This window comes from Asaia spathodeae NBRC 105894 (genome assembly GCF_025994195.1).
Taxonomy (GTDB): Bacteria; Pseudomonadota; Alphaproteobacteria; order Acetobacterales; family Acetobacteraceae; genus Asaia; species Asaia siamensis.
In genome coordinates this window covers 57,495-113,407 of the sequence record NZ_BAPY01000026.1, presented here as the reverse complement: position 1 = coordinate 113,407, position 55,913 = coordinate 57,495, and the positions used below count along the sequence as shown (strand labels likewise).

Annotated in this window: 55 protein-coding genes and 1 tRNA gene (2 of these 56 cut by a window edge); 31 read left to right on the top strand and 25 right to left on the bottom strand. The window is 59.9% G+C overall.

Features of this window, described 5'->3' with window-relative positions; genetic code table 11:
• Positions 1–430 carry the end of a methionine ABC transporter ATP-binding protein gene (locus AA105894_RS09885; protein WP_267311572.1) on the top strand. The gene continues 602 nt to the left of window position 1, outside the view, so 430 of the gene's 1,032 nt are visible here — the last part of the coding sequence; the start codon falls outside the window, past its left edge; the stop codon is at positions 428–430.
• Positions 411–1,061: a methionine ABC transporter permease gene (locus AA105894_RS09880; protein WP_267311571.1), complete on the top strand. Its 651-nt coding sequence runs from the start codon at positions 411–413 to the stop codon at positions 1,059–1,061. Before AA105894_RS09885 ends, AA105894_RS09880 begins: the two co-directional genes overlap by 20 nt.
• A 117-nt stretch (positions 1,062–1,178) precedes the next feature.
• Here AA105894_RS09880 and AA105894_RS09875 read toward each other — a convergent pair whose 3' ends face one another.
• The 3 genes from AA105894_RS09875 to AA105894_RS09865 form a co-directional block, all read right to left on the bottom strand.
• Entirely contained in the window at positions 1,179–2,771 is a 1,593-nt protein-coding gene (locus tag AA105894_RS09875; RefSeq protein WP_267311707.1) for an ATP-binding protein, read from the bottom strand.
• Positions 2,740–3,459 (bottom strand): response regulator, encoded by a 720-nt coding sequence (locus AA105894_RS09870; protein WP_025840579.1) that lies wholly within the window; start codon positions 3,457–3,459, stop codon positions 2,740–2,742. The genes AA105894_RS09875 and AA105894_RS09870 overlap by 32 nt, the downstream gene beginning before the upstream one ends.
• Positions 3,460–3,535: 76 nt before the next feature.
• Positions 3,536–4,519, bottom strand: a complete 984-nt coding sequence (locus tag AA105894_RS09865) for a cysteine synthase A (RefSeq protein ID WP_267311706.1) — start codon at positions 4,517–4,519, stop codon at positions 3,536–3,538.
• A gap of 144 nt (positions 4,520–4,663) precedes the next feature.
• Between AA105894_RS09865 and AA105894_RS09860 the strand changes: the two genes are divergently transcribed.
• Positions 4,664–5,065 carry a rhodanese-like domain-containing protein gene (locus AA105894_RS09860; protein WP_267311570.1) on the top strand — a complete coding sequence of 134 codons (402 nt, stop codon included), beginning with the start codon at positions 4,664–4,666 and terminating at the stop codon, positions 5,063–5,065.
• Positions 5,066–5,068: 3 nt separating this feature from the next.
• On the opposite strand, the gene bioD is transcribed toward AA105894_RS09860, so the two are convergent.
• From bioD to AA105894_RS09825, 7 genes are all read right to left on the bottom strand, one after another.
• Positions 5,069–6,454, bottom strand: a complete 1,386-nt coding sequence (gene bioD, locus AA105894_RS09855) for a dethiobiotin synthase (RefSeq protein WP_267311569.1) — start codon at positions 6,452–6,454, stop codon at positions 5,069–5,071.
• Positions 6,451–7,083, bottom strand: coding sequence for an alpha/beta fold hydrolase (locus AA105894_RS09850; protein ID WP_267311568.1), 633 nt, complete (start codon positions 7,081–7,083; stop codon positions 6,451–6,453). The genes bioD and AA105894_RS09850 overlap by 4 nt, the downstream gene beginning before the upstream one ends.
• Positions 7,080–8,264, bottom strand: coding sequence for an aminotransferase class I/II-fold pyridoxal phosphate-dependent enzyme (locus AA105894_RS09845; RefSeq protein ID WP_267311567.1), 1,185 nt, complete (start codon positions 8,262–8,264; stop codon positions 7,080–7,082). The genes AA105894_RS09850 and AA105894_RS09845 overlap by 4 nt, the downstream gene beginning before the upstream one ends.
• A 62-nt stretch (positions 8,265–8,326) precedes the next feature.
• Positions 8,327–9,202, bottom strand: a complete 876-nt coding sequence (locus tag AA105894_RS09840) for an SDR family NAD(P)-dependent oxidoreductase (RefSeq protein WP_267311566.1) — start codon at positions 9,200–9,202, stop codon at positions 8,327–8,329.
• A 135-nt stretch (positions 9,203–9,337) separates the two neighbouring features.
• The gene (locus AA105894_RS09835) at positions 9,338–9,766 is read right to left on the bottom strand and encodes a hypothetical protein (RefSeq protein ID WP_267311565.1); all 429 of its coding nucleotides are present in this window, start codon (positions 9,764–9,766) and stop codon (positions 9,338–9,340) included.
• A 78-nt stretch (positions 9,767–9,844) separates the two neighbouring features.
• Entirely contained in the window at positions 9,845–10,927 is a 1,083-nt protein-coding gene (locus AA105894_RS09830; RefSeq protein ID WP_267311564.1) for a glycosyltransferase family 4 protein, read from the bottom strand.
• A gap of 4 nt (positions 10,928–10,931) precedes the next feature.
• Complete coding sequence (locus AA105894_RS09825) at positions 10,932–11,564, bottom strand: NUDIX hydrolase (RefSeq protein WP_267311563.1); 633 nt, start codon at positions 11,562–11,564, stop codon at positions 10,932–10,934.
• A gap of 221 nt (positions 11,565–11,785) precedes the next feature.
• On the opposite strand from AA105894_RS09825, the gene mtnA reads away from it, so the two are divergent.
• The 4 genes from mtnA to AA105894_RS09805 all read left to right on the top strand — a co-directional run bounded on the left by mtnA (position 11,786) and on the right by AA105894_RS09805 (position 15,731).
• Positions 11,786–12,889: an S-methyl-5-thioribose-1-phosphate isomerase gene (gene mtnA / locus AA105894_RS09820; RefSeq protein ID WP_267311562.1), complete on the top strand. Its 1,104-nt coding sequence runs from the start codon at positions 11,786–11,788 to the stop codon at positions 12,887–12,889.
• Between the two features lie 202 nt (positions 12,890–13,091).
• Entirely contained in the window at positions 13,092–13,958 is an 867-nt protein-coding gene (locus AA105894_RS09815; protein WP_267311705.1) for a DUF2272 domain-containing protein, read from the top strand.
• 11 nt (positions 13,959–13,969) lie between these two features.
• Entirely contained in the window at positions 13,970–15,244 is a 1,275-nt protein-coding gene (locus AA105894_RS09810) for an adenosylmethionine--8-amino-7-oxononanoate transaminase (RefSeq protein WP_267311561.1), read from the top strand.
• Positions 15,245–15,266: 22 nt separating this feature from the next.
• Complete coding sequence (locus AA105894_RS09805) at positions 15,267–15,731, top strand: nuclear transport factor 2 family protein (RefSeq protein ID WP_267311560.1); 465 nt, start codon at positions 15,267–15,269, stop codon at positions 15,729–15,731.
• A 118-nt stretch (positions 15,732–15,849) separates the two neighbouring features.
• Here AA105894_RS09805 and sodC read toward each other — a convergent pair whose 3' ends face one another.
• Positions 15,850–16,383: a superoxide dismutase[Cu-Zn] gene (sodC, locus tag AA105894_RS09800; RefSeq protein WP_267311559.1), complete on the bottom strand. Its 534-nt coding sequence runs from the start codon at positions 16,381–16,383 to the stop codon at positions 15,850–15,852.
• Between the two features lie 227 nt (positions 16,384–16,610).
• Between sodC and AA105894_RS09795 the strand changes: the two genes are divergently transcribed.
• From AA105894_RS09795 to AA105894_RS09780, 4 genes are all read left to right on the top strand, one after another.
• Positions 16,611–16,907 carry a DUF1272 domain-containing protein gene (locus AA105894_RS09795; protein ID WP_267311558.1) on the top strand — a complete coding sequence of 99 codons (297 nt, stop codon included), beginning with the start codon at positions 16,611–16,613 and terminating at the stop codon, positions 16,905–16,907.
• 95 nt (positions 16,908–17,002) lie between these two features.
• Entirely contained in the window at positions 17,003–18,109 is a 1,107-nt protein-coding gene (locus AA105894_RS09790) for a catalase family peroxidase (RefSeq protein WP_267311557.1), read from the top strand.
• Entirely contained in the window at positions 18,106–18,681 is a 576-nt protein-coding gene (locus AA105894_RS09785) for a cytochrome b (RefSeq protein ID WP_267311556.1), read from the top strand. Before AA105894_RS09790 ends, AA105894_RS09785 begins: the two co-directional genes overlap by 4 nt.
• Before the next feature lie 88 nt (positions 18,682–18,769).
• Positions 18,770–19,804, top strand: coding sequence for a hypothetical protein (locus tag AA105894_RS09780; protein ID WP_267311555.1), 1,035 nt, complete (start codon positions 18,770–18,772; stop codon positions 19,802–19,804).
• Between the two features lie 79 nt (positions 19,805–19,883).
• Here AA105894_RS09780 and AA105894_RS09775 read toward each other — a convergent pair whose 3' ends face one another.
• Together AA105894_RS09775 and AA105894_RS09770 are read right to left on the bottom strand one after the other, a co-directional pair.
• Positions 19,884–20,342, bottom strand: coding sequence for a hypothetical protein (locus AA105894_RS09775; protein WP_188425561.1), 459 nt, complete (start codon positions 20,340–20,342; stop codon positions 19,884–19,886).
• 111 nt (positions 20,343–20,453) lie between these two features.
• Complete coding sequence (locus AA105894_RS09770) at positions 20,454–21,446, bottom strand: aldo/keto reductase (protein ID WP_267311554.1); 993 nt, start codon at positions 21,444–21,446, stop codon at positions 20,454–20,456.
• A gap of 107 nt (positions 21,447–21,553) precedes the next feature.
• Between AA105894_RS09770 and AA105894_RS09765 the strand changes: the two genes are divergently transcribed.
• Genes AA105894_RS09765 through AA105894_RS09755 form a run of 3 tightly spaced genes read left to right on the top strand, consistent with a single transcriptional unit; the run spans position 21,554 to position 24,905 of the window.
• The gene (locus AA105894_RS09765) at positions 21,554–22,897 is read left to right on the top strand and encodes an O-antigen ligase family protein (RefSeq protein WP_267311553.1); all 1,344 of its coding nucleotides are present in this window, start codon (positions 21,554–21,556) and stop codon (positions 22,895–22,897) included.
• A gap of 14 nt (positions 22,898–22,911) precedes the next feature.
• Entirely contained in the window at positions 22,912–23,874 is a 963-nt protein-coding gene (locus tag AA105894_RS09760; protein WP_267311552.1) for a CobW family GTP-binding protein, read from the top strand.
• A 5-nt stretch (positions 23,875–23,879) separates the two neighbouring features.
• Entirely contained in the window at positions 23,880–24,905 is a 1,026-nt protein-coding gene (locus AA105894_RS09755) for a WD40 repeat domain-containing protein (RefSeq protein WP_267311704.1), read from the top strand.
• Positions 24,906–25,052: 147 nt separating this feature from the next.
• Here AA105894_RS09755 and AA105894_RS09750 read toward each other — a convergent pair whose 3' ends face one another.
• Together AA105894_RS09750 and cobT are read right to left on the bottom strand one after the other, a co-directional pair.
• A complete protein-coding gene (locus AA105894_RS09750) occupies positions 25,053–25,826 on the bottom strand; it encodes an adenosylcobinamide-GDP ribazoletransferase (protein WP_267311551.1) in 774 nt (257 codons plus the stop codon).
• Positions 25,819–26,850 (bottom strand): nicotinate-nucleotide--dimethylbenzimidazole phosphoribosyltransferase, encoded by a 1,032-nt coding sequence (cobT, locus tag AA105894_RS09745; protein ID WP_267311550.1) that lies wholly within the window; start codon positions 26,848–26,850, stop codon positions 25,819–25,821. Before cobT ends, AA105894_RS09750 begins: the two co-directional genes overlap by 8 nt.
• 48 nt (positions 26,851–26,898) lie before the next feature.
• Between cobT and cobU the strand changes: the two genes are divergently transcribed.
• Genes cobU through AA105894_RS09730 form a run of 3 tightly spaced genes read left to right on the top strand, consistent with a single transcriptional unit; the run spans position 26,899 to position 29,446 of the window.
• Positions 26,899–27,393, top strand: coding sequence for a bifunctional adenosylcobinamide kinase/adenosylcobinamide-phosphate guanylyltransferase (cobU, locus tag AA105894_RS09740; RefSeq protein ID WP_267311549.1), 495 nt, complete (start codon positions 26,899–26,901; stop codon positions 27,391–27,393).
• Positions 27,390–27,998, top strand: a complete 609-nt coding sequence (gene cobO, locus AA105894_RS09735) for a cob(I)yrinic acid a,c-diamide adenosyltransferase (RefSeq protein ID WP_188425569.1) — start codon at positions 27,390–27,392, stop codon at positions 27,996–27,998. Before cobU ends, cobO begins: the two co-directional genes overlap by 4 nt.
• Before the next feature lie 14 nt (positions 27,999–28,012).
• Positions 28,013–29,446, top strand: coding sequence for a cobyric acid synthase (locus tag AA105894_RS09730; RefSeq protein ID WP_267311703.1), 1,434 nt, complete (start codon positions 28,013–28,015; stop codon positions 29,444–29,446).
• Between the two features lie 44 nt (positions 29,447–29,490).
• On the opposite strand, the gene AA105894_RS09725 is transcribed toward AA105894_RS09730, so the two are convergent.
• Positions 29,491–29,961, bottom strand: a complete 471-nt coding sequence (locus tag AA105894_RS09725; RefSeq protein ID WP_267311548.1) for a hypothetical protein — start codon at positions 29,959–29,961, stop codon at positions 29,491–29,493.
• 241 nt (positions 29,962–30,202) lie between these two features.
• Here AA105894_RS09725 and AA105894_RS09720 point away from each other — a divergent pair, with 241 nt between their 5' ends.
• The gene (locus AA105894_RS09720) at positions 30,203–31,111 is read left to right on the top strand and encodes a LysR family transcriptional regulator (protein ID WP_267311547.1); all 909 of its coding nucleotides are present in this window, start codon (positions 30,203–30,205) and stop codon (positions 31,109–31,111) included.
• 63 nt (positions 31,112–31,174) lie between these two features.
• Here AA105894_RS09720 and bluB read toward each other — a convergent pair whose 3' ends face one another.
• A complete protein-coding gene (bluB, locus tag AA105894_RS09715; protein WP_267311546.1) occupies positions 31,175–31,813 on the bottom strand; it encodes a 5,6-dimethylbenzimidazole synthase in 639 nt (212 codons plus the stop codon).
• A complete protein-coding gene (gene cbiB, locus AA105894_RS09710) occupies positions 31,810–32,775 on the bottom strand; it encodes an adenosylcobinamide-phosphate synthase CbiB (protein ID WP_267311545.1) in 966 nt (321 codons plus the stop codon). The genes bluB and cbiB overlap by 4 nt, the downstream gene beginning before the upstream one ends.
• An 8-nt stretch (positions 32,776–32,783) precedes the next feature.
• Between cbiB and cobD the strand changes: the two genes are divergently transcribed.
• The 9 genes from cobD (at position 32,784) to AA105894_RS09665 (ending at position 43,010) form a co-directional block, all read left to right on the top strand.
• Positions 32,784–33,821 (top strand): threonine-phosphate decarboxylase CobD, encoded by a 1,038-nt coding sequence (gene cobD / locus AA105894_RS09705; RefSeq protein WP_267311544.1) that lies wholly within the window; start codon positions 32,784–32,786, stop codon positions 33,819–33,821.
• Positions 33,822–33,942: 121 nt separating this feature from the next.
• Positions 33,943–35,037: a tRNA dihydrouridine synthase DusB gene (dusB, locus tag AA105894_RS09700; protein WP_267311543.1), complete on the top strand. Its 1,095-nt coding sequence runs from the start codon at positions 33,943–33,945 to the stop codon at positions 35,035–35,037.
• A 41-nt stretch (positions 35,038–35,078) separates the two neighbouring features.
• On the top strand, positions 35,079–36,014 hold the full coding sequence (locus AA105894_RS09695; protein ID WP_267311542.1) for a helix-turn-helix domain-containing protein: 936 nt from the start codon (positions 35,079–35,081) through the stop codon (positions 36,012–36,014).
• 41 nt (positions 36,015–36,055) lie between these two features.
• Positions 36,056–38,416: a sensor histidine kinase NtrY-like gene (locus AA105894_RS09690; protein WP_373316765.1), complete on the top strand. Its 2,361-nt coding sequence runs from the start codon at positions 36,056–36,058 to the stop codon at positions 38,414–38,416.
• 20 nt (positions 38,417–38,436) lie between these two features.
• The gene (gene ntrX / locus AA105894_RS09685; protein WP_188425577.1) at positions 38,437–39,822 is read left to right on the top strand and encodes a nitrogen assimilation response regulator NtrX; all 1,386 of its coding nucleotides are present in this window, start codon (positions 38,437–38,439) and stop codon (positions 39,820–39,822) included.
• 194 nt (positions 39,823–40,016) lie between these two features.
• On the top strand, positions 40,017–40,241 hold the full coding sequence (gene hfq, locus AA105894_RS09680) for an RNA chaperone Hfq (RefSeq protein WP_229719678.1): 225 nt from the start codon (positions 40,017–40,019) through the stop codon (positions 40,239–40,241).
• 21 nt (positions 40,242–40,262) lie between these two features.
• Entirely contained in the window at positions 40,263–41,573 is a 1,311-nt protein-coding gene (gene hflX / locus AA105894_RS09675; protein WP_188425579.1) for a GTPase HflX, read from the top strand.
• 86 nt (positions 41,574–41,659) lie between these two features.
• Complete coding sequence (locus AA105894_RS09670; protein ID WP_267311541.1) at positions 41,660–42,511, top strand: inositol monophosphatase family protein; 852 nt, start codon at positions 41,660–41,662, stop codon at positions 42,509–42,511.
• A 79-nt stretch (positions 42,512–42,590) separates the two neighbouring features.
• Complete coding sequence (locus tag AA105894_RS09665) at positions 42,591–43,010, top strand: host attachment protein (protein WP_188425581.1); 420 nt, start codon at positions 42,591–42,593, stop codon at positions 43,008–43,010.
• A 189-nt stretch (positions 43,011–43,199) separates the two neighbouring features.
• Here AA105894_RS09665 and AA105894_RS09660 read toward each other — a convergent pair whose 3' ends face one another.
• Both AA105894_RS09660 and AA105894_RS09655 read right to left on the bottom strand, forming a co-directional pair.
• Positions 43,200–44,501 (bottom strand): hypothetical protein, encoded by a 1,302-nt coding sequence (locus AA105894_RS09660; RefSeq protein ID WP_267311540.1) that lies wholly within the window; start codon positions 44,499–44,501, stop codon positions 43,200–43,202.
• 236 nt (positions 44,502–44,737) lie between these two features.
• Complete coding sequence (locus tag AA105894_RS09655) at positions 44,738–46,192, bottom strand: SulP family inorganic anion transporter (protein ID WP_267311539.1); 1,455 nt, start codon at positions 46,190–46,192, stop codon at positions 44,738–44,740.
• Positions 46,193–46,475: 283 nt separating this feature from the next.
• Between AA105894_RS09655 and AA105894_RS09650 the strand changes: the two genes are divergently transcribed.
• Positions 46,476–46,551 (top strand) — tRNA-His (locus tag AA105894_RS09650).
• 100 nt (positions 46,552–46,651) lie between these two features.
• Here AA105894_RS09650 and AA105894_RS09645 read toward each other — a convergent pair.
• From AA105894_RS09645 to AA105894_RS09625, 5 genes are all read right to left on the bottom strand, one after another.
• Positions 46,652–48,094: a mannose-1-phosphate guanylyltransferase/mannose-6-phosphate isomerase gene (locus AA105894_RS09645; RefSeq protein WP_267311538.1), complete on the bottom strand. Its 1,443-nt coding sequence runs from the start codon at positions 48,092–48,094 to the stop codon at positions 46,652–46,654.
• A gap of 90 nt (positions 48,095–48,184) precedes the next feature.
• The gene (locus AA105894_RS09640; RefSeq protein WP_267311537.1) at positions 48,185–49,654 is read right to left on the bottom strand and encodes a phosphomannomutase; all 1,470 of its coding nucleotides are present in this window, start codon (positions 49,652–49,654) and stop codon (positions 48,185–48,187) included.
• Positions 49,655–49,694: 40 nt separating this feature from the next.
• Positions 49,695–50,180, bottom strand: a complete 486-nt coding sequence (locus tag AA105894_RS09635) for a hypothetical protein (protein ID WP_267311536.1) — start codon at positions 50,178–50,180, stop codon at positions 49,695–49,697.
• On the bottom strand, positions 50,177–51,082 hold the full coding sequence (locus tag AA105894_RS09630; RefSeq protein ID WP_267311535.1) for an SDR family oxidoreductase: 906 nt from the start codon (positions 51,080–51,082) through the stop codon (positions 50,177–50,179). Before AA105894_RS09630 ends, AA105894_RS09635 begins: the two co-directional genes overlap by 4 nt.
• Positions 51,079–52,518 carry a hypothetical protein gene (locus AA105894_RS09625; RefSeq protein WP_267311534.1) on the bottom strand — a complete coding sequence of 480 codons (1,440 nt, stop codon included), beginning with the start codon at positions 52,516–52,518 and terminating at the stop codon, positions 51,079–51,081. Before AA105894_RS09625 ends, AA105894_RS09630 begins: the two co-directional genes overlap by 4 nt.
• Positions 52,519–52,753: 235 nt before the next feature.
• Between AA105894_RS09625 and rplM the strand changes: the two genes are divergently transcribed.
• The 3 genes from rplM to AA105894_RS09610 all read left to right on the top strand — a co-directional run.
• Positions 52,754–53,230 (top strand): 50S ribosomal protein L13, encoded by a 477-nt coding sequence (gene rplM / locus AA105894_RS09620; RefSeq protein ID WP_267311533.1) that lies wholly within the window; start codon positions 52,754–52,756, stop codon positions 53,228–53,230.
• A gap of 5 nt (positions 53,231–53,235) precedes the next feature.
• Entirely contained in the window at positions 53,236–53,721 is a 486-nt protein-coding gene (gene rpsI / locus AA105894_RS09615) for a 30S ribosomal protein S9 (RefSeq protein ID WP_188425587.1), read from the top strand.
• Positions 53,722–54,201: 480 nt separating this feature from the next.
• Positions 54,202–55,913 carry the beginning of a Hint domain-containing protein gene (locus AA105894_RS09610; protein ID WP_267311532.1) on the top strand. The gene runs 2,095 nt beyond the window's last position, so 1,712 of the gene's 3,807 nt are visible here — the first part of the coding sequence; its start codon is at positions 54,202–54,204; its stop codon lies beyond the right edge, outside the window.

Below are 55,913 nucleotides of genomic sequence, written 5' to 3'. Positions count from 1 at the left end.
CGTGCGTCGCTTTGCCCATCGCGTTCTGGTGCTCGATCATGGCGCGCTGATTGAAAATGGCAGCATGGCGACGCTGATGCGTGACAGCCGAGGTGACCCGAGGCTTGAGCGCCTGCTGGCCGATACGCGCCCCGGTCTGCCTGAGACGATCAAGCGTCAGTTAAGCGCCGACCCTGTGCCGGGCGGTCTGACACTCATGCGTATCGTGCTGGGCCCTGAAGCCGCGAAGACGCCCTTCCTGTCACTTCTGACCACGCGTTTCGATCAGCAGATCACCTTGGTGCAGGGCGGCACCCTATCCTGCGGAGGGGATCTCCTGACCGACATGATTCTGGCATTCTCTGCCCCCGTGACCGAACCGCTTGCTGCTTTCCTGGAGCAGCAGGCCCATGTGACGGAGGTGCTCGGTCATGTACCGTCTGATCGCTAGGCTCATCGCTGAATCGACGCTGCAGACCGTCGAGATGGTTGCCGCATCAAGTCTTGTCGCTGTTCTTTTCGGCCTGCCTCTGGCTGTACTCATGATCGCGACCCGTCGCACCGATCTTTATGATCTGCCCTGGCTGGGTCGCCCTATCGGCTGGGTCATTGATGCGGTTCGCGCCATTCCGTTCATCATTCTGCTGGTGCTGCTGATCCCCGTCACCCGCTTCATCGCTGGCACATCGCTCGGCACATTGGCGGCCATCGTGCCGCTCTCGATTGCGGCCATTCCCTATTACGCGCGTATTGCCGAAATCTCGTTGCAGGAGATCGAGCCCGGTCTCATTGAGGCCGTGCGTGTCATGGGGGGCACGCGCTGGATGGTTATTCGCTATGTGCTGATTCCCGAAGCGCTGCCCGGTCTTCTCTCCGGCCTGACCGTGACGGCAATCACCCTTGTCGGCGCCTCTGCCATGGCAGGCGCCATTGGCGCTGGTGGACTGGGCGACCTCGCCATCCGCTATGGCTATCAGCGCTTCAACACGACCATCATGTTTGCCGTGGTCGCCGTGCTGATCCTGCTCGTGGGGATCATTCAGGGGGCCGGGACGCTCGCTGTCAGGGCTGTCCGGCGATAGGGAGCGGGGCGCTGCCCCAGGCCCCGCCAGAGGCTTGCCTCTGGACTCGTTTTGTCTGTGTAAAGCGGGGTGCAGGGGCCGAGGTCCCTGCCGGATTCGGGCGGAGCCCGACACACATCAAATCGGCAGAATGACGCTCGCCCTTAGCCCGCCTTCAGCACGGTTTGTCAGCGTCACATCACCGCCCTGGCCGCGCAGGGTGGAACGGGCGATGGCAAGACCCAGCCCGGTGCCGCCGGTTTCACGGTTACGGCTGGTCTCGGCGCGGACGAAGGGTTCGAACATGCGTTCGAGATCCTCCGGCGGCAGGCCGGGGCCGCTGTCGTCAATGCGGATGCAGACGGATTTCTCCTGATCGGGGCCGCGTACGCAGGCGACGCTGATCGAGACCGACCCGCCATATTTCAGGGCGTTCATCACCAGATTGGTCAAGGCGCGCTTGAGGGCAAGCGAGCGTGCCTTGATGCGGATAGGTGTCTGCGGGGGTTCATAGCTGACGTCTTCAGCCAGATCGGGGCGCGCCTCGGCGGCTTCGTCAGCCACGGTCTGGAGCAGGGCACTCAGATCGAGCGCGGTCATGGGTTCGAGGGTCGAACTATCGCGCCCAAAGGCGAGGGTCGCGGCGACCATGCTCTCCATCTCGTCCAGATCGGCAAGAAACTTGTCGCGCAATTCATCATCATCAATGAACTCGGCACGCAGTTTGAGACGGGTGATCGGGGTACGCAAATCATGGCCGATGGCGGTCAGCATGAGCGTGCGATCGGTCACGAAACGCCGGATACGGGCGGCCATGGTATTGAAGGCAACGGCCGCCTGACGGATCTCCGTCGGCCCGGCTTCGGGCAGAGGCTGGGCATGGACGTTGCGTCCGAGTGCCGTGGCGGCATTGGCCAGCGTCGCGACAGGCGCAATGAGACGATGCGATCCCCACAGGATCAGCCCGCCACCGCAGATGGTCATGAGGGCAAACGAGATCATGAAGGTGGGGGAGCCAAACGGGTTGGGCGGCCTCACCGTATAGCTCATGACCAGCCAGCGATGGTCGTCAGGCATCTGGAAAGACAGGGCGTAATGACGCGTGGATGGCTTGTGCCCCATGATGACGCGCGCAGGACGCAGCCTTGCAGGCAGCATGCCGATACCCGCAAGAGGTGGTGGCATGAAGGCCTGTGGGCGCCGCTCCTCGTTGGCGAAACCATCCATATTGTTCGAAGGAGGCGGCCCGCCTTCAAAGGGAAAGGGAGGACGGCCTTCGCCACCACCGCCACCGCCAAAATCGCCGGGGTTGCCGCCGGGGGGCGGTCCGCCAAAACCGGGTTCTTCCTGCCCGCCAGAGGGGCCGGTGCGCATCATGGGGCTCATGCCGTAAGGAGGCAGCGGAATGAAGGCACCGGGGAGATGCGTATCCGGTTTGTTGTCGAAGATGATCTTGAAGTTCGACGGCACTTCGAGGGCGGCCAGACTGGCTTCACGATCCGAAGGACGAAGCTCGACCAGGGTGTGATAGATGGAAAAGGCGTGATGCTCGTTATCGTGCATCTCGGCCCGGTCGGCGATATTGAGGTGATCGAGGGCATGGATGGTCAGGCCGGCAGCCTGAACCACGCAGAGCCCTGCAATCAGAAGCAGATTGGTGCGCGCTCTCAGCGAGCGCGGCAGCAGATGCAGCACAGCGTCAGAGGCGTTCGACATCGGCGGCAAGAACATAGCCACCACCACGTACGGTCTTGATCATCTGCGCGTTGCGTCCGTCATCCTCCAGCTTGCGACGCAGGCGGCTGACGGCGACGTCGATGGCGCGATCGAACGGACCTGCCTGTCGGCCGCGCAGCAATTCCAGCAGCATGTCGCGGGTCAGAACGCGGTTCGCGCGCTCCAGAAAAGCCAGAAGCATGTCGTACTCGCCGCCGGTCAGCGGAATCTCGGCGCCTTCAGGGTTGAGCAGGCGACGACGTGCGGGCTCCAGGGTCCAGCCCGAGAAGCGGATCGTACGGGAGTCAGCAGAGAGTTTCTTGTCCGAGCTGTCGGCGGTGCGACGCAGAACGGCACGGATGCGGGCCAGAAGTTCACGCGGGTTGAAGGGCTTGGCGACATAGTCATCGGCGCCGAATTCGAGGCCGATGATACGGTCCGTCTCATCGCTCATCGCGGTCAGCATGATGATGGGCACATTATCTTGGCTACGCAGCCAGCGTGCGATGTCGAGGCCGCTTTCGCCAGGCAGCATGAGATCCAGCACCACAAGCTGATAATGCCCGGCAGCCCAGGCACGACGGGCTTCTCGCCCGTCGCGTGCGGCTGTCACGCGGAAATGGTTGCGCTCCAGAAAGCGGCAGAGCAGCTCTCGGATCTCGCGGTCATCATCAACGATCAGAAGGTGCGGGTTCGTATCCATAAATGTAACATTGGTCCGAATCGCATTGGCGCCACAAGAGGGTGTTTCACTCCGTCACAAGTTGCGAAACCCTGTCTCAATCGAGCCAGGGTGGGGTCGGCAGGTTTTTCGCCCGCAGAAAGGACGGATTGAAGATCTTGGACTGGTAGCGCGCGCCGCCATCGCAGAGAATTGTTACAATCCGATGCCCTGCACCAAGGCGTCTGGCCACGCGAATCGCGGCGGCCACGTTGATTCCGGCTGAACCGCCCAGCGAAATACCCTCACGATCCTGAAGCGAAAAAATCTGCTCCAGCGCTTCGGCATCGGGAATGCGCTCGGCATCGTCGATGGTGACGCCCTCAAGATTGCCCGTCACGCGCGATTGCCCGATCCCTTCGGTGATCGAACCGCCAGAGACGCTGAGATCGTTGGATTTGACCCAGCCATACAGACCCGACCCTTCAGGATCGGCCAGAACGATCTCGGGGCGCTTGCGGCCGGCCTGCCCGGCCAGATCGCCCAGGCCGAGCGCAACGCCAGCCAGTGTGCCACCCGTGCCGCAGGCGCAGGTAAAGGCGTCGATCTTCCCGTCGAGCTGATGCCAGATCTCTGCTGCCGTGGTCGCACGATGGCCTTCGCGATTGGCGGTGTTGTCAAACTGGTTGGCCCAGACCGCATTATCGGTTTCTTCGGCAATACGACGCGAGACATGCACGTAATTGCCCGGATCGCGGAATGGCTTGGCAGGCACCAGGCGCAGATCGGCACCGATCATGCGCAGGAAATCGATTTTTTCCTGACTCTGCGTTTCAGGCATCACGATGATGGTGCGATAGCCACGCGCCTTGGCAACGAGGGTCAACCCGATGCCTGTATTGCCAGCCGTGCCTTCCACAATCACGCCGCCCGGCTTAAGCAAGCCGCGTGATTCGGCGTCGAGAATAATGGCGAGGGCGGCACGGTCCTTGACCGAACCACCCGGATTCATGAATTCCGCCTTGCCGTAGATGTCGCAGCCCGTCGCCTCGGAAGCGAGTCTCAGGCGGATGAGCGGCGTGCCGCCAATCGCACCGATCATGCCATCGGAAGGGTGCTTCCACCCGGGAATAATGCCCGAAGAAAGCGGAGAATTCGGGGTCTGCGTGGTCATCTGCATTCCATCCTATACGTCTGCGGTTTCAGAGTTTAACGTCGCGACATGTAAAATAAATGAGGAAAAACGATGGTCGACTGTATTTCAGCGCGCGAAGCGTGGGAACGTCTGGGCGCCGACAAGGATGCCGTTCTGATCGATGTGCGTACGCCGGGTGAGTGGCAAGCTGTCGGCCTGCCCAATCTGAGCACGCTCGACAAGGAGGCAATCGCGCTGAGCTGGGACCCGTATGATGCGGCCGGTTTTGCCGAGGCGCTGCGTGAGGTCGTGCCTTCGCTGAATACGCCACTGCTTTTTCTGTGTCGCTCGGGTATGCGCTCGCAGCAGACGGCGGAACTGGCGGCGCATCTGGGTTATGAGACGAGCATCAATATTGTCGAGGGTTATGAAGGCCCCCCCGATGCCACCGGGCAGCGTGGGCGCGTTTGCGGCTGGCAGTTTCAGGACCTGCCACGCTTTTTCCCCGGCTGACGATCAGGTGTCCTGCACGCCCAGCGTCAGGGCGAGTTTTTCCGCCTCGATGGCGACACGCTCTGGTGTGACGTCGTCGAGGAGTGGAATTTCAGCCAGTACCGCGATCTTGCCAAAGCGTTCGATGGCGGCACGATTGCCTGCATTCGGTACGCCACTCATCACGATTCCGGCGATTTCGATGCCCCGTTCACGCAGGGCTGCGAGGCTGAGCAATGTGTGATTGATGGTGCCAAGGCCGCTGCGGCAGACGAGAATGACCGGCAGATCGAGGCCGGCCAGCCAGTCGATCAGCAGCGTGTCGTCATTGAGCGGCACCATCAACCCGCCAGCGCCCTCGATGACCAGAGGTTTGTCCGTTTCGGGCAGTGTCAGCGTATCCGGCCTTACGACTATATTCTCGAGCGCTGCCGCATCCTGCGGTGAGAGAGGGGCCTGAAACGCATAGGCAGGCGGGATGACACGATCCGGTGCCAGCCCTGCCAGAGTGGTCACACCTGCTGTATCGCCGGCCTCTTCATTCAGCCCGGTCTGGAAGGGTTTCCAGTACGTGGCGCCGAGGGCTCTGGTGAGAATGGCGGAGACAAGGGTCTTGCCGATGCCTGTGTCGGTACCGGTGACAAAAAAACGCGTCTGTTTTTCGGCAGAGCCGAAAGCGACCTGATAATCCATGCTGTCTGCGGTCCTGTCGAAATGCTGCATGACCCGGCGCAGATCGCGTGCGGGCAAAGGCGTGCTGCCGGTTCTGGGGGTGGTCGCGCCAATCGCTTTCAGATCACGCAGAAAATCCCGTGCCGATCCGACTGGGTCGCGAAGGGGCGTGACCGTCCACTGGCCTCGAAGCGCGTGTGGCCATTCGGTCTGCAAGAGAGGCAGCGCCGGATAATCCGGAAAGCCGCAGGGCAGACCGAGCGCCTCGCAGGAGGCCCGCCATTGAGCGAAGCTGCCCTGAGCGAGCGTGGTGACCTCGATCCTGCCGCCCGGTGTCAGCAACCGGGCCAGCCGCCGGAAGGCAGCCTTGCGATCGGTGAACCATTGCATGCAGAAGCTCGAGCAGATCAGGTCGAAAGAGCCGTCCAGCGTCGGTGTCTCGGCATCCATCACCCGAACGACCGCATCCGGAACGGCCTGACGGGTGCGCTCGACCATTCTGGGTGAGAGATCGATTGCCGTCAGCTGCCCTTTCGGAAAAAGCCTGCGCAGGGCGCGGGTGAGAATGCCGGTTCCGCAGCCGAGTTCGAGAATACGCTTCGGAGCCGGGCGATCTGCATAAAGCGCCGCCAGCCTGTCGGCGAGGGCGGAGGCGGCGATGGCCTGCACACGCGCGGCCTCTTCATAGAAATCGGCGCTGTCGAACCGCGATGCAATCGTGCTGCGCGCATCGGTCATGAGGCGGCTTTCAGGATATCGGCGACAAGGGCCGCGCAGGCATGAGGCGCGGTGACCGGCAGAAGATGCCCGCCCTCCATCACGAGGCGTGTTGCCTCGGAAAAGCTGGCTTCATGCATGGCGGTCGAAATCAGCGGGTCCTGCGCGCCATGAATGGCGGTCAGGGCGCGGCCCCATTCACGCGCTCGGTCGCGTCCATCTGAGTCGAGAAGTTCGGTCAGCCCGGTTTCGAGCGCCTGCTTGTCGAGCGTGGCATCAAAGGGCAGGAACGGCTCGAATTGTCGTCTGAACTGTGTGACTGTTTCTTCCGGCGCGTTGGCGAGGCGGCTGCGCATGCGTGTAACCACCCGTTTGGGTATGCCCGGTGCAAAATCTTCCGACTGGCTGAAGCGTGAGAAACCGTTGAAGGCGATGATTCCCCGACAGGCGGGCAGCGATCGGGTCAATGCCCAGAGCACCCCGGCTGAATGGCCAATCAGGAAATACGGTTCTTCAGGCAAGGCGATAGGGGCAGGGGCGCCGCCATAACCACGGTCGTGAAAGAGCGCGTCAGGCTGGTTGAGCGCCTGATGAAGCGGGCGCCAGAAGCTGGCGTCAAAACTCCAGCCATGGATAAAGACGAGCTTCATGCCGGGCGGGACTGGCTGGCTGTGATGACCGCCTCGGCCAGTCGCGTGATATCCGAGCTGTCATGAGTGGCACTCAGGGCCAGACGCAGCCGGGCCGAGCCGGGTGGCACGGTAGGCGGTCTGATGGCGATAGTGAGAAACCCCTGCTGCTCCAGCCTGCCCGCAACGGCGAGTGTCGTTTCTTCATCGCCGAGAATGACGGGCACGATCTGGGTGGTTGAAAGCCCGGTATCGATTCCGGCGTCGCCGAGCAGGCCGCGCAATGTCGCGGCATTCTGCTGAAGCGCGTGTCGCTGCGGGTCGAGACCGGGCACGAGTTCGAGCGCGGCATCCATCGCGCCCAGCATCGGGGGCGAGGGCGCCGTGCTGTAAATGAAGCCGGAACTCGTCGTGATGAGCCAGTCGCAGAGTGCGCGCGATCCGGCGATATAGGCGCCCATGCCGCCAAGGGCCTTGCTGAACGTGCCCATCACGAGATCGACCTCGTGACCATGTGAGAGGCCACGCCCCTGCGGGCCGAGCACGCCGGTCGCATGGGCTTCATCGAGATAGAAGAACGCATCATAGCGTCTTGCGAGCGCCGAAAGCGCTGCAATATCGGCTGTGTCGCCATCCATCGAGAATACGCTCTCTGTCAGGATGAAGCGCATACCGGGCAGATCGGCATGGCGCTTGAGCAGGGCTTCAAGATGGTCGAGATCGTTGTGGCGAAAGCGGATCTGCCTCACGCCTGAGGCAGCGCAGCCCTGATGCATGCTGGCATGGTTGAGCTTGTCGCAGAAAACAAGCGGTGCCTCGCCGGTCTGCTCTTTCGCAAGGCGGAACAGCGCTGGCAGGACGGCAGCATTGGCCTGCCAGCCAGAGGCGAAAAGCAGTGCGGCCTCTGTGCCCTTGAACGCAGCCAGTCGGGTTTCGACCTGCTCGTGAAGGTCGAGCGTGCCTGAAACCAGTCGCGACGCGCGTGACCCGGTGCCATGGCGCAAGGCCCAGTCGGCAGCACGCTCGCGCAGCATTCTGTGGCCCGAGAGGCCGAGATAATCATTGGATGAGAAATCGCGTATGGCCTGCCCGTGACGCAGCACCTGATCTGGCGTGCGTTGCAGGGGGCGCAGTCGACGACGCAGGGCGCGTGCCTCGAGAGAGTCGAGGGCCTGTCTGAGAAGCGGATCGAAACGCGTCATGCCCTGTCCCTGCCGTCGTGACCCGCCCTTGTCAATTGCGCGTTATCGCGCCCGAGGTTGCGCTACCGCTTAATGGCCTTGCGGTAACCACGCCGACCGAGAAGGCCGAGCAGCGGCAGGCAGAGCCGTAGCAGGCAGGGGGCCAGCATGCATAACCGGCCGAAAATGCCATCAATGGCTGGCAGGAATCGTTCTTCCCGGTGCCGGGTAAGCTGATCGGTCACGGCTCTGGCAACGAGATCGGGGTCGAGGGGCGTGCTGACATAATTCAGCATCGACCCGCCCTGCTGCATTTCGCGTGTCAGCATGTCGGTCTGCACGGCACCGGGGAAAACGGTGCTGACCAGAATGCCACGCGAACGCACTTCCTGAGCGAGTGAGAGGGCAAAACTGCGCAGCCCGGCTTTTGCGGCGGCATAGACAGCACTTCCCGCCAGGGGCATGACCGCAGCCATCGAGTTGACGAACACGATGCGGCTCTTCTGTGGGCCATCGACCGTTTGCATCAGGGGCAGCATCAGGCGTGTCAGCAGAATGGGCGCGCTGAGGTTGAGAGCGATCTGATCGGCAATGGCGGCCTCATCGCTTTGGGCGACGGGTGATGGCGCAATCGTACCCGCACAGTGAATGACGGCGAAAACGGGCTCGCTGTTTTCACCGATCAGGGCAGAGGCCTCGCTCAGTGCGTCAGGCGAGCCGAGATCGCAGGGTAGGTGGATAAAGGCATCGTTCTCGATCGCCGGGGCTGACCGGCAGAGCGCGATAACCTGATAATCGAGGGCGAGCAGGCGCCTTGCGATCAGAATACCGATTCCACCCGATGCGCCGGTCAGAACCACGCGCTTCCGATGTCGGGGCGAGATAGTCAGGCCATGTTCGGTCTCGCGAGAGAAAGAAGTCGCGAGAGAAGCGCCCTGCAGGGGGGAGGAAACCGTCATGCATTCCGTCTTACCCTCGAAATTCGGCATGAGACATGCGAATTCGATAGGGTGCGGTCTTTTTTAATCTCGACCTTTCCCCTCCCGCGCTCTGACGCAGGAAGGCGCCCGGTCAGGGGCGTGACAATCGGGCTGTCAGTTCAGACGACCGAGATTGCGGAAATCCTGCTTCGTCTTGTCGGAAAGCGCTTTCATGCGTTCGTGCTGCGCCTTCTGGTCGGCACGGAACTGGTCCAGCTTCTGAGTACGCTCTTCCTTGATCTGGTTGAGCTTGTTTTTCTGATTTTCGATCTTGCCCTGGATCTTCTCGCGCTCGCGCTCAGGAGCATTGGTATATTTGTCGCGCAGGTCGTCGATCTTCTTCTGGCGCGCTGCGGCGGCGTCGCGGTTCTTCTGCTGCCAGTTTTCCACACGCTGGTTCAGGCAGTTTTCCTTGTTGGCCAGGCGACCGATCATATCGGCTCCGGAAGTATTGTTGTTGCATCCCGAAGTCTGGGCATGAGCCAGAGGCATGGAAACCAGAGAGGCTAACGCCATAGCGGATAGAAAACGAGTCTTGGTCATGATTTCTCTCAATCAGATACTGATGGCGTACTTTAAATGGTCTCAATGTGTCGAATATGCGGCGTGAAAATCAGATATCTATCTGGATTTCCGGCTCTTTACAGAGCGATCACGCATTTTCTGCAGCAACTGGCGTGCCGCGACGAGATCAAATTTCTGCGCTTGCCTGCGTCCGCGGGCCATATATTCCGCCCTGAGTGCCGGATCGCCGATCAGGCGCAGCAGCGCGCGCTCAAGGGCATCGCCATCATCAGGCAAAGCGAGGAGGGCGGCGTCTCCGACCACTTCCGGCAGGCCGCCGCGAGGCGAGGCGATGACCGCAGCACCGCTGGCCATGGCTTCGAGTGCGGTCAGGCCGAAAGGTTCAGGCCAGCGGCTCGGCACCACCACGATCGATGCGGCGGCCATGGCTTCGAGCACCTGATGATGCATCTGATAACCGCAGAGCGTGATGCCCGCTGCGCGCGCATCGGTCTCAACCCGATCGACGAAGGTCGTGCGGGGTGAGTTGAAGCGGAAACGATCGGCGCCAATCATGATGGCGCGCCATTCCGGCGCCTGCGCGCTGATGGCCGACCAGGCGCGTACAAAGGCATCGGCGCCCTTGTCGGACACCATGCGCCCTGCAAACAGGACAAGCTTGGCGCGCTCTGCCGGTGGTTCGGGCAGGGATGAGAGATCCAGACAATTCGGCATGACCGTAACCGGGCCGTCATCCAGATCTTCCAGAAAGCGGCGGCGTAGCCAGAGAGAGACGGTGAAGACGCGCACACGCTGCATCAATTCCTGTCTCTGGCGAGGACGCTTGGCGCCGTGCATGTCCTGCGGGTCGTTATGCAGGATGAGATGGACGGGAATGCCGCACCGGCTCAGGGCATAGGCAAGGGCAGGGCGGTTATGCACCTCGATGAGATCGGGCTTGTGCCGACGGATCTCACGCTGGCACGCAATCCGGTAACGCGTGCCATCGCGTCTCCAGCGATGCAGGCCGCCCGGTTCGGTAATGGCAAAAAACTGCCCACCCGGCAGGGGCGTGCCCGTTACCTCGGTGCCGATGACGATGTCATCAGGCGTGGCGAGACGTGACACCAGAAGCGCGATGGCGCCCGCCCGGTCCGGCGCATAGCCTTCCCGGCGGGGGAGAACGGTCAGAACTCTCATGGTGTCAGTCGTAATCCGTCGCCAGTTCGGGGTGGTCGTAATGATCGAACATGCGGGCGAGCTGAGACGGCTGCAGGCGACCGAGAGAGAGATCGGTTGGCAGATCGTGTCGATCGAACCAGCCTATGCCGGAGGTTTCGAGATTATCGATCGTTGCCGTGCCCCCCGTCAGGCGGCAGAGATAAAAGACCTTGGCGCAGCTGAAGAGGTCGGGCGGGTGCCCCTGCCGGTCGCGATCCCACAAGGCGGCAAGCTTTGTGATCTCGGCAGTATAGCCGCTTTCTTCCAGCACTTCCTTCAGGGTGTTCTGGGCCGTGGTGAGGTTCACATCGGCCCAGCCGCCGGGCAGCGTCCAGCGATCATGGTCGATCGCCTCGCGCACCATCAAGATCTGGCCCTGTTCGTTGAAGACGGCGCCGCGCACATCGATCTTGGGCGTGGCATAGCCACGTTCATTTTCCAGAAGGGTCAGAATGGGCTCGGGTGTCGTGTTGCTCAGGGCTGCGAGCATGTTCGATGAAAGCAGACGAAGCTGTTCATAACGTTCACGATCATAGGGATTCTGGCAGAAGGTCAGACCATTCTGGGCGATTGCCTGTACATCCCTTGCCCAAACCAGCCATTGCGGTGCGCTCATCCCGAGGTCCTTCTGCTCAAGCCTTAATATAGACCGGATCGGTGCGGTCGTAAAACACTCTCCCGACCCGTGGGATGCGTCATGAACGCAATTGTCTCATGTCAGATCCATGAAGACTTTACGAGCAGAACAGGAAAGAACGTGCAGATAACTTGAGTCCTTCTCCCTTATTTGCCACATGGAAGGCCTCTGATCCTGACGCCCGAAAGACGGATATTCACGTGAAAATCAACGGCACGCCCTATCGCAGCGTCTGGCGCGACGCACATGACCCCGAACTGGTGCATATCTTCGACCAGACGAAACTGCCCTGGACGCTCGATATTCTCGCGCTGCGCGACGAGGCGCAGGTGGCCCATGCCATACGCAGCATGCAGGTGCGTGGTGCGCCGCTGATCGGCGCCGTGGCCGCCTATGGGCTTGCTTTCGCACTTCAGAAGGATGCGTCGGACAAGGGGCTCACCGAGGCTGCAGCGATGCTGGTCGAGACGCGACCGACCGCCATCAATCTGCGCTGGGCCATCGAGCGCATGGTCGCGCATCTGAGCCCGCTCTCGCCCGATTCCCGCGTGGCGGCTGCCTATGCAGAGGCCGATGCGATCTGCGATGAAGACGTGCAGGTCAATGAATCCATCGGCCGTCACGGGCTGGAACTGTTTCGCACCCTCTGGGAAAAGCGTCGCCCGGGCCAGGAGCGTCTGAATATCCTGACCCATTGCAATGCGGGCTGGATTGCGACTGTCGACTGGGGCACGGCTCTTGCGCCCATCTACATGGCGCATGATGCCGGTCTGCCGGTGCATGTCTGGGTGGATGAAACCCGTCCGCGCAACCAGGGGGCCCTGCTCACCGCATGGGAACTGGGCGCACATGGCGTGCCGCATACCCTGCTGGCCGATAATGCTGGTGGCCATCTGATGCAGCATGGCGAGGTCGATCTGGTGATCGTTGGCACAGACCGTGTGACGCGTCAGGGCGATGTTGCCAACAAGATCGGCACCTATCTCAAGGCGCTCGCTGCACAGGACAATGACGTACCGTTCTGGGTGGCGCTGCCTTCCTCCACCATCGACTGGCGCGTGACCGATGGCGTGAAGGAAATTCCGATCGAGGAGCGCTCGGGTGAGGAAGTGACCTATGTGCACGGTCTCGACGAGCAGGGTCAGGCGGCGCGTCTGCGTGTCACGCCCAAGGGTACCAAGGCCGCCAACCCGGCATTCGATGTGACACCGGCGCGTCTCGTCTCGGGGCTTCTTACCGAGCGCGGGCGTTGCGATGCCACTGCCGAAGGTCTGGCTACCCTGTTCCCCGATCTGGCGGGCTGACTTGCTGTTGAGAGGGCGGCACTTGACCGAAGGGTCGCTCTCGTTCCTATCTCCTTGTCATGAACCGGCGCTGTTCGGCTCTCGTTACGTGTTTGAGGAATAGGAACAAATCATGAGCGCCGGACTGTCTTATCTGCCATCGAACCGCCTGCCTTCGGCACGTCTGACCTGGCGTCTGCTGCCGACTCTGGGCCTGCTGGGCATGATCCCGGGGTGTTCGGAGCCGGTGCAGCCCGTCGCCCAGGGCGTCGCGCAAACGCCCATGGCGCAATATGCGAACGGCCGAACCGGCCCCTATGGCGTCGATGGCCATGTGCCCGATTTTGCCTCGCGCAATTTTGTCCCGTTCAATCGTCAGGATGTCGTGGCCATCGCCATGCGCGAATGGCGGATGTTCGGCATGCCGGTGAGCGATGACGACCCGGAAGAGCGCCCCGATGCCAGTGTTCCCTCGCTCAAGCCGGAGCGTATTCCCGGTCTGTGGCAGCGCGTGGGTGAATATTGGTGGATCGGGCAGGACCCCTATGAGACCGAGGTCTCCTGGAGCGGCAAATACAATGCCGATGGCCAGCTCTTCCGCCCGGAAAATGACGGGCATTACGCGTGGTCTGCCGCATTCATCTCCTATGTGATGCGCGTCGCTGGCGCGAATGACCGCTTTCCCTATTCGCCCAATCATTCGACCTATATCAATGCCGCCGCCTCGGGCCAGTCGACCGGGCTGCGCGCCCAGGACCCGAAGACCTATGTACCGCAGCTTGGCGATCTGCTCTGTGTCGGTCGTGGCAAGAGCCGCAGCGTGACTTTTGCCATGCTGCCGACCTCCTACGGCTTTCCGTCGCATTGCGGCATCGTGGTGGCAACGCATCAGAACGCCCCGCCTTTCGGCAATGAGCTGAGCATCATTGGCGGCAATGTGGACGACACGGTGTCGCTCACCCATGTGCCGACCGATTCGAACGGCGCCCTGGCGACAGCCGAGGGGCAGTTCTACGATACGCGTTATCCCTGGTGCGCCGTGCTTCAGGTACTTTACGACGCCGATCGCGAGCCGGATAGCGGGCAGTAAGGCAGCCCTGCATGAGCACCGACATCTCGACCGGCCTGCCGCAAATCTGGCTGCCCTATACCCAGATGAAGACCGCGCCGACGCCTTTGGTCGCGACGCGCACTGAAGGCACGACAATCGTGCTGGAAGACGGGCGCGAGCTGGTCGATGGCATTGCTTCGTGGTGGACGGCCTGCCACGGCTATAACCATCCGCATATACGTGCCCGTATAGGCGCGCAGCTCGAGCGTATGCCGCATGTGATGCTGGGCGGTCTTGTGCATGAACCGGTGAGAGACCTGTCGCGTCGCCTTGCGGCCTTACTGCCGGGTGATCTCGACCACTGCTTCTATACCGATAGCGGTTCGGTTGCTGTCGAGGTCGCCATGAAAATGGCGATCCAGTACTGGATCAATCGAGGCGTGACAGGGCGGAAAAAGCTGTTGTCCTTCCGTGATGGCTATCACGGCGACACGCTGGCCACGATGTCGATCTGCGACCCCGAAGAAGGGATGCACAGCCTTTTCGCGGGAGCTTTTCCCGAACAGGTGCTTGCCGATCTGCCGCGCGACGAGGCGCTTGTCGACGCTCTTGATACGCTGCTGGCCGAACGCAATCATGAGATCGCGGCCATCATCGTCGAGCCTCTGGTTCAGGGGGCGGGTGGCATGATCTTCCACACTCCCGACGTTCTGGCGCGTCTGCGCGTCCTGGCCGACAAGCATGATGTGCTGCTGATTCTCGATGAAATCTTCACCGGCTTCGGGCGTACCGGCACGATGTTTGCCTGCGAACAAGCCGGTATCGTTCCCGATATCATCACGCTTTCAAAAGCACTGACCGGCGGCACCATGGCGCTGGCGGCCACAGTGGCGCGCCGCCATGTATTCGAGGCCTTTTTGTCAGATTCGCCTGTGGCCGCGCTGATGCATGGGCCGACATTCATGGCAAATCCGCTCGCCTGCACGGCGGCTTGCGCCTCGCTGGAGATCTTCGAGCGTGAGTCGCGTCTCGATCAGGTCGCCGCCATCTCAAGTCAGCTTTGTGAAGAGCTGGAGCCCTGCCGTGCCCTGCCAGGTGTGCGTGACGTGCGCGTTCTGGGCGCAATTGGCGTGGTGGAACTCGATTCCATCGATGACATGAACCGCCTCAAGGCGGCGCTTGTGGCTCATGATGTCTGGGTGCGCCCATTCCGCCGGATCATTTATCTGACGCCAGCCTTCACGATTACCCCCGACGCTCTGACGAAGCTCACCGCCGCCATTCAGAGCGTCATTCGCGAAGGGGCCTTTCGCAGGGCTGCCTGATCGCCCGCCAAGGAACGATGTGATGAGCCTGCTTCTTGTACCGCCTTTCACGCATGACACGGCACGTCAGAAAGTACGCCGTGCCAAAAATGGCTGGAACAGCCGCAACCCCGAGCAGGTCGCTCTGGCCTACAGCCCCGACAGCGTCTGGCGTAACCGGGACTGCTTTCTTCAGGGACGGAAGGCGATCATCGCGTTTCTCACGGAGAAATGGGCGAGGGAGCATGAATACCGCCTGATCAAGGAACTGTTCGCCCATGACGATGCGCGTATTGCCGTGCGCTTTGCCTATGAATGGCATGATGGCACCGGCCAGTGGTTTCGGTCCTATGGCAATGAGAACTGGGTTTTCGATGCCGAGGGGCTGATGGCGCGGCGTATGGCCTCAATCAATGATGTTGCCATAGCCGAAAAAGACCGCCTGTTTTTCTGGCAACAGGGCACAAGACCTGAAGATCACCCTTCTCTGAGCGATCTTGGTCTCTGAACTGATATTTGTGGGGCACTGACCCACTTGCCGGGAAGGGAAGCTTGCCCTTCCCATCCCCCTACCAAAGGGCGACTGCCCTTTGGTAGGGGGATGGGGCAAAGCCCCATGAACCCGCTCAGTTCAGCACAGCACAGGCAACACGGGCACCAGCGCCACCAATGGGCTGGGTCGTGTAGTCATCGGGGCTCGTATGGACGATCAGAGCCGAGCCATCGGCGTCTTTCAGGGCGGGACGGCCATCGGCGCCATGCAGGGACACAAGGGTCGAATAAAGCTCGACGGTCGCCGTACCATCCTTGGCGACATAGAGATTGGGCAGATCGCCTGCATCCGTCGCATTGGGGGTCAGCAGCCCATGCACGACGGGAGTGACTGCATGCACATGGCCACCAGCGCTGGTGAATTTCGGCGGGGTGCAGCTGCCTTTTTCATGAAAATGCATGCCATGCCAACCGGGGGCGAGGCCCTCGGCGACAACACGCAGCAGGACGCCTTTGGGGGCATCGGTAACGGTCACGGTGCCATGAGGCTTGCCATCGGTGCCCAAGAGTGTGCCGCTTGCTGTCTCTGCCGCATAGGCATGGGGGGCAGCGGTGACGGCAAGGGCAAGAGAAAGAAACGAAAGGGTATTTTTGAAAACTGCGCGCATGGATCGGGCCTTTTGCAGACGGCGTTGGGCAGAGCGTAATGAAAATCAGATCGAAACGATTGGAGCTTGCCTGAGGTGAGAGCGCTTCGCAACTTTGAGGGCTATGCGTGACGTCTTCTTTCTGGAACCTTTGAACGACGCCGGATGCGTTTTTGTTGTGCAATAAAGGCTCATAGGCAGAAACGATTGGCTCTCCGGGTTATCGGCACGCACAAAGAAGAGACGACATGCTTGAACTCAGACCCGGCTGTGAATGCTGCGATCGCGATCTGCCCCCGGACACGGATCAGGCCATGATCTGTTCGCTCGAATGCACTTTCTGTCTGGACTGCACGACAGTCAGGCTTGGAGGGCTCTGCCCCAATTGCGGGGGCGATCTCGTCAGGCGGCCAACCAGACCTGTCCGGTTTCTGGGCAGGTCGTCCGCCTCGACACAGCGGGTTTTCAAGCCGCTTGGCTGCGCGTGCCTGGTTAAAACGGATTTTCGTAACGATCCTGTCGGGACTTCAATAGGCTCACGGTAACGAGTGTTTTCAAGAGCGGCTATCTGCCTCTTTCAGCTTCTCTCATGCGTACAGCTCGAACTGCCCGGTGATGACAATCAGGAATAGGAAATACTATGAGCGCAAACGCGTCTGGTGGTTCTGGGAGGCTGATACGGTGGCTGGGCGTTGCGTCTCTGCCTTGCGTGCTGGCCGTGGGATTTGCGGCTGCCGGAGGCTGGCTCAGCCCGCATCGCGTGACACAGAATACGATGCTCGCTGCGCTTCGGGGCGTCGATGGCGCGCATCCGGGGTTTCGACGCAATCACGCCAAGGGTGTCTGTGTGGCGGGGTGGTTTGAAGGCAATGGCCAGGCAGCGTCTTATTCTCCGGCTTTTGTGTTCGATACGAAGCGTGTGCCGGTGATCGGTCGTTTCGCGCTGGCAGGCGGGATGCCCTATCAGGGCGATGCACCCGGCAAGGTGCGCAGTATGGCACTCGCGCTGAAAGGGCCGGGTGGGCAGGAATGGCGCATGGGGCTGAACGATATCCCGGTCTTTCCCGTCAGCACGCCGCAGGAATTTCAGGCTTTGCAGCAGGCCGTCCGCCCTGTGGCGGCAACAGGTAAACCGGATCCTCTGGCCGTCGGGGCATTTCGTACGGCTCATCCATGGCTGGCGTCGGCGGGCAAGGCCCTTGAAGAGCGGCCGATCACGTCCGGTTTCGAGAATGACACCTATCTGAGTCTCGATAGTTTCGTGCTGCAGGGTGTCGATGGACGCAGCACTGCCATAAGGTTTGCAATGGTGCCAGAGGAGGCCAGATTTGCCGATATGCCTGGCAAGGGAAAGAACGCCTCTTTCGACCAGCTCGATGAGGCCATTTCGGCCCACCCTTTGCGCTGGACGCTGGTGCTGACACTGGCGGGAGCGGACGATGCTGTGAACGATCCGAGCCGCATCTGGTCGGGGCAGGACAAGCAGATTACGGCGGGTACCCTTACCCTGACCCATCTCGCGAGCGAGGCGGAGGGCGACTGCACCGATATTGTCTTCGATCCGCTGGTCCTGCCCGAGGGCATAACGCCTTCCGGAGATCCGGTTCTTCAGGCGCGCTCGGCGACCTATATGCGTTCCTTTGCCGAGCGTTCGCGGGAAAAACACCCCAGGCCTGCTTTTGATCCGGCAGTGTCGCCCAGTGAAAAAACCGGTTCGGAGTCTGTTTCGTCGGAGAAAGCGTCATGAATCCGATCGTGTTCTTTGCGCGTTCCTCGCGTGTGCTGCACTGGCTTATGGCAGTTCTGATTCTGGTCATGCTGTTTGTCGGCGTGTTCATGGCGGCAAGTGTCGGGCCTGCCTATTACGCTCTTGTCGGGTTTCATCGCCCCCTCGGGATTGCCCTGCTGGCGCTGGTCGTATTGCGTCTGATCAATCGCTTCTTTCATCGTCCGCCCGCCTTGCCCGCCGATCTGCCGCCGCTCATGGCGTTTGGCGCCAAGGCCTCTCATTGCGCGCTCTACGCGCTGATGATGGCTTTGCCTCTCATAGGCTGGGCCATGCTTTCAGCAGGCGGGTACCCCATTCCGCTATTCGGGAACGGCGTTCTGCTGCCGCCTCTTCTGCCGCACGACGCGGCGCTCTGGGGCTGGCTGCGTCTCGCGCATACGGTGCTGGCTTTCGCCCTTTTTGCCCTCATCATGGCGCATGGCGGGGCCGCCCTGTTTCACTTTCTGATCCGCCGCGATGGCGTTCTTCAGAGCATGATCGGCGGCGCTGCGGTCTCTTCCGGGCGAGAGCCTCCCGTCGTGCGCGACTGAATACGTCCCCTAATCGTGCATATGAGGCAGATGGCTCGTTCTGCTTGATTGGCGCAGGATGGCTCTTTTTAGAGAAGAGAGCGTCGCCATGATACTACGTTATCTCATCACTGGTGGCTGTCTGATCGGCGCCGTCTGCGCCTTTTCTGCTTCGGCCGCCGATGGTGATTGGTCTTATATCAGTGCGACCGATGGTGTTTGCGCCAGTGTGGCTCAGATACGGGCGCCTGAGGCCGACCGGCTCGATGCGGCGCATTCGGCCCTGCCGGAGGGCTGCGACAGCGAGGCTCTGTACTACGGCATTGGCCTGGCCGCAGATCCGATCAAAGCCAGGCAATGTGCTTATGTCGAAATGGCGCATGAAAAAGATTCGCAGCTTATGGGCTATTCCGGCAGTCATATGCTGATGACGATCTACGCCAATGGCGTCGGGGCAAAACAGGATCTGCCTTTTGCACTGCATCTCGCCTGCGTCAGTTCCTTTGCTCCTGCGGAACAGGCGGGGCGTGTCGCGCATCTGAACGCCATTCGTCAGGGCGAAAGTCACGGCACTTTCAGTTTTTGCGATGATGCGTCTGCCGGGCTCACGGGAGGCTTTTGCGAGGCGCATCGCGCGAGGATCAAGGCGGCGGAGGAAGAAAATCGTGTGAATGCTTTCGCATCGCGTCTGCCTGCCTCAGCCCAGAAACAATTCAGGGTGCTGCGCAACGCACAGGCCTCATGGGCCAAAGCGCGCGCTGACAAGGAGGTCGATCTCAGTGGCACGTTGCGCGCAGCTTTCGTCATTCAGGAGCAACAGCTGCAACGCAAGGATTTCGGGGACATGCTTGCGCGCCTCGAGCATCCTCCCTTACCCCGTTTAGGGCAAACACAGCTCGAGACCGCCAATAGACGTATGGGGGACGATCTTGCGTTGCTTGCGGGCAAGGCGAATCTGGGGGGTACCACAATTGACCCAGCTGGTATCGGCGAGGCGCAACGGGCTTTTCTGGCTTACCGCAAAGCTTGGGGTGATTTCGCCGTAGTAGCCTATCCGCATTGGGGGCGGAGTTGGGTCGAGGCCTGGGTGACCATGAAGCGGGCCGATATGCTGGATTATCTGCTCAGACTTTCCAGACAGTGATCGGAAGATGTCCGTTGCTGTGCTGGGCAAAAAGAAGCGGCCCGAAAGCCGCTTTTTCCGATCACCGAAAGAGTGGTGATCAGTCTTCGATCTGGAACGACAGACCCTGACCGCCAGCGGCCAGATGAGCGCCACGCGTTGCCGTGGTGATCTTGATCTTCACGCCATTGCTGTTGCTCAGGATCGCGCCGCCGATTCCGCGATCGAGCGTAGCGTCGCCATTCAGTGCGCCGTAACCGCCGTCGAAATCATGCAGGTTCTTGAGGTTGTAGACGATGCCCGTGGCTTCGATCTTCGAGAAACCCACAGCTGCAATGTTGCCGCCTGAAATCTTGAAGCGATAGGTCTTGTGACCGAAGGTCAGTGTGCCCTGACCCCAGGTGTACCCGATGCCGACATCAGCCGACTTGGCCGTGAGCGTGATGTGACCAACCGGCGTGCCGAGAGCGTCAGGGGCGGCATGGGCAACCGGCATCACGGCCAGGGCGGCTGCAGCGAAAGTGGAAGCGGCCAGAGCCCGGCGGGTAAATGAGCGCATCTGTTTGTTCCTCTCAAAAGGGAATGCGTTATGCAGCGTTAACTCACCGCATCGATTTTCGTTCCCGTCTTCTCCTGCGATCGCGATGCAGTGAAGATCGGGTCGGATGCCTCAGTCGCGCTGTGGCGGTGCCATGAAATCGGGCTCGATCGGGTCAGGCACATGTGTGCGCAGAATGGCCTCGATGTCGCTCTTGTCCTGCGCGCTCAGCGCCCAGCCAAAGGCGGCGTCGATCCCTTCGATCTGTTCGGGCTTGCGTGCCCCCCACAGTGCCACTGTCGGCCCCTGATCGAGCACCCAGCGAATGGCGAGGGCCAGCATCGATTTATCGTGGCGGGCAGAAATGGCCTTGAGGGCCTCGACGGCGTCCAGATAATGCTCGAAGACAGGTGGCTGGAATTTCGGGTCAGCGCTTCTCAGATCGTCTTTCGGGAAACGCGTCCCGCTATTCATCTTCCCGGCCAGGAGCCCGCGACAGAGGGGGCCATAAGCCATCACGATTGCGTTATGTGCTTTGGCGTAAGGCAGGATATCGCGCTCGGTGGTAACACGTTCGAACAGATTATAGGGCGGCTGGACCGTGCTGATCGGGGTGATGGCAGCAAAGCGGTCCATATCTGTCACCGAAAAATTGCTGACACCGATGGCCCTGATCTTGCCCTCCTGCCGGAGCTTTTCCAGCTCATGGGCCGTTTCCTCGACCGGGGTCTTGCCGTCTGGCCAATGCACCTGTTCCAGATCGATCACATCGGTTTTCAGGCGGCGCAGGGAGTCTTCAACTTCCTTGCGGACACGTTCCGGACGGCTGTCGCGATAGACTTTCTGGTCATCTGTCCAGGCCAGACCAAGCTTTGTTGCCAGGACGACATCCTTGCGCCTGCCGCCCTCAAGGGCGCGACCGATGACCTCTTCACTATGACCGAACCCATAGACAGGGGCCGTGTCGATGAAGTTGATCCCGCTATCAAGCGCGCCATGAATGGTGCGTATGGCGTTGTCGTCATCAGGGCCACCCCACATCCATCCGCCTATGGCCCAGGTGCCGAGGGCTATGCGTGTAACGGGCTTGTCGAGACCCTTGATGGTAATTGTATCGGTCGTCATTGAAAACACTCCCTGATCGGAAAAGATGACATCGTGTTCCATACGGTTGCACAGGGTAATCGTTGCCTCCCTTGCGCCTTGTGCAGCGACGGGGCATCACCGTTTTCATGACCAGAACCGACCGTTTCCTCCCTGTGCTTGATCGTCTCGGTCTGGTGGCAACGCTGTTGCTGCCGGTGTTTCTCATCCATGGCCGGGTCTTCTCAGAGATCCTGATGGATCTGCTGGCAATCGGCCTGTTGGCACGTTCTGCATCAGGGCTTGGCTGGGGGTGGGCGCGTCAGTTCTGGGTGCGTATTGCCCTGCTCTGGTGGGGGTGGCAGATCGTCTGTTCGCTGCCTCATATCGGGCTTGGCTCATCCCAGGCGCTCACACAGGCTGTTCTCGCCATACGCTTCCCGCTGATGGCCGCGGCGTTGCAGGTCTGGACGCTTTCGACCGACCGGGCACGGCGTGCGATGGCCGGGGTGCTGGTCGCGTGCTGCCTGTATTTCGTGCTGCAATTCGTCGTGCAGGCGGTGTTCGGCCATAACCTGTTCGGCTATCCACGCTATTTCGATGGTACGTTGACGGGGCCTTATGCTCATCCGCGGGCAGCTGCGCCTTTCTCACGTCTTGTTCTGCCGGTCATGATGCTGGGCTGTGCGTGGCTTGTGGATCATGCGGGCAGGAACGGGGTCCTGCCCGATCGTGCAGCAAGGCTGCGTGGCTTTCTGGGCATGAGCATTCTGGCCATCGGAGTGGTGGCGTTGATGGTGCTTGCCGGTCAGCGCATTCCGATGGCGTTGACTGTTCTTGGCATGGCAGTCTGCGCGTTGTTCTATCGCCCGCTTCGCCCCGCCGCGCTGGTTGCCCTGTGCAGCCTGCCGGTGCTTGTGCTTCTAGCGCGCCTCTTCGCTCCCCAGGCCTTCCATCACCTTGTCATTCTGGCGGCACAGCAGCTGCGCCATTTCTGGCAGTCGCATTACGGTCTGGTCTTTACCCGCGCTGTTGTCATGGCACAGGCCCATCCTGTCACCGGGCTCGGTTACGACGCGTTTCGACATGCCTGCGCCAGCCCGGTCTATCAGCATGGTCTCTCCTGGCTCAGTACGGCGCAGGATGGGGGCGGCACGCAAATCTGTGTGCAGCATGCGCATAATCATTATCTGCAAGCCCTGACCAATGCCGGGCTGCCGGGGTTGTTCCTGTTCGGCGGTTTTGTCTTTGCCTGTCTGCGGGCGCTCTGGCCCCTGCAGGGCGCCCATCAGGCCTGGCGCATCGGGCTGTTTGCCGCTTTCTTCGTGCAGGAATGGCCGCTGGCTTCTGCCAGCGATTTCCTCAATCTGCCGCTTGGTGGCTGGGCGTTCACATTGCTCGGTGTGGGGCTGGCCGAGGCCATGGCACGCGCTGCCTCTGTTCCTCCATCGTCTGCCACCCTATATGCTGAGCCCACAGCAACCCTTCGCTAGCACCCGGAGTGCCGATGTCAGAGACCAAGATTCCCGTCACCGTTCTCACAGGCTTTCTCGGTGCCGGAAAAACCACGCTTCTCAACCATATTCTCGCCACCGAGCACGGGCGCAAATATGCCGTGCTCGTCAACGAGTTCGGTGAGCTTGGTGTCGATGGCGATCTGGTTGTCGACGCGGATGAAGAGGTCTTCGAGACCAATAACGGCTGCATCTGCTGCACGGTCCGCGGCGATCTGATCCGTATTCTGGGTAGCCTGCTGCGCCGTCGCGGCAAGTTCGATGGCATCATTGTCGAGACGACAGGTCTGGCCGACCCTGCACCTGTGGCCCAGACCTTCTTTGTTGACGAGAGCCTCCGCGAAAAATCCCGTCTCGATGCCGTTGTGACGGTGGTCGATGCCTTCAACGTCATGCAGACTCTTGATGAGAGCCCTGAAGCTGTCAGTCAGGTGGCGTTTGCCGATGTGATCATTCTCAATAAGACCGATCTGGTCGACGAGGCCGGTCTTGAGGCCATCGAGGCACGTCTGCGTGGTATCAATGTCAGCGTGCAGATCCATCGCGCCTGCCACAGTGCCGTTGCGCTGAGCACGGTGCTTGACCAGGGGGGCTTCGATCTGGAACGCGCGCTGGAAACCATGCCCGACTTCCTGGAGAACACCGAGCACTCGCATGAGGAAGGCGTGACCAGCATGTCTTTCTCGGTGTCAGAGCCGCTGGACGAACCACGCTTTCAGGCCTGGATCGGTGCGCTGCTTCAGGAGCGCGGGGCTGATATCCTGCGCTCGAAGGGTATTCTTCATTTTGCCGGTCAGGAGGAGCGCTTTGCGTTTCAGGCTGTCCATATGATGGCGGATGGCGATTATATCGGCAAAGGCAAGGAAGGGGACAGCAAGGAGTCCCGCATCGTGTTCATCGGGCGCGATCTTAATCGCCCGCAGCTGCGTCGCGGCTTCGAGAGCTGCCGCGCATGAGCGAGATGACCGAACTTCTCGCCACGCGTGGTGCAGAAAAGACAATTGGTTCGCCTGTCACTGTCGTGGCCTGTGCCCGCGATGGCCAGACCTTCGCTCTGGGCACGGTTGAGGGCGAGATCTTTCTCATTCCCGTCGCCGGGCTGAAGCATCCCGAGACATGGCAGCGGGTCGAGGCTCATGACGGCGCCGTGCTTTGTCTCGCCCCCGATACGGGCAAGACAGGCTTTGTCAGCGGTGGTGAAGATAACCGTCTGTGCCGTACCGAGACCGATGGCAGTGTCACCGAGCTTTATCGCGGGCGCCGCTGGGTCGATTGCGTGGCGACCACGACGGCCAATATTGCGTTTTCTGTCGGCAAGCAGCTCGAAATTCGCGATGCTGCCGGTGAGGTCACGCTGAAGACCCTCGATCACCCTTCGACGGTCACCGGTATTGTCTTCGACGCCAAGGGCAAGCGCGTTGCCGCGTCGCATTACAACGGCGTGTCGATGTGGTTCATTGGAGCCAAGGTCGATACGGTGCGTCCGCTTGAATGGAAAGGCAGCCATACTGCGCTCGCCATTCATCCGGGTGGCGAGGCTCTCGTGACGGCCATGCAGGAGAATGACCTGCATGGGTGGCGTCTGTCAGACGGCCACAACATGCGCATGAGCGGCTACCCCAAGCGTGTCACGTCGCTCTCCTTCACCCGTAACGGCCGCTGGCTGGCGACATCGGGAGCTGATGCGATCGTGCTGTGGCCGTTCTTCGGTGGCGGCCCCATGGGCAAGCCCCCCACGGAAATGGCACGTCTGCCCGGCGTCTTCTGCTCCGCTGTCTGCGCGCATCCGAAGAACGATATCATTGCGGCTGGCTTCGAAGACGGGTCTGTGCTGCTCGCTGAACTCGGTTCTGAGCGGGTACTGCCAATCTGTCTCGGCAAGCGGGGCAAGGTGACGGGCCTCGTTTTCTCGCCTCTGGGCGGGGTGATGGTGTTCGGCACTGACGATGGGGTGATTGCAGCCATCGATCTTTCATCGGCCGGGTGATGTTGGCGTGGGGTCCTTTGCCCTCCCTTCCTGTCAGATGACGGTGGTTTATCTGGAAAGCTGAGTAGAGATGAGGAAGGGGGACGCCCCCTTTCCTTTGGTGCGACACGGCTCTTTATCTGCAGGAGACTTGTGCCACCGGGCTTATCAGAACGGCAGTGACTCGAAGCCTTTGAGGCTTGCCCCGGTCAGCACCAGCAATTCGGCGATGATGGCCGTTGCGCCAAGAACATCGCCGGTATAGCCGCCGATCAGGCGATAGGCGACGCTGCACAGACCCAGCGTGCCGAGGCAGGCGACCAGAAACAGAGACAGGGCGCCGAGCACGGAAAGCGAGCTTGCGATCACTGCCGTCAACAGCATCGCGATCAGAAGGCAGCGTGCGGGCAGATGCCGGAGCTGATGGGCCAGCCCATCTGCGCGGGCAGGGCGCAGCCAGAGAAGAGGCAACATGAGCGCCAGCCGTGAAAAGGCGCCGGCCGTCATGAGAATGGAGACGATATGCAGCGGCTGGGCGGCAAGTGTGTTCATGGTCCCGGCCCGCAGCAGCATCACGAGACTGAGTGCCAGCCCGCCATAACTCCCGATACGGCTGTCACGCATGATTTCCAGGCGTTTCTGAGGGGTGTTTCCGCCGAATAACCCATCCACGCAATCGGCAAAGCCGTCTTCGTGCAGGGCGCCTGTCAGGACGAGCTGGACGACAATAGCCCATCCGGTAGCAACGATGGCAGGCATGCCGAGGGTGATACCAAGCACCAGCACGGCGCCGGTCAGGGCGCCAATGGCTCCACCGATCAGAGGCCAGCACCAGCTGGAGCGGGCAAGGTTGATGTCGCCCTTGGGCGAATAGAGCCATCCTGTCGGAAGCCGCGTAAGCAGGCTGAGGGCCGCCGCCAAATCTGCGCGTATGTCAGTCATCTGTTTTTGTTGTTTTTCGTTCGTTCATGTCGTCGATCGAGGCATCGGCAAAGCACGCCATGCCGTTGTGACAGGCGAGCGCGGCACGCACAAGCGGGATGGCCAGAGCCGCGCCCGAGCCTTCGCCAAGGCGCAGTTGCAGGTTGATCAGGGGGGCGAGGCCGAGACACTCGGCCAGCTGGCGGTGTCCCTGCTCCTGCGATTGATGGGCGAGACGCGTGTGATCGAGACCTGTTGGATCGAGCAGGGCGAGTGGGGCAACGGCGGCAGTAACGACAAAACCATCCAGAAGCACCGGTATGCGGCGGTGACGTGCCGCGAGCGTGGCGCCCATCAGGGCGGCAAGCTCCCACCCGCCATAGAGGCGAGCCAGATCGAGCGGGCTGTGATTGCGTCCATGAAGGGCGAGCGCCCTGTCGATGGCGCTGGCCTTTCGGGCAAGTCCCGCTTCATCGAGCCCGGCGCCACGTCCGGCCCAGCAGGCGCCATTCTGACCGAAAAGCGCGGCGGCGAGGGCAGCGGCGGCGGTCGTGTTGCCAACGCCAAGCTCACCAAGCGCCAGCAGGTCGCACCGGGCCGGAACGGCGTCATATCCTGCCGATACGGCTGCGAGAAAATCTTCGGGCGAGAGGGCCGGATGCAGCGTGAAATCGGCGCTGGGTGTCAGGTCACTGATGGGCACGATATGCAGATGCGCATCGGCAATCCGCGCAAGCTGGTTGATGGCTGCACCCTGGTGAGTGAAATTGGCGACCATGGCGGCGGTGACATCGGCGGGCCATGACGAGACGTTCTGGGCCAGAACACCGTGATTTCCGGCAAAAATGCAGAGATCCACCTGATCGATCTGCAGGGGGCGCCATGCGCCGAACCATTCTACAAGCTCTTCCAGTCGCCCGAGACTGCCTGCAGGTTTGGTCAGAACCGCCTCGCGTGCCCGTATCCGGGAAACGGCCTCTTTGTCCGGCATGGGCAGTGTGGTGCAGGCCGCGTGCAGCGCATCGAGCGAGTGGAAAGGTGACATCAGGCCTTTCTGTTGGGATAAGCGCTGTTCTGCAAGAGGAAGCGGGTGATGAATTCCATTCTGGTTCTGGGCGGCGCGCGTTCGGGCAAGAGCCGGCACGCCGAGGCGCTGGTCACGGCGCAAGCGGGGCCCTGGCGTTATGTTGCCACGGGACGCGCCTGGGATGACGAGATGCGCGCGCGTATCGCCCTGCATCGTGCGCAGCGCGGGGCGGGATGGGAAACAATCGAGGCCCCGCTCGACCTCGTCTCTGCCTTGCATGGGTCTCAACCGGTTCTGATCGACTGCCTGACTTTATGGCTGACCAATTTAATTCTGGATGAACACGATATTGAAGCGGCGACGGAAAGCCTGCTTGATACATTGAGGCAGCGCGCGGCCCTGACGGTTCTTGTCGGCAATGAGGTCGGGCTCGGGATCGTTCCGGAGAACGCGCTGGCCCGGCGTTTCAGGGATGAAGCCGGGCTGCTGCATCAGAAACTGGCCCGTGAGGCGCGTCGCGTGTTGTTTGTCGCGGCAGGATGCGTATTGGAGATGAAATGACGGCAGAAGACGACACCGCCCGTTACCGTGAGAAAATGCAGCATCGCAAGGCGGTGCAGGACCGCGAAGTCGCCGAAAAGACGATCGAAAAAGGGCTCCTTGCCGTGCATACCGGGCCGGGCAAGGGCAAATCCACGGCTGCTTTCGGTCTGGCCCTGCGCATGCTGGGCTATGAGCGCAAGGTGGTCGTGGTTCAGTTCATCAAGGGGGCATGGGACACGGGTGAGCGTCGGGCGCTGATGCGCTTTGGCGACCTGGCGCAGTTCCATGCGCTGGGTGAGGGCTTCACCTGGGAGACGCAGGATCGTGAGCGCGATATCGCAGCCTGCGCCCGTGCGTGGGAGCAGGCTCTGATTGCCCTCGCGCAGGAAGAGGTGGCGCTTGTCGTGCTCGATGAGCTCAATATTGCCCTGCGCTATGGTTACCTTGACGAGGCAACCGTGATGGCGGGGCTGAATAATCGCCCGCCGCAGCAGCATGTGGTGATTACCGGGCGCAATGCGCCAGCGTGGCTGACCGAAGCTGCCGATCTGGTGACCGAAATGACGCTGGTGAAGCATCATTTCAAGAACGGGGTAAAGGCACAGCAGGGAGTCGAATTTTGACCCCACGCGCCCTGATGTTTCAGGGCACGGGGTCCAATGTCGGCAAGTCGGTTCTGGTTGCGGGGCTCGCCCGGGCCCTGACACGACGTGGGCTGAAGATACGTCCGTTCAAGCCACAGAACATGTCCAACAATGCCGCGGTCACGTCAGATGGTGGCGAGATAGGCCGGGCTCAGGCGCTGCAGGCACTGGCCTGCGGGGTTGCACCCAGCGTGCACATGAATCCCGTCCTGCTCAAACCGCAATCGGAGCAGGGGTCGCAGATCATCGTGCAGGGCAGGGTATGGGGGCAGCGTCAGGCGCGTGGCTATCAGGAGGTCAAGCCGCTGCTCATGCCCGCCGTTCTCGACAGCTTTGCCCGGCTGCAGGCCGAGGCCGATATCGTGCTGGTCGAGGGGGCAGGCTCGGCATCGGAGGTCAATCTCAGGCGCAATGACATTGCCAATATGGGTTTTGCCGAGGCGGCGGATCTGCCGGTTATCCTGATCGGCGATATCGACAGAGGCGGCGTGATTGCAAGCCTTGTTGGGACACAGAGCGTTCTGCCTGCATCGGACCATGAGCGTATCAGGGGGTTCATCGTCAACCGGATGCGGGGCGACCCGAGTCTGTTCGATGACGGAATGCGTTTTATCGCTGAAAGAACAGGCTGGGTACCCTGCGGGCTCGTACCTTTTTTCGGACGCATGAGGGAATTGCCGCCGGAAGATACCGGCGATCTCGCTGCAGGCTGGCAGGGCAAGGGGGCGCTACGCGTCGTTGTGCCACTCATGCCCATGATTGCGAATTTCGACGATCTCGACGCCCTGCGCGCCGAGCCTGAGGTCGCAATGGCTTTCATATCGCCCGGCGAGGCATTGCCGCCATGTGATCTGGTGATCCTGCCGGGATCGAAAGCCACGATTGCCGATCTCGATTTCTTTCGTACCCAGGGCTGGGATATCGATCTCAGGGCGCATCATAGACGCGGAGGGCGCATTCTCGGTCTTTGTGGCGGTTATCAGATGCTCGGGCGCAGCATAGCCGATCCGGACGGTCTGGAAGGGCGTGCGTGTCGGCGCGAGGGCTTGGGTTATCTGGATATCGAGACCGAGCTGCGACCGATGAAGACCGTGCGGCAGATCGAGGGCCATCTCTTGCCATCGGAGGCGCCGGTCGCGGGATATGAAATCCATGCTGGCGTAAGTGTTGGGTCGGGGATGACGCGTCCGTACGTCAGGTTTGCCGATGGCCGATATGATGGGGCGCAGTCAGAAGGGGGACAGGTCTGCGGGACCTATCTTCATGGGCTCTTCGATAGCGCTGCGTCGCGTGCAACGGTTCTAACTCAGTTCGGCCGGATATCAGAACCGTTTGATAACACGCAGCGTATTCTTACAGCACTGGATGCGCTGGCAGATCATCTCGAGGAACACCTGTCGATCGAGAAGATGCTGTCGCTCTGTTGATGGGGGGGGGGCGCCAGACACACAGAAAGCAACAGGGCTTTTACTCAGTACGCAGGAAAGGCTCTGGCCTGTTCCGAAAACAGCATGCGGACGTAATTGAGCGCATCGAGCATGACACCGTTTTCGCGTACGGAATAAGGGTCGCCCTTCACTGAAAGGCAGACAGTTTCCTTCTCATCTGTCGTTGCGAGCTTGGGAAGATAGACCCGGCTCACATTTTCCAGGAGGTTCCACACCACGCGCACCGAGACCGGTTCCTGCTCTGTCTTGCTCAGGAGCGCGGTATCGGAATTGAGAAAAGAGATGGCATCGCTCAGATGATTATCCGATTCAAGACCATTTCTTGTTGTTGCAAGGTTTTCGCCCGATTCGTTTCTGGCGAATACCATTTTCGACTCATAGTAATCGTGATGTGTTTCGATCGAATTCTGTGCTATTTCAGAATTGACCGCCGGATTGTTCCAGCGATTTTCTGTCATATACTGACTGCCGCTGGGGGTATTGAAATTGTGCATTTAGATCTCCGGTCTTGATTATGTATCAGTTGCCGCGTTTTCTAGTGAGACATTCGTAAATGCAGTGTTACCTACGCATGTTGTCGAAATGATTTAACGGTCTATAACGACCATGATTGTGTCAGGCGACTTTGTTGACCAAAATTTACGTTGCTGAACATTTGCTGAAATGCTGTGTAAAAACAAGCCCAGTTTTGGCAACGCATCGTTCTGTTTTTGAGAACGATTTCCGAGAGAGAGCATGAGAAAAAAGATCAATTTCAACGCGATGGTCTATTTCATCTCTGTTGTCGACGCAGGGTCCGTATCGGCAGCGGCACGAAGCCTCGGGGTGTCAAAAAGCGTCATCAGTAAATCCATCAGCGATCTCGAGGCTGCACTGCAGACCAGTCTGCTTGTGCGTACGTCGAAGCAGATCCTTCCCACCCGGGCGGGAGAGGTGTTTTACAAGAAGTGCAATGTCGGGATTGGGGCAATAGAGAAGGCCTATCTCGATGCCCAGTATCATGGCACCTCCCCTCAGGGCGAGTTGCGTGTCCTGGCCAACGCGGCTTACGGGCGCTATGTCGTCTTTCCCGTCGTTCAGGCTTTTGCGGCGCGTTATCCTGCCTGTCGTGTAAATTTTACCCTTGCCGACGACGTCTCTGATCTGAAAATGACGTGGTTCGACGTGGCGATCCGCACACGTGCCTTCGGTAGCAACGCCTTGCATGTACGCCGTATTGGCAGTTTCAAACGTCAGATCATGATCGGACGCGACCATGCCGATCGTTTTGGGCCGGTCGATACGCTCGATTGTCTGCGCAAGCTGCCTTTCATCGATTACGTCAATCATATCGACGAGACGGGCTGGACTTTCACGAATGGCGTTACGGAGCGCCATATGCAGTTCGATGCCTGTCTTGCCCTTGGCCCCATCAATCTGGTGCTCGAGAGCGTCATGGCCGGACAGGGTTTTTCAGTTCTGCCCAGCTTTCTTTATGATCATCCCGATCTGCAACCGCGCCTGAAACGAGTGCTGCCGGAGTGGTCTGCTGAAACTGGCAGTATTCTCGCCTATACCTATCCCACGAGACAGCGCTCGGCCGCCGTGCGCCTCTTTGTCGACTGGGTGGCCTGCGCTGCTCAGGGGCTGCCTTTTCCGGATTAGAGGCGCCAGAGCGGTTTTTTCAACAGGAATGCTGGTGACGGCGGGCCAATTGAGACAGCGGGGTCAGCGCATGATCCAGCGCTGACGCTCTGTTGCCCGTTTTTCCCAGCCTTTGCGTTCAAGTTCGGGCGTGTCGTGTTCTTCCTCCGGATAGCCGACGCAGAGATAGGCCATGAAACGCCATTCCGGTGCCGTACCGAGAAGGTCGCTCATATGATCGGGGTCCAGAATGGAGACCCAGCCCAGCCCGACATTATGGGCTTGTGCGGCCAGCCAGAACCCGTGAATGGCCATGACCGCTGACCACTGGACGGTTTCCGGCATGGTCAGGCGCCCAAGCCCGCGCCCCTGGGCAGGATCGGGATCGCAGAAGACCGCGATATGATGGGGGGCCTCATCGAGCCCTGCCAGTTTCAGCCGGGCATAGGCGGCAGAATCGCTCTCGCTCTGTGCGACCAGAGCCTCGGCATTGCGCTCGCGGAATTCCGATTTGACCGCAGCGCGTCGCGCCGGGTCATCGACGCGTACAAAGCGCCAGGGCTGACTGAGCCCAACCGAGGGCGTGGCACAGGTGAGGGCGAGCATATGATCGAGCACAGATTCGGGCACAGGGTCGCGGCGGAAATGACGCACATCGCGACGCCAGAGAAACAGGGAGTCGAGCTGCTCGCGGAAAGTCTGATCAAATACAGGGGCGGTCATGCATATACTCCACTCAAGAGGCCCAGCAGACAGACCGCCTGAATCAGGCAACCAAGGCGATACAGCGTCAACGCCTTTGCGAGATCCTCTGGTCCGGCATCGTCCCTCCCGTTCCCCATCCAGGAATCGGCAACAACAACGCCATCATACTGTCTTGGGCCGGCCAGACGCAAAGCGAGGGCGCCCGCCATGGCTGCCTCGGGCCACCCTGCATTCGGTGAACGATGACGTGTGGCGTCCCGTCTGATGGCCTGGATTGCGCCTTTGACCGAAGCGCCGCAAAGCAGGGCGGCGAGGCAGAGCCATGATGCGGTGAGACGTGAGGCTGGCATATTGACGCAATCATCGCAAAGCGCTGCGGCCCTGCCAAAATCGCGATAGCGGGGGGAAAGATGGCCGATCATGCTGTCGGCGGTATTGATCGCCTTGTAGGCGACTGCGCCGGGCAGTCCGAACACGGCCAGCCAGAAGACGGGCGCAACGACGCCATCTGAGAAATTCTCGGCCAGACTCTCTATGGCGGCCCGCACGACCCCGGCCCTGTCGAGCGTCTCCGGGTCGCGCCCGACAATCTGCGAGACAGCGCGGCGCCCTCCTGCAAGCCCGTCCTGCCTCAGCCCTGTCAGCACGGCGCGAACATGCTCATAAAGCGCCCGCTGGGCGATCAATGTGCTGGCGCACAGGGATTCAATGGCGAGGCAGAGGGCTTGCGGCAGAAAACGGTGCAGCAGGATCTGCAGCGAAATCGTGATACCGACCGGCACGGCAATGATCAGTCCCAGAGCGAGCAGCCCGCAGGCCCGCTTGTGCAAAACGGACGTCTTCCCACCAAGCAGGTGTTCGAGCGTCGTGATCAGGCGGCCGATCCATGTTACCGGATGGCCGATCCGGCGAAACAGCGCGTCCGGATACCCGAAAGCCGCCTCGATCAGAAGGGCGCAAAGGGTCAGGGAAAGGAACATGGAACAAAATGACCGGGCTGCATGAGAAGACCGACCATAGCATGACACCCTGGCCAGTGCATGGTGGTCGATTGAGCGAATTGGCACGGCTTTTTCCCGCAGCGCCGACGCCCTGGATCGATCTGTCCACCGGCATCAACCCGCATGCCCATCCGCTGGTACGGCTCGACCCCTCCCTGATGCAGCGCCTGCCGGACCCGCTGGAGGAGCAGGCCCTGCGCTTTGCCGCCGCAGAAGCCTATGGTGTCTCGCCGGATCACGTTCTGGTCGGCGCTGGCACGCAGATGCTGATCGGTCTTCTGCCTGTTTTCCTGCAGCGCTTTTTCACGCCCTCGGTCATTCGCATTCTGGGGCCGACCTATAGCGGTCACGATGCTGCCTGGCGCGAAGCCGGTTTTGCAATCGGCACTGTGCCCTATGAAGCGGCGCCCGCCATGCCGGTCAGACACATGGTGAGTGTTGTATGTTCACCCAACAACCCGACCGGGCATCGTCTCACCCTTGGCGAAATCGCGTCGCTTGCCGAAAGCCATGCCCGTCTTGGAGGCATGATCGTTGTCGATGAGGCCTTTGCCGATTTCTGCCCCGAAAGTGCGGCTTCGCTTCTGCCGCATCCGGGCCTCGTTATCTGTCGCTCCTTTGGCAAGGCCTATGGTCTGGCAGGGGTGAGAATCGGCTTTCTTCTTGGCTCCCATCCGGTCCTACATGCGATGCGAGCGGCCATGGGGCCTTGGCCTGTCAGTACGCCTGCCTGTCATATCGGCCGCGATGCCCTTTGCGACCGAGACTGGCGCATGGCCATGGCGCCACGTCTGGAGCGGGAGATGGCGGCCCTGCGTCAGGTTGTGACGCGGGCAGGGCTCGATTTTGTCGGTGGAACCTCGCTGTTCAGCCTCTTCCGGTCGCCTCAGGCACGGAAGCTCTGGGAAATGCTTGCTCAGGCTGGCCTCCTCGTGCGCCGTTTCGAGTGGGACGAAACCCTTCTGCGTTTCGGTCTGCCACCGGATGAGGCAAGCCTCAGAAGGCTCTCCAGGGCGCTGGGGTGACGCCCTGCCCGATCAGGGGGAAAGTATTCTGGAAGCGCCAGCGCGCCCGATATTCGCACGCTGTCATATGACTCGATCTCTGATTGCTTCAGGCAGGATGCGTCGGTATTCTTGAGGAATCATGAGCATTTCTCCTTCACCTGACGAGGCTGGGTCGCGCCGCGCCCTTGACCTGCGTCCGATTGATCTCGGTGGTGGCGTCGTCATCGAGACGCCGGTCATTCTGGCTCCGATGTCGGGCGTTACCGATTTGCCGTTTCGTCAGCTTGCGCGCGATCTGGGTGCCGGGCTGGTCGTATCGGAAATGATCGCCTCATGGGCGATGGTGCGGGAAAACGAGAACACGCTGCGCATGGCCCGCAGCGCGGAAAACGGTCCGAATTCGGTGCAGCTTGCCGGATGCGATCCTGAGGCCATGGCGCAGGCGGCAAAGATTGCTGTCGATCAGGGCGCCGATCTCATCGATATCAATTTCGGCTGCCCTGTGAAGAAGGTGGCGGTCGGGCAGTCTGCAGGCTCGGCGCTGATGCGTGATGAGGTGAAGGCGGCAGCCCTGCTTGAGGCCACGGTCAAGGCCGTGACGGTGCCTGTTACGCTGAAGATGCGTATGGGCTGGGACCACCAGTCGCTCAATGCGCCCCGTCTTGCCCGTATTGCCGAGGATGTGGGCATCCGACTGGTGACGGTGCATGGTCGCACCCGACAGATGTTCTATAATGGCACGGCAGACTGGGATTTCGTCAGGACGGTAAAGGAAAGCGTGAAGCTGCCGGTTATCGTCAATGGTGACATCGTCTCCATTCAGAATGCCCGTGACGCGCTTGCTGCGTCAGGCGCTGACGGGGTGATGATCGGTCGTGGCTGTTACGGCAGGCCGTGGTTTCTGGCTCAGGTGGCGCAATCTCTGCGCACGGGCGAAGATGTGCCCGACCCTGATCTGACACGTGAGAAAGACATCGTGCTGCGTCACTACGGCATGATGCTCGATCATTTCGGCGAGCGTCCGGGCCTGCGCCTCGCACGCAAGCATGTGTCCTGGTATTCGCACGGGCTGCCCGGCTCGGCTGCCTTTCGTGCCAGTATCAACAAGATGGATCAGGCACAGGACGTGATCGATCATCTCACAGCGTTCTACGATCAGCAGATCGCCAATGGGGTGATCCGCGATCGCGAGAGCACCCATCAGCGCCCTGACGCGATCGAAGAAGCCGCCTGAATGCGCTCCGACGAGGCTCTCTTCAGCACCCCAGCCCGTTTGTGAGGGGCGCGCCGCTCGGTCAGGGCAGTGCCCCTGCCAGTCTCGGCTTCGATGGGCAGTCCGATTCCGTCAAGCAGTTGCGTGACGGGCTGGACAGCAGTCTCTCTGCCTTCGGGCTTCATGTGCTGACGGGCGAATCCGGCAGCGGCAGAACGCGCGCGGCGCGCTATCTCTGGACCCAGTCCGGCAGGAATGGTCGCTTCGTTCCTGTGATCGACCGGCTCTCCTTTGAGGAGGCTGTGTCGGATGCGACCACGGGCTGTCTTTTCATCAATGAGATCGGTCTGGCGGAACCCGGTCTGCAGGCGGCACTGGTACAGATGCTGCAGGGCACAGGCAGCGCAACACGCCTGGCCGTAATCTGCACAAGCTCCTGGTCCCCTGCGCGTCTGGTTCAGGATCGCCGCATGAGCGAGGCGCTGGGTGCTGTTCTGGCCCCGCATAATCTGCCGGTCCCTCCGCTGCGCGACAGGCGTGACGACCTGTCGACAGTATGCGCGGTATGGATGGGGCAAAACGGCAGCCAGCTTGTTCTGCATGACGATTGCCTGCCCTGGCTGGCTCATCAGGACTGGCCGGGCAATTTTCGGCAGATGCGGCAATTGCTGCATCATGCATGCCAGAGCGTGAAGGGGGATCTGCTTACTGCCTCGCTTCTGGCCGATATGCACCGTGTCGACACGACGCCCGATGCGGCGTCTTTTCAGGGGCTGATGGCGCGTTATCTGCCTTCCATGCTCGATCTTGAAACCGATACGCAGGGCACGCTCCATGCGCGTGTTCTGGCAGAGGTCGAACGCCCTCTGTTCCGTCTGGTGCTGAAAGCAACCGATGGCAATCAGATCAGGGCGGCGGCTCTGCTCGGGATCAACCGCAACACGCTACGCAAACGTTTGCAGCTTCTTGGCATTGAAGTGGGCCGTTCTCGATCATGACAGGCAATGACGCGTCGCATCGCACCTCCGATGAGGGGCGCATGACTGAAGAAACCGATTCCGTGCCAGAGGACGGTTCTCTTGCAAAGCGATCGCTCCTTCGTCACGTGAGCCGTCTGAAAACCGCCATGGTGCTGACCTGTGCGGCGCTCGTGCTGCTGGTTACGACCTTCGTCGTGCTGGCGCGCGGGCTTTCCTTTGCCTATCGCCCGCAGATCGAGGCCGTTGTGTTCCTGCTCGATTTTATCGTGCTGCTCCTTCTGGGTACGGCCGTCATCATCCGGGTCGGGCGGATGCTGGCCGAGCGTCGCAGAGGGCTGGCGGGGGCGCGGCTTCATGTGCGGCTGATCACGCTCTTCGGCGTGGTGGCGGTGGCGCCTACCGTCGTGATCGGCGGTCTGGCGGCGCTGTTCTTCCATTTCGGTATCCAGATCTGGTTCTCGAACCGGGTCAATACCGCTCTTACCGAAGCGCGCGATGTGGCTGCAGGCTATCTGCAGGAGCATAACGACAATATCCGCACAGAAGCCTTTGCCCTGGCGAATATCATCATCACGGCCAATAACGACGAGATGTATCGCCACGGTGTGGATCTGATGCGTGATCCCACCCAGCTCGGGATGATGCTCGATGTCGAGGCAACTGAACGCGGGCTGAACGAGGCCGTTGTGTTCGATTCCTACACCAACAAGGTGGTCGCTTCAGGCGGACTTGCGGCCCTGCAGGGCCAGCAGCTGGCTCTCCCTCCCAAGGATGCCACGACGCTGGCCCGCACCAATGACGTGGCCATTCTCGACAGTCCTGATGAGAAAACCGTGCGCGCTGTGGTGAATCTTGGGCCAAGCTCGGGTCTGATGCTTGTCATCACGAGGCCTGTGGATGCCAAGATTCTGGAGCATATGCGCCATACGGATGCGGTGGTTTCGGAATATCAGCGACTGAACGCTCACCGATCGGCCATTCAGATCAGCTTCGTGTTGATCTTTGCCATGCTCGGGTTGCTGGTGTTGAGCATCGGCATGCTGACAGGACTCGTTCTGGCCAAGCAGATCACCCAGCCTCTGGGTCTGCTCATTCTGGCGGCGCGGCGCATCAGCGAGGGCGATCTCACGGTGCGTGTGCCTGAGGCGCGGGGCCGAGACGGACGAAAGGACGATGAGGTCGGCACGCTCTCTCGCGCCTTCAACCGAATGACGGATCAGCTTTCGACCCAGCGTACCGAGTTGATGGTCGCCTATGAGCAGATCGACGAGCGCCGTCGCTTTACCGAGACCGTTCTTTCCGGCGTGTCGGCAGGGGTGATCGGTCTCGATGCGGATCAGGTGGTCGAACTGCCCAACCGTGCGGCGTCCCGTCTTCTGCAGCGCGACCTCGATCTGTGCATCGGTCAGCCCCTGAGTGTCATGGTACCCGAGTTTGTCGGGATGCTTGATCGGGCGCGGGCCGAGCCGGGTCAGGCGCATACGGCAGAGATCCAGATCGATGCGCCGGAAAAAAGCGTGACCCTGGGCGACGGTCCGAGTGTTGGCAGTGCCGGTCGTACGTTGCTCGTACGCGCGGTGGCCGAGCAACGTAGTGACGAATCGACCGGCTATGTGGTGACGTTCGACGATATCACGGCCCTGCTTTCTGCCCAGAGAAAGGCAGCCTGGGCCGATGTGGCGCGCCGTATCGCCCATGAAATCAAGAATCCGCTGACCCCCATCCAGCTTTCGGCCGAACGACTGAAGCGTCGCTTCATGCGCGAGATCAGCTCCGACCCCGAGACGTTCGGGCAGTGTGTCGATACGATTGTGCGTCATGTGGGCGATATCGGCCGTATGGTTGACGAATTCTCGTCTTTCGCCCGTATGCCGCAGCCTGTGCTCAAGGATGAGGATCTGGTGCGTCTGGTACGCGAGGCGTTGGTGTTGCAGCGCAATGCCCATCCTGAAATCATCTACGATACAGCGTCCCTGCCGCCTCAGGGGCCGATTGTACGCTGTGACCGGCGTCTGGTCGGGCAGGCACTCACCAATCTGTTGCAGAACGCGGCCGATGCCATCGCCATGGTGGTGCCGGATCATGAGGTCGATTCAGAGAGACATGGAGGTGACGCGGGGGCAACAGTGGGGCGTATCAGGGTCTCTCTGGCGGTGAACGGGGTGGAAGCGGCTGTTCAGGTGACAGATGATGGCATTGGTTTGCCTTCAGTTGACCGCCACCGCTTGACGGAACCGTATATCACGCACAAACCGAAAGGGACGGGACTCGGGCTCGCGATCGTCAAGAAGATCATGGAGGATCACGCAGGTGGGATCAGACTGGAGGACCGAACGGACGGGCGCGGTACCGTCTCGACGCTCACCCTGCCGGTGCGTGATCAGAGTCCCGAACCAGGTGAAGCGCGCAAGGAGCAATGAACGTCTGATGGGGGATGCGCATGGAGCATGAAATCCTGATCGTCGATGACGAGCCGGATATCCGGCTTCTCATTGAGGGACTCCTTCGCGATGAAGGCTATGAAACGCGTGTAGCGGCGAATTCGGATCAGGCTCTGGCAGCGTTCCGGGCGCGCCGTCCGTCGCTGGTTATTCTCGATATCTGGCTCCAGGGGTCGCGTCTGGACGGGATCGACCTGCTCAAGACGCTCAAGGCCGAAGAGCCGGGTCTGCCTGTCGTGATGATTTCGGGTCACGGCACCATCGAGACGGCGGTTTCGAGCCTGCAACATGGCGCCTATGATTTCATCGAAAAGCCGTTCCAGACCGACAGATTGATTCTGGTGGTCCAGCGCGCGCTCCAAGCGGCGCGTCTCGAGCGCGAGAATGCCGAGCTGCGGTTGCGCTCGGGCAATGAGACCATGCTTTTCGGTGAAGGCCCCGGTATCAGTGCCGTGCGTGGCCAGATCGACCGGGTGGCCCCCACCAATTCACGCGTGCTGATTACCGGCCCGGCTGGCTCGGGCAAGGAGATTGCGGCGCGGATGCTCCATTCGCGTTCACGACGCGGGTCGGGTCCGTTCATTGCCCTTAACTGTGCAACGCTCGCGCCCAATCGCTTCGAGGAAGAGCTTTTCGGTATCGAAGGCCAGGCCGACGGCACCATGCGCCGCACCGGCGTGCTGGAGCGTGCTCACAAGGGGACGCTGCTTCTCGATGAAGTGGCGGACATGCCGCTCGAGACCCAGGGCAAGATCGTCAGGGCGTTGCAGGATCAGACATTCGAACGTCTGGGTGGTGCGGCACGGGTCAAGGTGGATGTGCGCGTCATTGCCACGACCAATCGCGACCTTCAGGGCGAGATCACTCTCGGGCGTTTTCGCGAGGATCTCTATTACCGCCTTGCTGTGGTGCCGCTGCGTCTGCCCTCACTGCGTGAGCGTCGTGAGGACATTCCGGCCTTGGCGCAGCATTTTCTGCAACGCTATGCCGAGAATGCCGGTCTTGCTCCGCGTGAGCTGTCGGTGGACGCGCTGGCAGCGCTGCAATCCTATGAATGGCCGGGCAATATCAGAGAGCTGCGCAATCTGATGGAACGTCTGCTCATCATGATGCCGAACGGCCAGGATCTGATTCGCGCAGACATGTTGCCCAGCACTGTGAGCCAGGGGGCGCCGTCGATGACCCGTCTCGATGCGGGGGCTGATGTCATGGCACTGCCGCTGCGCGAGGCGCGCGATCTTTTCGAAACCCAATATCTGCAGGTGCAGCTTTTGCGTTTCGGTGGCAATATCAGCCGCACGGCGAATTTTGTCGGCATGGAGCGGAGTGCCCTGCATCGCAAGCTGAAGCAGCTGGGTGTGACGCCAGAAGATAGGACCCTGTGAGTCTGGAAACCAGATTTCAATGAAGATAAGATAAGGACACAAATCCAGAGCAGCGTTTGTGACGTTGACCTCTGACCCCCGAAAATGGGGCCCGTCTCATATACCTGATAAAAAGAAGAGCAACATTGGCCAGAGCTAATCCCAACCCGACCCCGAACGCCGCCCCCTTTACCGAATTCAGCCAGGGCGAAACTGTGCAGGATGTCTTCCTGCAGCACCTCCAGCAGAACGGCCTGCCCGTGACCGTATTTCTGGTCAATGGTGTGAAGCTGCAGGGTGTAATCCCGCGCTTCGATCATGAGACGATCATTCTGCGTCGCGACGGTCATACGCAGCTTGTCTACAAGCATGCCGTCAGCACGATCATGCCCGTCGCTCCCCTGTCGCTGTTCGCGCAGGATGGCGAGATCGAGCTGTAAGGGCAGGGGTTTTTCCAGAACGTGTCAGTAACCACCAGTACGACACCTCCCGCGACACGCGCTGCGGTAGTTCTCCCATGGGAGCGCCCGACACCGAATGACGAGTTCCGCGCTGCGGAAGCCCGTCTGGAAGAGGCTGTCGGGCTCGCCTCCTCGATCGGTCTTGTAGTTGTCAGGCAGGCTGTGCTTGCCATCAGGGCTGTGCGCCCGGCCACCCTGTTCGGCAAGGGACAGGTCGAGCAGCTTGCCGAGATGGTGGAAGAGAACGACGTCAAGGTCGTGATCGTCGACGCCAAGCTCTCGCCGGGCCAGCAGCGCAATCTCGAAAAGGCAATGAACTGCAAGGTTCTCGACCGTACGGGCCTCATTCTCGATATCTTCGGCGCCCGTGCTGCGACGCGTGAAGGCGTATTGCAGGTCGAGCTTGCCCATCTAGAATATCAGCGATCGCGTCTTGTCCGGCTCTGGACCCATCTGGAACGCCAGCGCGGTGGCTTTGGCTTTCTTGGCGGTCCGGGTGAAACCCAGATCGAGGCCGATCGCCGCATGATCGACGAGCGTCTTGTGCGTCTGCGCAAGGATCTTGATCAGGTGCGCCGCACTCGCGGGCTGCATCGTTCGGCGCGCAAGAAGGTACCTTTCCCCGTCGTGGCGCTGGTGGGCTATACCAATGCTGGCAAGTCAACGCTTTTCAATGCACTGACCGGTTCGGCCGTGCATGCGCAGGATCAGCTTTTTGCAACCCTTGATCCGACCATGCGCGGGCTTCGCCTGCCTTCGGGCCGACGGGTCATCCTGTCGGATACGGTGGGCTTCATCAGCGAATTGCCGACCGAACTCGTTGCAGCTTTTCGGGCCACGCTCGAAGAGGTAGCCGAGGCCGATATCATTCTCCATGTGCGTGATGTGGCCCATCCTGACAGTGCCGCCCAGCGTGCAGACGTGATCAATGTGCTGGATGGCATGGTGCGCGATGGGATGCTGGATGAGAACTGGCCCCAGCGTACCATCGAGGTGCTGAACAAGGCCGACCTCATGGGTGGGATAGAGGCAGTACCCCGTCATCCGGGCTGTGTCGCCATATCGGCGATCACGGGTGAGGGGCTGCCCAATCTTTATTCGCAGCTCGATCAGCATATGACCGCGTCGATGGTTCTGACGCGCATTCGTCTCGAGATCACCAATGGCGCAGCGCTTGCCTGGCTGTATGAGCATGGTGAAGTGCTTGAGCGGCTGGATCAGGAGACCGAGATCACGCTCGATGTCCGGCTTTTCGAGCAGGACCGGTCACGCTTTGGCCAGATCTACCCGGATTGCCTTGTATCTGCCTGAAATCGTCTCGATACTGGTCACACGAAGGGCGCTCGGAATGAGGGCCCTTCATGGGGAGGGCAGACGGATTGAAGGCTGAGGACATAATGATGACGGCGCGCCCCTCGGTCGCGACCCGTGCGCTTCTCGAAGATCTTTCCCTGATTGCCCGTGAGGCAGCATCCCGCATCATCATGCCGCGTTTTGGACAGCTGGCAGAAGGGGATATCAGAACCAAGACCTCGCCATCCGATCTGGTGACGGTGGCCGATGTTCTGGCTGAAGAATATATCACCGACCGGTTGAAGCTTTTGCTCCCCGAGGCGCTGCTGATCGGTGAGGAGCGGTGCAGCCAGTATCCGTCCCTGATCGACCAGGCCGCCAAAGCGGAATTATCTGTGACCATCGACCCTATAGACGGTACGGCCAATTACGCGGCCGGTCTGCCTGCGTTCGGTGTCATGATAGCGGTGCTTGAGAGGGGCATCCCGGTGGCCAGTGTCATTCTTGATCCGGTCACGCAATCGGCGTCTCTTGCCCTGAAAAATGAAGGCGCATGGTCAGAGGACGAGACAGGGCATGTCACGCCCCTGCATGTGGCGGCGCCTTTTCATCGCATTGAGGAAATTACAGGCAAGATAGCCTGGCGCACCCTGCCTGTGAGCGACACGGCACTGGCCGATCACAATCTGCGTGCCATGACCGGCCTCTGGGATCTGCGCTGCGCCGCTCATGAATATCGTCTGGTTGCGTCAGGCCATGGCCATGTACTGGCCTATAGCCGCACCTGCCTGTGGGATCATTGTCCTGGCTGGCTCCTGCTGCACGAAGCCGGAGGGTATGGCGCGCGTCTCAATGGCGCGACCTATCACGCCGCCATTCCAGGGCGTGGTCTGCTCTACGCGCCAGACAGGCAGAGCTGGCAAATGGTTCATGATGCACTGGCGCTGTCTTTGTGACGCATTCTCAAATATCTGTGTAAGCAGAAACGGCTTTTACTCTTCAGCGTTCTTTATTCAGGAACATAGGAGAGGTTTTATGGCCGTTCAGGACCCAGTACTTTATGCAGTATGCGATGGTGAGAAAGCCCGCTTTCTGCGCTATGATGGCCAGCAGATGCGTACGATTCAGCGTTTCGGTGCCCATGACAAGGCAACCGATGCAGCAGGTGACGTCGCCTCCATCAAGGAACCCCGCTCGGACCCCAAGGTTCAGGTAAAAGAGCGTTTCGCCCGACTGATCGCCGATGAGATCGAAGCGACGCTCAACGCCAATGCTGCGCTCGAAGGTCTGGTTCTCGCTGCGGCACCGCATGTGCTGCACGATATTCGCGAGCATCTGTCCAAGGCGACAAGCAAGAAGCTGATCAAGAGCGAAAGCAAGGACCTGACCAATATCCCGGATCAGGATCTGCTTGCTCACTTCGACCGCCCTGCGACGGGTTGGCCGAAGCCCTGACGTCATTCCGGGCAGGATGCGCCGTAATCCCTTGTGGAAGCAGGCAACTTGTCCGGAATTCCCTGGAGCGTAAAGGATCTCCGGGGTAAGGGGGCTAGGGGCAAGTGTCCCCAGGGATAGTCCTCCAGGAGTTGCTCCTCGCGTGCGTATCAATTGCCTCGTCGCTATCAGAGCGAGGTGAGAGGTCTTTCAGACGACGACGAAACGCTCCCACGTATTATCGGTATCCGTCCAGATTGCTATAGACCCGCCGTGGACGGAGGTGACAAGCTTCCGACCAAGCCTGATCGTGTAATGGGCTCCCTGCGACTGGAAGATCAGGCTGCCAGCTCTCACTTGTCCTGTAGGGACGAAGTCGATGGTTTCTCCTGTTGCGACCAGCATGAAGCGCTCTCCCAATATCGTCACGCAGGCCAGTGAATTCTCTCCCGGATAAACCGGCAGCAAGCGTGAAGCGCGTACGGTCAGGCGTTCGACAGTGAGGCGTTTTTCCACGGGGTCGTAGTAGAGGACCCGTTCATGAAAATCGAGGCAGAGTGGTCCGGCTATGTTATTGGTTGCGAGCACCTCATCGAAGGATACGCTAGGCCCTTGCGTGGCAAGGTGCTTCATGAGTTTGCGCTTGAGCCGCACAGCAAGAGCGTGATCCCCGCGCAACGCAACCTGATAGATGATCCCGGTGACAAATCCGGTATGGGCGAAGATAAACATCCTGTTTTTCATCGCGTCGATCTGATCGGAAACCAGAGTCAGGGCGACGAGTCTCGCATGGCGCGGTGAGGCGAGAAAAAGCCGATTTCTAAGATTGGCTGGGTTGCGTCGACGCTGGGTGCTGACCTGGCGTCTGACACGGTCGGGTTCACCGCTTGAGAGGGCTTCGATGATAGATGAGATGGGCTTGGAGCCAGAGAGGCTCTCGTAAACGACGTGTCCGCTATAGAAAGTGGGCACATGGACAATATCCGGGCTCACGTTGTGAAGCAGGTGCGTATGATAGGCGTCGACCCTGTCTTTGGGATCTGAGAGGATAAAGGGACGCCCTCCGATATCTCCCGGCTTGATGGACATATTGACCATCTTGTCCGTCAGGTATTTCCGGTATTCTTCCTTGATGTCACATTCATCGGGGTGAATGGAAAATTTTGGCGAGAGCGCCATGACGTAATCGGCGGAAAGCTTCCTGGAAAACTTGAGGGCAGCGTATCCCCCCATGGACTGCCCGAATACCAGACGGACCCTGTCGGGGCCAAGTAACTGATCGATGACCCTGATCGCCTCGTCCATCTCGTCGCTGAGAAACCAGTTTGGCTTTTTCGTCGCGAATCCGATGACATCGAGGTCTCTGATGCGGGCGACATTCTTCAGCAAGAAAAAGTCTCTGGCAACAGTCTCGAAGTTTATGCCGGTGAAAGTAATGATCGTGTAGGCGGAGTTCCCTTTGTGATGATGAAGTACAATCTCATCCCCTTCGTACACAATCATTTTCAGCATCCTGTTCCGCTTTGAGGACACTAATAACGTCATACTTCACGGTAAAAAACATTAAAATTGCTACTTTGTGTTGCGTGATTCCAGCAATATTTTATTGCTTACTGGGGTGCATGAAATAGAAAACAATAGTGTTTGTCTTTACGAGACCGGTGCGTAACTCTCATAGCATCAGGAGCGGCCCAGCGTGGGTGCTTTGGTCCCGCCTGGATGTGTTCCAGGAGGGACCGCAAAAGGAGCTACATCGAGAGCAAAGGCTCGTCGGATTGTTCGGCAATCAGACCGTGGCGGCGGCTATGCAACCCTTCTACACGGACGTCGATGGATCGCCCCTGTAATTTGCCAACGATCTTTTCAAGAATATCGACCGAAGTAATGTCCCAGAATGTCGCATCGGCCACATTGATTTCGACAGACTTCGCCCTGGTCTGAAAATCGACGGCGTCATAAAGCATGTCAGCCGAGGCGAAGAACACCTGGCCATGCACGGTATAGACATCCACCTCTTCGCCCTTGTGCGTCTCAATGCGGAGCATGCCCATTGCCCGCCAGGCAAAGAACACACCACTCAAAAGAACGCCGACAGCCACGCCAGCTGCCAGATCGTGGGTTGTCACCGTCACGATTACGGTCACGATCATGACGAGGCTCGACAATTTCGGATGACGCATGACGTCTCGCAGCGATCCCCAGGCAAAGGTGCTGACCGATACCATGATCATGATGGCGACGAGGGCCGCCATGGGCACCTTGGCGACGTAGTCATGCAGAAGCACCATCAGGGCCAGAAGGAACGCACCTGCCGTAAAGGTCGAGAGGCGCCCGCGTCCGCCGTAACGCAGATTGCCAACTGTCTGGCCGATCATGCCGCAGCCGGCAATGCCGCCGAACAGCCCCACGGCGATGTTCGAAATGCCCAGACCCGTACATTCCATGCGTGGTTCGCCATGCGTGTCGGTATGGTCGTCCACCACACCGGCGGTCATGAGAGATTCAAGCAATCCGACAGCGGCCATCGCCAGCGCATAGGGCATGACGATTTCAAAGGTTTCGAACGTGAATGGCACATGCGGGAAAATGAGTGAGGGCAGACCATTTGGCAGCGCACCGAGATCGGCCACCGTGTGAACGGGCATGGGATGCCAGATCGTGATCAGGGTCAGCACGACGATACAGATCAGCGGCGAAGGAATGGCCGTGGTCAGGCGCGGCAGCAGATAGATGATGGCAAGGCCCAGGGCGATCAGCGCGTAGGTATGCCAGGTGACATGCAGCATTTGCGGCACCTGTGCCGAAAAGATCATGATGGCCAGGGCGTTGACGAAGCCCGTCTGCACCTCTTTCGAGACGAACCGCATCAGCACGTGCAGACGGAGCAATCCGAAGACGATCTGCATCGCCCCTGCGATAAGCGTCGCCAGAAACATGTACTGGATGCCGTGATGATGCACGAGAGCGGCCGCCACGAGGGCGACAGATCCGGCGGCTCCGGAGATCATGCCCGGTCTGCCGCCTGTGATGGCGATCGCCACACTGATGACGAAAGAGGCGTAGAGCGAAACGGCCGGAGAAACGCCTGCGATATAGGAAAAGGCAATGACTTCAGGAATGAGCGCAAACGTGCCCACCATGCCAGCCAGCACCTCACGCAGCGGGCTGAAAGCCCACTGTGCGCGATAGGTCGAGAGATTCAAGAGTCGACTCCTTCGGATGAAAAACGATCGGATTTTGTCGTCGTATTCCGGCCCGACGCGGCAATGGCGTCGCAAAGGTAGAAAGAGCCGTAACGGTTCGCAAGGGGGGAAGCTGACGGAAAGCGTATAATCAGGCGCCGTTTGTCGGGAGGGCCCGGGTTATCCCTGTCCTGAAAGGGCGTGACAGACGTGCCGTGCGAAACCGATCGGGGCTCAAAAAAGAATTTCGACAAAGGGGCTAGACGCCTGCCCTGCATTTCTTTACATCGGGCATCGCTGTGTGGCGGATGTAGCTCAGTTGGTAGAGCGCCGGTTTGTGGTACCGGTGGTCGCGGGTTCGAGTCCCGTCATTCGCCCCAGCATTTTCCATAAAATCAGGTTTTCAAGAGACGCATTCTGACGTGCGCCTTGTATCCTGCCCTCATATGCAGGGCAGGGTCTTTCGAGTTTTTGCTGCGGTTACTTCCGGGCGTAAACGTCATCGAGGCGGATGATATCGTCTTCGCCCAGATAAGGACCGGACTGTACCTCGATCAGGGTCAAGGCGATCTTGCCCGGATTGGCCAGACGATGGGTGCAGCCAAGCGGCAGATAGACGCTCTCATTTTCTCGCACGATCAGTTCCTCGCCATCGCGCGTGACCACAGCAGTGCCTGCCACCACCACCCAATGTTCCGAACGATGAAAGTGCTTCTGCAGCGAGAGCACCTCGCCTGGATCGACATGGATACGCTTGACCTGAAAACGGTCACCACGGATCAGGCTCTCGTAAAAGCCCCAGGGGCGATACATGCGGTTATGGCTGGTGGCTTCAGGACGATTTGCTTCGGTCAGGCGTGTGACTATTTTCTTGACGTCCTGGGCGCGATCACGATGCGAGACCATTACGGCATCCTCTGTCACGACCACGATGAGCTCATCCACGCCCATGACCGCGGTGACAATACCATCCGAGCGGACATAGCAATTGCGGGTGTCCTCCAGAAAGACGTTACCAGCGGCAACATTCCCGCTTATGTCCTTGCTGCTGATTTCCCAAAGGGCATCCCAGCTGCCGATATCCGACCAGCCAAAGCACGCGGGGACGACGACGGCGCATTGCGTGCGTTCCGCTACAGCGTAATCGATCGAGATATCGGGTGATTTATCGAATATCTCGGGAGCGAGGCGTTCAAAGTCGAGATCGGTCTGACGCTGGGCAACCGCCTGCCCGACACAGCTATGAATCTCAGGCTCGAATGTCTTGATTTCACGCAGAAGGACATCGGCACGGGCAACAAACATTCCCGAATTCCAGGAATAACGTTCGTTCTGAACAAGTGCGGTCGCGCGCGCCAGATCCGGTTTTTCCATGAAGCGGGCAATGTGGAAGGCACCCTCCACAGTCGAGAGGGCCTCACCCCGCTCTATATAGCCATAGCCTGTTTCCGGCTTGTTCGGTTGTATGCCGAAGGTGGCAATATAGCCTTGCGACGCCGCGGCGACAGCAATGTCGAGTGTCGCATATAGAGCCGTAAGATCGGTGATGGCCGCATCGGCAGCCATCACCCATAAAATGGCGTCTGGGTGTTGTTCTGCAATCAGGAAGGCCGCCGCAGCGATGGCGGGCGCAGAATTGCGCGCCGAGGGTTCGAGCAGAATACGGGCGTCGTCGATGCCAATAGACCGCAACTGCTCGGCGATGATGAAGCGATGAGACGCATTGCAGACGATAACGGGCTGGCCGAGCCCTGCTTTCTGCCCGCGCAAGGCCGTCTCCTGAAGCAGGGTCTTGTCGGTAAGCAGAGGCCAGAACTGCTTCGGAAAGCTGCTGCGCGAGACGGGCCAGAGGCGACTGCCAGAGCCACCGGACAGGATCACCGGAATGATGAGAGGCTGTTGGGATCTGGTGGGAGACGGCAAGAGCTTGTTCCGTATCGCGATGCCCTTGGGGGCGTCTGATGAATGGAGAAGAGATGGCAGGAAGCGAAGGGCTGAAAAACCGGTTTTCGTTTAATCACGCCATGGGGCAGCCAGAGCAAGCCCCATCTGTAGAAGTCGCCCGGCGTCATTTTCATTTCCCGCCTCGGCATAGACGCGCAATTCGGGAGCATTGCCCGAGGGGCGGAAATGGACGATGGCATTGTTTTCAAAAATCAGGCGCAGCCCATCAGTCTCATCGAGGCGGCGTACAGGGCCGCATGAAGCGCTGAAAGGCGCGAGGGATCTTGTTGCGAGAGTTTCTTCGCGCAATCTGGCGATCCCGGTCAGGCTGCGGGTGCTGGCAAGCGGCGCCAGTCTGTCACTCACGGTGAAACGTGGCGGCAGGGTCTCGAGAAGAGCCGTCAGGTCATCGCCGCAGCCTCGTGCGGCCACAAGCGCGCAGAGCATTGGCAGAACGGCATCGCGCGTTGGCAAGGCCTTGAGGGAGCGCCCCTGCAATGCGACCGGAGTAGCCAGCAGGAAACCGCCATTGGCCTCATAACCGACTGATGGGGCAATGCCCTTCTGCGCCGCTTCTGTCATGGCCTGCACGACATAGGGTGAGCCGATCCGTGTGCGAGAGATCTGCTCTGCGAAACCCGTCAGTTCGAGTGCGGTATTGCTGTTGACTGGTGTTGCAACGGCTCTTGCCTGCAGAAAGCGCGCCGCCAGAATGCCAAGCACGTCTCCACGAAGCCAGATGCCCTGACGATCAGCCAGAAGGGGGCGGTCGGAATCGCCATCTGTTGTCAGAAGCGCGTCGAATTCATGCTCCAGTGCCCAATGCCGGGCCTGGTCCCTGTCTTCCTGGCGCACGGCTTCGGTATCGACGGGAACGAAGCCTTCGGAGCGCCCAAGTCTGATCACCTGGGCGCCGAGGGATTTGAGCACAGAGACCAGAAGGTCGCGGCCGACGGCCGAATGCTGATAGACGGCAAGTTTCAGTCCGTGGAGCGCCTTGCTGCCGAAGAAATCTGCATAGCGTGCAGTGTAGGCGCTGAGAACGTCGATCGGCTCGGGCAATGGATCATTGTCGATCAACATGCCCGCCTCATCGAACCGGCCTTCGGGCAGGGTTACCTGCTGAACGCGCATGCCGGCCTCGTCTTCCTTGAGAAATTCGCCTCCGGCCCGGTTGAACTTGATGCCATTGCGGTCTGACGGGATATGGCTGCCTGTTACCATCAATGAGGGGGTGGATCGGCCATAGGCGTAAAGACACAGGGCAGGTGTCGGTACGAAGCCACAAAAGACCGGCACACCGCCTGCGTGATGTATGGCTGCGGTACAAGCGCGCAGAATGCGCGGTGTGCTTGGGCGCAGATCGCCAGCGAGGGCCACCGGGCGTCCCGCACCGAATTCTCCGAAAGATTCAAGATGGCGCAGATAGCCCAGTGTGTAGGCAAAACACACGGCGTCGTTCATGGCGGAAACCAGACCGCGCGCGCCACTGGTGCCAAAACCCACGCCGGATCGGGTCATCCACTCGGCAATTGTCATCGCGGCAGGGGACTCGTTCAGACTCCCGACCGCCATATGTTCAGACACGCCCATAACCGAAACTGTCGCGTGCGCGAGGGGCGAGGCGGCAGCAGAGCCAGCCGCTTTCGCCCATATCGGGTGTGTTCTGATCTGTGGCCGGGGTCAGATAACCGTTGGGCAGCAGCACGTAATGGGTGATGTGCAATTCGGGGCCCTTGAGAAACACGTTGCGCCAGATCTTGCCGTCGACCGTGTATTCCTTGAGCGTCCAGGTGCCATCGAGCGTATCAGAGCGGTTGAACATCATATCTTCCGCCCAGAAGGACTGACGATGCAACCGATAGCTGCCTGAACTGGCTGTTGGTGCCCCATCCAGAACCAGCTCGATCGAGATATTGCCTTGTGGCGTGGGCAGGGGGTTGAACCCGTACCAGTCACCAAAGACCGGTCCTGTCGGATCGGTGCAGCCCGCAAGCGTGCCGAGTGCGGCAAAAACGAGAGCTAGGCTGCCGAGGCGCGACAGGGATTTGAGCGGGCGGGTCATGGGCGTATTCCTGCGGGCAGGGGGGAGGCTTCGGTCGGTTGTCTGAAAAGATGAGCGAGCCCGTCTTTCAGGGGAAGAGGTGTAAATCCGAGGCGGTCTTGCATAGGCTGTATCGAAAATGCCTTGTCTTCAAGCAGACGTCTTACTTCCGCGCGTTCGATCGACGGGAATCCGGGTAGTTTCTTGGCCAGAGGGACCAGAAATTCCAGTATGGCAGCTGGTACCGGCAGAAACAGACGCGTGCCAAGACCTGCAGCTGCGAGAATGGCCTCTACGAGCGCGCGGTAGGTCATGGGTTCAGGCCCGGCGATGACAAGTGCTTCCGGCGTGTTGAGGTGGCCTGATCTGGCCAGATCTAGGGCTGTCACAATCGAACGGATGACGTCATCCTGATAAATTGGCTGGATCAGCGAGCGGCCGCCACTGGGTAGGGGGACAAGCGGCAGATAGCGCAGCAGGGCGACAAGACGCTGCACGTTGTTCTCGCCCTGTGGTCCATAGATCATGGTCGGATGCAGGATCATGCTGGGGCGTCCCGACTCCATCAGCGCGCGTTCCCCTGCCAGAACGCCATCGCCATGCCAGTCGGGCCATCGCGTGAATTTGCGCGTGCTGCCGATCGCGACTAGGCAGGAATTATCGGGAGACGCTGTCAGAATGGCCGGAATGAACCGAGCATGGGCGGTCGAGACCACATGCTGTGCATCCGCAAGGGCGGCCATAAGGGTGTCGGCGTTTTCAAGATCGGCCTGGCGAGCCTGCTCACGCAGATCGGGCGGCAGGCGGTCCGGATGACGGACGACAGGGACAACGGTCTCGCCGCGCTCTCTGAGAACATGGCAGAGGGCCGCCCCCATGCGACCAGCCGCGCCAATGAGATGGACCGGAGGCGCCATGCTCATTTCATGCTCGATGTCAGGACTGGCGGGGCCAGCCAGCGCTGTGCCATGGTCGGGTCGGCGGAAAACTGTGCCGAGAGCGCCTTGATCGCGGTGACGTCGATCGGCTCCGGCGGATGAAAGGAGACCGTCAGGCTATGCCCGGATGGCGCGAGCATAAACGCGGGCAAGGCATCAAGGCCGGGTGCCTTCTGGGCCATAAGAGCCAGTGGCAGGGCGAATGTGCTCTTGAGTTCAGCGATGGATTGGCCGCGTAACGCAGCAATGCGCCCGAATAGATCATCGAGATTGGAGGCATCGTCGCGATAGGTAAGGCTCATGGAGATCAGCGTTGGCCCATGCTTCGGATCGGGCGTTACGGCGTTGGCGAGTTCCATGGTGGTTTCATAATCAAAGGATTTCGGTGTGGTTCCCTTTATGGAAATGACACTCACATTGGTTTTGGTATCAGTCGTGGCGTTCTGTGTCAGAGTCTCGATGTGGATGCCATCAGGCATGAAAGGAGCCAAGGCATAGGACTTGCTGAACCGGATGGTGGCATTGTGGAGATTCCCCTCGCCAAGACGCTTGTCCCCCTCTTTCCACTGTCGCGACAGAAGCTTTTCGTACTGGAGACGCATACCCAGCAGAGCAATGCCGATATTCCTTGCCTCTGATTTGCTGGGAACTTCAGAAAGATCTCCTTGCGCATTGAGGGCAAGGAACGGTTTTGCCTCACCGGATATGGCTGAGGGCAGCCATTGCTCCACCAGAGCAACGGCACGAGCATAGCGGATGCCGCTTTCGCGCAGATCGCCGATATCCAGAGCCAGAGGCCCCGTGGGCATTTTTGTCAGCGCACCAAGCCGTTGCGCCGGAAGACTGTCTTCGGCGCATACAGCGTGGGCTTCGTGAACCATCCCGGAATTGCCATCATCATGGCCGTAATTATCGACTGCCGCATTGGCGAGATTTAGGGTGCAATGATCGGGTGTACCGAGAGCGACGTCACGGATCTGCCCGTGACGGAAATGTATTTGTGAAAGAGGCGGTAAGTCACTGACATCATGCTTCTCCCGGCTTACGGGGGGCAGAAGCAGCTTGTTGAGGGTGAGTTCACCGATCCTGCCGCTTACCAGCCCGCTGAGCGTTATGCCTTCTGCATGGATTTTCGAAAAGCTCAGCCCTGTCGTCAGATATCCGCTGGGATTGTTGACTGTCAGCACATGCGCCGTGAGAGTCGTGCCGCCCCGAATGAAGCGGGCATTCTCGAAACCGGCACCCCGTGCAAGGAAGCGTGGATAGGCGTGATCATATTCGAATCGGGCATCTGGGGGCAGATTGGCCCTGAAGCTGGCGAGCGCGCGTTGCAGTTCGGCGCTGGACTCGTGACGCACGCCGATTGTGCCCAATCCGACAAGCACGAGGCAGAGGCCCGCGGCCAGTAAAGGTCTTTTCACGTCAGAACATCCCCACAAATACCGCTTCGACAGACAGCGTGCATGTTAGTCCGGCTTTGCAACAGGAACAATCTCGTGACTTTTTTATGCGGTATCATGATACCGATAATCGAAAAACGGCGGAAATCAGCCGTTTTTCGCAAGGTGGCATGAGTCGAAAAAGCTTGACCTCAGGCGTTTGCGGTCTCATAAGGCGCCGCCAATACCAACACATGTTGCTGGATCAGTCCGAACCATGAAGACCACACCTTCGTTGAAGCCTGCAGAGGTGACGAAAGGCTGGACCCTGATCGACGCCGAAGGGCTCGTTCTTGGCCGCCTCGCCACCATCATCGCGACCCGCCTGCGCGGCAAGCACAAGCCCCAGTTCACCCCGCATGTCGATTGCGGCGACAACATCGTCGTTATCAACGCCGAGAAGATCGTCCTGACCGGCAACAAGGTGGGCCAGAAGCTGTTCCACTACCACACGGGTCATCCCGGTGGCATCAAGGAGCGCACCATCACGCAGCGCCTCGAGGGCAAGAACCCCGGCAGCGTGATCGAGAAGGCTGTTGAGCGTATGATCACGCGCGGCCCGCTGCAGCGCGCCCAGATGAAGCACCTGTATGTCTATGCCGGTGACAAGCACCCGCATGAAGGCCAGCAGCCTGTGAAGCTGGATGTTGCGTCCCTGAACCGCAAGAACACCCTCAATGTGATCGAGGCCTGAGAGATATGTCTGAAACTCAAGAGCGCACAGGTACGCTTCAGGACCTCGCCGGTATCGCTCCTGCCACGCAGGCTGCCCCGGTTCACGAAGTCAAGCGCGACGCACAGGGCCGTTCCTATGCAACGGGTCGTCGTAAGGACGCCACGGCTCGCGTATGGATCAAGCCTGGCAAGGGTGACATCATCGTCAATGGCCGTCCGGTCACGACGTATTTCGCTCGTCCGGTTCTGCGCATGCTGATCACGCAGCCTTTCCTGCTGACCGATCGCTACAACCAGTTCGACGTGTATTGCACGGTCAAGGGCGGCGGTCTGTCCGGTCAGGCTGGCGCAGTGCGTCATGGCATTTCGCGCGCCCTGACCCATTATGATCCCGCTCTACGCGGCATCCTGAAGGTTGCAGGCTTCCTGACGCGTGATAGCCGCGTCGTCGAGCGCAAGAAGTACGGCCGCGCCAAGGCACGTCGTTCCTTCCAGTTCTCGAAGCGCTGATTTCTGCCGGGGCCTCCGGCCCCGATGGAGATTATGTCTTCAAAAAAACCCGCCTCTCACGGAGGCGGGTTTTTTTTGTGTCTATTTTTTGGTTTGTTAAATACGAACCTCAACATGTGCTACTTATAGTCACATAATCGCGATTTCCTGTTACAAACCCTGACGAGCACTGCCTGCAAAACCTTGTGGGAAGGCCGCATTGGAGCCGAGATCGTAATGTATCGAATTTAGGTTCATAGCCCTGAACCTAAATTCGATTGTTTGCCTTCAGGTGACGCATATAGGGAGAAGCATCAATCATCGTTAACCAAAACTAATAATCGAGAAAAAAATAGGTTCTCACAAATCGTATTTCCTAAAGAAATTCGCTTTGAGAATTGTGGGGTCTTTTCGATTTGAATGTGGAGGTTATGCGCCCCTGTTTCCACGGTTTTCGTGGCTGAAATTTCTCCCTGCGGACAATGGATGAGACATTAATTCATGACTACAACGATCAGTGGCGTATGGAGCGCGGTTCTCGTAAACGGCAAGACCGTGTACCAAAGCGGCGCATCCGTTATCGACGGGCCGGTCTCTCTGGGTGGCAATTCTCCGCTTCTCTATGTCACGAGCGGCGCGATAGTTACAGGCCTCACGTCACCCTTGTCCGGTTATTCGGCGGAGTGGGGAAGCGCCATTGTCCAGAGTGGCGGGACCCTGCAGAACTCAACGCTGCAGACCGTTGTCGCGATCATAAGTTCCGGTGGTGTACTGCAAGACAACACCCTGAATCATACGGGTGATAAAATAGCCGCAGGCGGGATAGTCAGGAACAACGTCAAATATAATGGTGGAGATCTCTCGGCTGCACAGGGTGCACAGATTAATAACCTGTCGATCAGCCAGGGTAGTTCGCTTCTGAGTGGTGCTATCTGGTCCGGCGGCACCGTGCTGTCGGGTGGAATCGTCAGCGCGACAAGTAATAGTCTTGTCACCAAAGCTTTGGTTTCGAGCGGCGGACAAATCCAGATCCTTTCAGGAAGCACCGCGCAAGGTGTGCTGACCTCGGGAACGGGGCTCGGAAATGCCGTAAACGGTATTCAGGGATCGCTCATCCTGAGTGCCGGCGGCACAAGCTTTAATGCCGTAATCCAGGGCGGGTATATGGCAGTGCAAGGGACAGGCGCTCTGTCTCAGAGTGCTTATATCACCTCAAATGGCTGGCAAGATGTAGGCTCGAACAATAATGGCGCGACGGGCGGCGGCACCGCATCTGCCACAACGCTGATCAATGGTGGTGCGCAATTCGTCAAAGGGGGGACTGCGGTTGACACTTATGTGTCTTCTGGCGGTTTGCAGGAAGTCTCGGCAGGAGGGCAGGCCTATGGCGGAACAGTTTTCTCAAATGGAAAACTGCAAGTCTATGCGGGTGGCACCGGCACTAACAATGTGGTTCTTGCAGGCGGGCAGGCGAACATATGGGGTGTTGCTCAGGCTTCCAATGGTTTGGCATCCGGACTCACAATCCAGAATGGCGGTTCTGCGGTCAGTCTGAGTGGCGGAAGACTGACCGCTCTCTCTTTGATGAGCGGGGGGCGGGCTATTGTTGCGTCAGGCGGTTCTATCGACCAGTCTGTCCTCTCCGCAGGTGGGCAGGTGCGGATTCAGTCTGGCGGCACGGCATCACAGCTGACAGCGTTGGGCACCGGTTGGTGGAGTTATAGCGCGGGTGCCGTTTTGGTAGGGTCTGGTGGCACTGCGCTCAACACTGTCTTGTCGGGAGCCTATCAGGCGGTTCAGGGGCAGGGTGCCTATACGGAAAATACGCTGGTCACGAATAGCGGCTGGCAGGATGTCGGCCTCAATTCATTTGATGGATTGTATGGCGGCGGTATCGCCTCAGGCTCTGTCCTTGTGAGCGGAGGCAAGCAGTTTGTCAGTGGTGGTACGGCCTTGACCACCATGATCTCTGCAGGCGGCACCCAGACGGTCATGCTGCGAGGCGTGACCTCGGGCACGATTACGGCTTCTGGCGGTACGATGGCTGTGCTTTCTGGTGGCACAGCCTTCAATGCCAGCGCAGTGACCGGTGCGGTGGCGACGGTGTCGCAAGGCGGCACGGCTGCTGCTTCCGGAGGTGTTGCCTCAGGAATTGTCATCCTGAGCGGTGGGTCAGCGCTTGGTCTTGGCAATGGCCGGATGACGGGCTTTAC

Excerpts from the sequence above, each read along its gene's own strand:
- AA105894_RS09790 (WP_267311557.1), top strand. The coding sequence starts at position 17,003 with ATGAGCGCAAACGCGTCTGGTGGTTCTGGGAGGCTGATACGGTGGCTG.
- AA105894_RS09860 (WP_267311570.1), top strand. The coding sequence starts at position 4,664 with ATGGTCGACTGTATTTCAGCGCGCGAAGCGTGGGAACGTCTGGGCGCC.
- AA105894_RS09815 (WP_267311705.1), top strand. The coding sequence starts at position 13,092 with ATGATCCCGGGGTGTTCGGAGCCGGTGCAGCCCGTCGCCCAGGGCGTC.
- bluB (WP_267311546.1), bottom strand. The coding sequence starts at position 31,813 with ATGACCGCCCCTGTATTTGATCAGACTTTCCGCGAGCAGCTCGACTCC.
- ntrX (WP_188425577.1), top strand. The coding sequence starts at position 38,437 with ATGGAGCATGAAATCCTGATCGTCGATGACGAGCCGGATATCCGGCTT.
- AA105894_RS09760 (WP_267311552.1), top strand. The coding sequence starts at position 22,912 with ATGTCAGAGACCAAGATTCCCGTCACCGTTCTCACAGGCTTTCTCGGT.
- AA105894_RS09665 (WP_188425581.1), top strand. The coding sequence starts at position 42,591 with ATGGCCGTTCAGGACCCAGTACTTTATGCAGTATGCGATGGTGAGAAA.
- rpsI (WP_188425587.1), top strand. The coding sequence starts at position 53,236 with ATGTCTGAAACTCAAGAGCGCACAGGTACGCTTCAGGACCTCGCCGGT.
- AA105894_RS09840 (WP_267311566.1), bottom strand. The coding sequence starts at position 9,202 with ATGACGGTTTCCTCCCCCCTGCAGGGCGCTTCTCTCGCGACTTCTTTC.
- AA105894_RS09850 (WP_267311568.1), bottom strand. The coding sequence starts at position 7,083 with ATGAAGCTCGTCTTTATCCATGGCTGGAGTTTTGACGCCAGCTTCTGG.
- AA105894_RS09830 (WP_267311564.1), bottom strand. The coding sequence starts at position 10,927 with ATGAGAGTTCTGACCGTTCTCCCCCGCCGGGAAGGCTATGCGCCGGAC.
- AA105894_RS09630 (WP_267311535.1), bottom strand. The coding sequence starts at position 51,082 with ATGAGCATGGCGCCTCCGGTCCATCTCATTGGCGCGGCTGGTCGCATG.
- AA105894_RS09880 (WP_267311571.1), top strand. The coding sequence starts at position 411 with ATGTACCGTCTGATCGCTAGGCTCATCGCTGAATCGACGCTGCAGACC.
- AA105894_RS09725 (WP_267311548.1), bottom strand. The coding sequence starts at position 29,961 with ATGCACAATTTCAATACCCCCAGCGGCAGTCAGTATATGACAGAAAAT.
- AA105894_RS09660 (WP_267311540.1), bottom strand. The coding sequence starts at position 44,501 with ATGCTGAAAATGATTGTGTACGAAGGGGATGAGATTGTACTTCATCAT.
- AA105894_RS09825 (WP_267311563.1), bottom strand. The coding sequence starts at position 11,564 with ATGAGCGCACCGCAATGGCTGGTTTGGGCAAGGGATGTACAGGCAATC.
- AA105894_RS09835 (WP_267311565.1), bottom strand. The coding sequence starts at position 9,766 with ATGACCAAGACTCGTTTTCTATCCGCTATGGCGTTAGCCTCTCTGGTT.
- AA105894_RS09670 (WP_267311541.1), top strand. The coding sequence starts at position 41,660 with ATGATGACGGCGCGCCCCTCGGTCGCGACCCGTGCGCTTCTCGAAGAT.
- AA105894_RS09865 (WP_267311706.1), bottom strand. The coding sequence starts at position 4,519 with ATGATCGGTGCGATTGGCGGCACGCCGCTCATCCGCCTGAGACTCGCT.
- AA105894_RS09720 (WP_267311547.1), top strand. The coding sequence starts at position 30,203 with ATGAGAAAAAAGATCAATTTCAACGCGATGGTCTATTTCATCTCTGTT.
- AA105894_RS09785 (WP_267311556.1), top strand. The coding sequence starts at position 18,106 with ATGAATCCGATCGTGTTCTTTGCGCGTTCCTCGCGTGTGCTGCACTGG.
- AA105894_RS09805 (WP_267311560.1), top strand. The coding sequence starts at position 15,267 with ATGAGCCTGCTTCTTGTACCGCCTTTCACGCATGACACGGCACGTCAG.
- AA105894_RS09635 (WP_267311536.1), bottom strand. The coding sequence starts at position 50,180 with ATGACCCGCCCGCTCAAATCCCTGTCGCGCCTCGGCAGCCTAGCTCTC.
- AA105894_RS09765 (WP_267311553.1), top strand. The coding sequence starts at position 21,554 with ATGACCAGAACCGACCGTTTCCTCCCTGTGCTTGATCGTCTCGGTCTG.
- AA105894_RS09870 (WP_025840579.1), bottom strand. The coding sequence starts at position 3,459 with ATGGATACGAACCCGCACCTTCTGATCGTTGATGATGACCGCGAGATC.
- cobT (WP_267311550.1), bottom strand. The coding sequence starts at position 26,850 with ATGTCACCTTTCCACTCGCTCGATGCGCTGCACGCGGCCTGCACCACA.
- AA105894_RS09750 (WP_267311551.1), bottom strand. The coding sequence starts at position 25,826 with ATGACTGACATACGCGCAGATTTGGCGGCGGCCCTCAGCCTGCTTACG.
- sodC (WP_267311559.1), bottom strand. The coding sequence starts at position 16,383 with ATGCGCGCAGTTTTCAAAAATACCCTTTCGTTTCTTTCTCTTGCCCTT.
- AA105894_RS09810 (WP_267311561.1), top strand. The coding sequence starts at position 13,970 with ATGAGCACCGACATCTCGACCGGCCTGCCGCAAATCTGGCTGCCCTAT.
- cobU (WP_267311549.1), top strand. The coding sequence starts at position 26,899 with ATGAATTCCATTCTGGTTCTGGGCGGCGCGCGTTCGGGCAAGAGCCGG.
- AA105894_RS09640 (WP_267311537.1), bottom strand. The coding sequence starts at position 49,654 with ATGACAATTGCCGAGTGGATGACCCGATCCGGCGTGGGTTTTGGCACC.
- cobD (WP_267311544.1), top strand. The coding sequence starts at position 32,784 with ATGACCGGGCTGCATGAGAAGACCGACCATAGCATGACACCCTGGCCA.
- AA105894_RS09795 (WP_267311558.1), top strand. The coding sequence starts at position 16,611 with ATGCTTGAACTCAGACCCGGCTGTGAATGCTGCGATCGCGATCTGCCC.
- AA105894_RS09690 (WP_373316765.1), top strand. The coding sequence starts at position 36,056 with ATGACTGAAGAAACCGATTCCGTGCCAGAGGACGGTTCTCTTGCAAAG.
- rplM (WP_267311533.1), top strand. The coding sequence starts at position 52,754 with ATGAAGACCACACCTTCGTTGAAGCCTGCAGAGGTGACGAAAGGCTGG.
- AA105894_RS09780 (WP_267311555.1), top strand. The coding sequence starts at position 18,770 with ATGATACTACGTTATCTCATCACTGGTGGCTGTCTGATCGGCGCCGTC.
- bioD (WP_267311569.1), bottom strand. The coding sequence starts at position 6,454 with ATGACCGATGCGCGCAGCACGATTGCATCGCGGTTCGACAGCGCCGAT.
- AA105894_RS09845 (WP_267311567.1), bottom strand. The coding sequence starts at position 8,264 with ATGACGCGTTTCGATCCGCTTCTCAGACAGGCCCTCGACTCTCTCGAG.
- cbiB (WP_267311545.1), bottom strand. The coding sequence starts at position 32,775 with ATGTTCCTTTCCCTGACCCTTTGCGCCCTTCTGATCGAGGCGGCTTTC.
- dusB (WP_267311543.1), top strand. The coding sequence starts at position 33,943 with ATGAGCATTTCTCCTTCACCTGACGAGGCTGGGTCGCGCCGCGCCCTT.
- AA105894_RS09875 (WP_267311707.1), bottom strand. The coding sequence starts at position 2,771 with ATGTTCTTGCCGCCGATGTCGAACGCCTCTGACGCTGTGCTGCATCTG.
- AA105894_RS09770 (WP_267311554.1), bottom strand. The coding sequence starts at position 21,446 with ATGACGACCGATACAATTACCATCAAGGGTCTCGACAAGCCCGTTACA.
- AA105894_RS09775 (WP_188425561.1), bottom strand. The coding sequence starts at position 20,342 with ATGCGCTCATTTACCCGCCGGGCTCTGGCCGCTTCCACTTTCGCTGCA.
- AA105894_RS09730 (WP_267311703.1), top strand. The coding sequence starts at position 28,013 with ATGTTTCAGGGCACGGGGTCCAATGTCGGCAAGTCGGTTCTGGTTGCG.
- cobO (WP_188425569.1), top strand. The coding sequence starts at position 27,390 with ATGACGGCAGAAGACGACACCGCCCGTTACCGTGAGAAAATGCAGCAT.
- AA105894_RS09755 (WP_267311704.1), top strand. The coding sequence starts at position 23,880 with ATGACCGAACTTCTCGCCACGCGTGGTGCAGAAAAGACAATTGGTTCG.